This is a genomic window from Xanthobacter sp. 91 (assembly GCF_000702385.1).
Lineage (GTDB): Bacteria > Pseudomonadota > Alphaproteobacteria > Rhizobiales > Xanthobacteraceae > Xanthobacter > Xanthobacter aminoxidans.
Genome location: NZ_JNIB01000001.1, coordinates 2,418,233 through 2,472,122, shown reverse-complemented (window position 1 = coordinate 2,472,122; position 53,890 = coordinate 2,418,233). Strand labels below are relative to the sequence as shown.

60 protein-coding genes (2 of these 60 cut by a window edge) are annotated in these 53,890 nt (G+C 68.4%); 27 read left to right on the top strand and 33 right to left on the bottom strand.

Going from position 1 to position 53,890, the window contains the following annotated elements; translation table 11 throughout:
- On the bottom strand, positions 1-578 hold the 5' portion of the coding sequence (locus A37E_RS0111680; protein ID WP_038192938.1) for a TetR/AcrR family transcriptional regulator. Its footprint begins 31 nt before the window's first position; 578 of the gene's 609 nt are visible here — the first part of the coding sequence; its start codon is at positions 576-578; its stop codon lies beyond the left edge, outside the window.
- Positions 579-698: 120 nt separating this feature from the next.
- On the opposite strand from A37E_RS0111680, the gene A37E_RS0111675 reads away from it, so the two are divergent.
- The gene (locus A37E_RS0111675; protein WP_029556748.1) at positions 699-926 is read left to right on the top strand and encodes a hypothetical protein; all 228 of its coding nucleotides are present in this window, start codon (positions 699-701) and stop codon (positions 924-926) included.
- Between the two features lie 88 nt (positions 927-1,014).
- Here the strand turns inward: A37E_RS0111675 and A37E_RS0111670 are convergent, their stop codons facing one another.
- From A37E_RS0111670 to rph, 6 genes are all read right to left on the bottom strand, one after another.
- Positions 1,015-1,335: a lipopolysaccharide assembly protein LapA domain-containing protein gene (locus A37E_RS0111670; RefSeq protein ID WP_029556747.1), complete on the bottom strand. Its 321-nt coding sequence runs from the start codon at positions 1,333-1,335 to the stop codon at positions 1,015-1,017.
- Positions 1,336-1,340: 5 nt separating this feature from the next.
- The gene (ihfB, locus tag A37E_RS0111665) at positions 1,341-1,625 is read right to left on the bottom strand and encodes an integration host factor subunit beta (protein WP_024277130.1); all 285 of its coding nucleotides are present in this window, start codon (positions 1,623-1,625) and stop codon (positions 1,341-1,343) included.
- Between the two features lie 138 nt (positions 1,626-1,763).
- The gene (gene sppA / locus A37E_RS0111660; RefSeq protein ID WP_029556746.1) at positions 1,764-2,729 is read right to left on the bottom strand and encodes a signal peptide peptidase SppA; all 966 of its coding nucleotides are present in this window, start codon (positions 2,727-2,729) and stop codon (positions 1,764-1,766) included.
- An 87-nt stretch (positions 2,730-2,816) separates the two neighbouring features.
- Positions 2,817-3,989 (bottom strand): radical SAM family heme chaperone HemW, encoded by a 1,173-nt coding sequence (gene hemW / locus A37E_RS0111655; RefSeq protein WP_051678961.1) that lies wholly within the window; start codon positions 3,987-3,989, stop codon positions 2,817-2,819.
- A gap of 53 nt (positions 3,990-4,042) precedes the next feature.
- Positions 4,043-4,675, bottom strand: coding sequence for an RdgB/HAM1 family non-canonical purine NTP pyrophosphatase (rdgB, locus tag A37E_RS0111650; protein WP_029556744.1), 633 nt, complete (start codon positions 4,673-4,675; stop codon positions 4,043-4,045).
- Positions 4,675-5,388 carry a ribonuclease PH gene (rph, locus tag A37E_RS0111645; protein ID WP_024277126.1) on the bottom strand — a complete coding sequence of 238 codons (714 nt, stop codon included), beginning with the start codon at positions 5,386-5,388 and terminating at the stop codon, positions 4,675-4,677. Before rph ends, rdgB begins: the two co-directional genes overlap by 1 nt.
- Before the next feature lie 157 nt (positions 5,389-5,545).
- Here rph and hrcA point away from each other — a divergent pair, with 157 nt between their 5' ends.
- Positions 5,546-6,646: a heat-inducible transcriptional repressor HrcA gene (gene hrcA, locus A37E_RS0111640; protein ID WP_024277125.1), complete on the top strand. Its 1,101-nt coding sequence runs from the start codon at positions 5,546-5,548 to the stop codon at positions 6,644-6,646.
- Between the two features lie 121 nt (positions 6,647-6,767).
- Entirely contained in the window at positions 6,768-7,415 is a 648-nt protein-coding gene (grpE, locus tag A37E_RS0111635; RefSeq protein ID WP_029556742.1) for a nucleotide exchange factor GrpE, read from the top strand.
- Between the two features lie 18 nt (positions 7,416-7,433).
- Here grpE and A37E_RS0111630 read toward each other — a convergent pair whose 3' ends face one another.
- Together A37E_RS0111630 and efp are read right to left on the bottom strand one after the other, a co-directional pair.
- On the bottom strand, positions 7,434-7,835 hold the full coding sequence (locus tag A37E_RS0111630; RefSeq protein WP_197022966.1) for a response regulator: 402 nt from the start codon (positions 7,833-7,835) through the stop codon (positions 7,434-7,436).
- 170 nt (positions 7,836-8,005) lie between these two features.
- Positions 8,006-8,575, bottom strand: coding sequence for an elongation factor P (gene efp / locus A37E_RS0111625; protein WP_024277121.1), 570 nt, complete (start codon positions 8,573-8,575; stop codon positions 8,006-8,008).
- Between the two features lie 190 nt (positions 8,576-8,765).
- Between efp and epmA the strand changes: the two genes are divergently transcribed.
- Positions 8,766-9,839, top strand: coding sequence for an EF-P lysine aminoacylase EpmA (epmA, locus tag A37E_RS0111620; protein ID WP_029556740.1), 1,074 nt, complete (start codon positions 8,766-8,768; stop codon positions 9,837-9,839).
- Positions 9,840-9,879: 40 nt separating this feature from the next.
- Here epmA and A37E_RS0111615 read toward each other — a convergent pair whose 3' ends face one another.
- The 8 genes from A37E_RS0111615 to A37E_RS0111580 all read right to left on the bottom strand — a co-directional run bounded on the left by A37E_RS0111615 (position 9,880) and on the right by A37E_RS0111580 (position 17,255).
- Entirely contained in the window at positions 9,880-10,182 is a 303-nt protein-coding gene (locus A37E_RS0111615) for an STAS domain-containing protein (RefSeq protein ID WP_024277119.1), read from the bottom strand.
- Positions 10,166-11,815 carry a Na/Pi symporter gene (locus A37E_RS0111610; protein WP_029556739.1) on the bottom strand — a complete coding sequence of 550 codons (1,650 nt, stop codon included), beginning with the start codon at positions 11,813-11,815 and terminating at the stop codon, positions 10,166-10,168. Before A37E_RS0111610 ends, A37E_RS0111615 begins: the two co-directional genes overlap by 17 nt.
- A 125-nt stretch (positions 11,816-11,940) precedes the next feature.
- The gene (locus A37E_RS0111605) at positions 11,941-12,384 is read right to left on the bottom strand and encodes an ATP-binding protein (protein WP_051678960.1); all 444 of its coding nucleotides are present in this window, start codon (positions 12,382-12,384) and stop codon (positions 11,941-11,943) included.
- 11 nt (positions 12,385-12,395) lie between these two features.
- Complete coding sequence (locus A37E_RS0111600; protein ID WP_024277116.1) at positions 12,396-12,746, bottom strand: STAS domain-containing protein; 351 nt, start codon at positions 12,744-12,746, stop codon at positions 12,396-12,398.
- Positions 12,747-12,863: 117 nt separating this feature from the next.
- Positions 12,864-13,541, bottom strand: coding sequence for a hypothetical protein (locus A37E_RS0111595; RefSeq protein ID WP_155982199.1), 678 nt, complete (start codon positions 13,539-13,541; stop codon positions 12,864-12,866).
- Positions 13,538-14,605, bottom strand: coding sequence for an ABC transporter substrate-binding protein (locus tag A37E_RS0111590; RefSeq protein ID WP_051678959.1), 1,068 nt, complete (start codon positions 14,603-14,605; stop codon positions 13,538-13,540). Before A37E_RS0111590 ends, A37E_RS0111595 begins: the two co-directional genes overlap by 4 nt.
- Entirely contained in the window at positions 14,605-16,590 is a 1,986-nt protein-coding gene (locus tag A37E_RS0111585; RefSeq protein ID WP_029556736.1) for an MFS transporter, read from the bottom strand. Before A37E_RS0111585 ends, A37E_RS0111590 begins: the two co-directional genes overlap by 1 nt.
- A complete protein-coding gene (locus A37E_RS0111580) occupies positions 16,587-17,255 on the bottom strand; it encodes a hypothetical protein (protein WP_029556735.1) in 669 nt (222 codons plus the stop codon). The genes A37E_RS0111585 and A37E_RS0111580 overlap by 4 nt, the downstream gene beginning before the upstream one ends.
- Before the next feature lie 209 nt (positions 17,256-17,464).
- Here A37E_RS0111580 and A37E_RS0111575 point away from each other — a divergent pair, with 209 nt between their 5' ends.
- From A37E_RS0111575 to A37E_RS0111560, 4 genes are all read left to right on the top strand, one after another.
- Entirely contained in the window at positions 17,465-18,211 is a 747-nt protein-coding gene (locus tag A37E_RS0111575) for a hypothetical protein (protein ID WP_029556734.1), read from the top strand.
- Positions 18,201-19,034 (top strand): hypothetical protein, encoded by an 834-nt coding sequence (locus tag A37E_RS0111570; RefSeq protein ID WP_029556733.1) that lies wholly within the window; start codon positions 18,201-18,203, stop codon positions 19,032-19,034. Before A37E_RS0111575 ends, A37E_RS0111570 begins: the two co-directional genes overlap by 11 nt.
- Positions 19,034-21,085, top strand: a complete 2,052-nt coding sequence (locus A37E_RS25935) for a SpoIIE family protein phosphatase (protein WP_051678958.1) — start codon at positions 19,034-19,036, stop codon at positions 21,083-21,085. Before A37E_RS0111570 ends, A37E_RS25935 begins: the two co-directional genes overlap by 1 nt.
- 279 nt (positions 21,086-21,364) lie before the next feature.
- Positions 21,365-22,573: an MFS transporter gene (locus tag A37E_RS0111560; protein WP_029556731.1), complete on the top strand. Its 1,209-nt coding sequence runs from the start codon at positions 21,365-21,367 to the stop codon at positions 22,571-22,573.
- 79 nt (positions 22,574-22,652) lie between these two features.
- Here the strand turns inward: A37E_RS0111560 and A37E_RS0111555 are convergent, their stop codons facing one another.
- Positions 22,653-24,101, bottom strand: coding sequence for an FAD-binding oxidoreductase (locus tag A37E_RS0111555; protein ID WP_029556730.1), 1,449 nt, complete (start codon positions 24,099-24,101; stop codon positions 22,653-22,655).
- 179 nt (positions 24,102-24,280) lie between these two features.
- On the opposite strand from A37E_RS0111555, the gene rimM reads away from it, so the two are divergent.
- The 3 genes from rimM (at position 24,281) to rplS (ending at position 26,121) form a co-directional block, all read left to right on the top strand.
- Entirely contained in the window at positions 24,281-24,835 is a 555-nt protein-coding gene (gene rimM / locus A37E_RS0111550; protein WP_024277106.1) for a ribosome maturation factor RimM, read from the top strand.
- 45 nt (positions 24,836-24,880) lie between these two features.
- Complete coding sequence (gene trmD, locus A37E_RS0111545) at positions 24,881-25,594, top strand: tRNA (guanosine(37)-N1)-methyltransferase TrmD (RefSeq protein WP_029556729.1); 714 nt, start codon at positions 24,881-24,883, stop codon at positions 25,592-25,594.
- Positions 25,595-25,698: 104 nt separating this feature from the next.
- Positions 25,699-26,121, top strand: a complete 423-nt coding sequence (rplS, locus tag A37E_RS0111540; RefSeq protein ID WP_029556728.1) for a 50S ribosomal protein L19 — start codon at positions 25,699-25,701, stop codon at positions 26,119-26,121.
- 57 nt (positions 26,122-26,178) lie between these two features.
- Here rplS and A37E_RS0111535 read toward each other — a convergent pair whose 3' ends face one another.
- Positions 26,179-27,093 carry a hypothetical protein gene (locus tag A37E_RS0111535; RefSeq protein WP_051678957.1) on the bottom strand — a complete coding sequence of 305 codons (915 nt, stop codon included), beginning with the start codon at positions 27,091-27,093 and terminating at the stop codon, positions 26,179-26,181.
- Positions 27,094-27,348: 255 nt separating this feature from the next.
- Between A37E_RS0111535 and A37E_RS0111530 the strand changes: the two genes are divergently transcribed.
- Both A37E_RS0111530 and A37E_RS0111525 read left to right on the top strand, forming a co-directional pair.
- Entirely contained in the window at positions 27,349-27,939 is a 591-nt protein-coding gene (locus A37E_RS0111530; protein WP_024277102.1) for an ANTAR domain-containing protein, read from the top strand.
- Positions 27,936-29,084 (top strand): CmpA/NrtA family ABC transporter substrate-binding protein, encoded by a 1,149-nt coding sequence (locus tag A37E_RS0111525; RefSeq protein WP_029556726.1) that lies wholly within the window; start codon positions 27,936-27,938, stop codon positions 29,082-29,084. Before A37E_RS0111530 ends, A37E_RS0111525 begins: the two co-directional genes overlap by 4 nt.
- 62 nt (positions 29,085-29,146) lie before the next feature.
- Here the strand turns inward: A37E_RS0111525 and der are convergent, their stop codons facing one another.
- From der to A37E_RS0111510, 3 genes are read right to left on the bottom strand one after another with little or no spacing between them, the layout of a single operon-like run.
- Complete coding sequence (gene der / locus A37E_RS0111520) at positions 29,147-30,535, bottom strand: ribosome biogenesis GTPase Der (RefSeq protein ID WP_029556725.1); 1,389 nt, start codon at positions 30,533-30,535, stop codon at positions 29,147-29,149.
- 42 nt (positions 30,536-30,577) lie between these two features.
- Positions 30,578-30,838, bottom strand: a complete 261-nt coding sequence (locus A37E_RS0111515) for a hypothetical protein (RefSeq protein WP_024277099.1) — start codon at positions 30,836-30,838, stop codon at positions 30,578-30,580.
- A gap of 50 nt (positions 30,839-30,888) precedes the next feature.
- Complete coding sequence (locus A37E_RS0111510) at positions 30,889-31,578, bottom strand: tetratricopeptide repeat protein (RefSeq protein ID WP_029556723.1); 690 nt, start codon at positions 31,576-31,578, stop codon at positions 30,889-30,891.
- Positions 31,579-31,781: 203 nt separating this feature from the next.
- Between A37E_RS0111510 and A37E_RS0111505 the strand changes: the two genes are divergently transcribed.
- Entirely contained in the window at positions 31,782-32,582 is an 801-nt protein-coding gene (locus A37E_RS0111505) for a PAS domain-containing transcriptional regulator (protein WP_029556722.1), read from the top strand.
- Positions 32,583-32,734: 152 nt separating this feature from the next.
- Entirely contained in the window at positions 32,735-33,064 is a 330-nt protein-coding gene (cowN, locus tag A37E_RS0111500; protein ID WP_051678955.1) for a N(2)-fixation sustaining protein CowN, read from the top strand.
- Between the two features lie 3 nt (positions 33,065-33,067).
- On the opposite strand, the gene A37E_RS0111495 is transcribed toward cowN, so the two are convergent.
- From A37E_RS0111495 to A37E_RS25305, 5 genes are all read right to left on the bottom strand, one after another.
- Complete coding sequence (locus tag A37E_RS0111495; RefSeq protein ID WP_029556720.1) at positions 33,068-33,571, bottom strand: YaiI/YqxD family protein; 504 nt, start codon at positions 33,569-33,571, stop codon at positions 33,068-33,070.
- Between the two features lie 51 nt (positions 33,572-33,622).
- A complete protein-coding gene (locus A37E_RS0111490) occupies positions 33,623-34,288 on the bottom strand; it encodes a hypothetical protein (protein WP_029556719.1) in 666 nt (221 codons plus the stop codon).
- Between the two features lie 30 nt (positions 34,289-34,318).
- The gene (gene proC / locus A37E_RS0111485) at positions 34,319-35,155 is read right to left on the bottom strand and encodes a pyrroline-5-carboxylate reductase (RefSeq protein ID WP_029556718.1); all 837 of its coding nucleotides are present in this window, start codon (positions 35,153-35,155) and stop codon (positions 34,319-34,321) included.
- A gap of 165 nt (positions 35,156-35,320) precedes the next feature.
- Positions 35,321-35,821, bottom strand: coding sequence for a YbjN domain-containing protein (locus A37E_RS0111480; protein ID WP_029556717.1), 501 nt, complete (start codon positions 35,819-35,821; stop codon positions 35,321-35,323).
- 342 nt (positions 35,822-36,163) lie between these two features.
- Positions 36,164-36,478 carry an accessory factor UbiK family protein gene (locus A37E_RS25305; RefSeq protein WP_024277091.1) on the bottom strand — a complete coding sequence of 105 codons (315 nt, stop codon included), beginning with the start codon at positions 36,476-36,478 and terminating at the stop codon, positions 36,164-36,166.
- 411 nt (positions 36,479-36,889) lie between these two features.
- Here A37E_RS25305 and lgt point away from each other — a divergent pair, with 411 nt between their 5' ends.
- The 6 genes from lgt (at position 36,890) to A37E_RS0111440 (ending at position 42,121) form a co-directional block, all read left to right on the top strand.
- Positions 36,890-37,708 carry a prolipoprotein diacylglyceryl transferase gene (gene lgt, locus A37E_RS0111465; RefSeq protein ID WP_029556715.1) on the top strand — a complete coding sequence of 273 codons (819 nt, stop codon included), beginning with the start codon at positions 36,890-36,892 and terminating at the stop codon, positions 37,706-37,708.
- On the top strand, positions 37,705-38,823 hold the full coding sequence (locus A37E_RS0111460; protein ID WP_029556714.1) for an SAM-dependent methyltransferase: 1,119 nt from the start codon (positions 37,705-37,707) through the stop codon (positions 38,821-38,823). Before lgt ends, A37E_RS0111460 begins: the two co-directional genes overlap by 4 nt.
- Positions 38,820-39,587, top strand: coding sequence for a peptidoglycan editing factor PgeF (gene pgeF, locus A37E_RS0111455; protein ID WP_029556713.1), 768 nt, complete (start codon positions 38,820-38,822; stop codon positions 39,585-39,587). The genes A37E_RS0111460 and pgeF overlap by 4 nt, the downstream gene beginning before the upstream one ends.
- Before the next feature lie 16 nt (positions 39,588-39,603).
- On the top strand, positions 39,604-40,155 hold the full coding sequence (locus A37E_RS0111450; RefSeq protein WP_029556712.1) for an alpha/beta hydrolase: 552 nt from the start codon (positions 39,604-39,606) through the stop codon (positions 40,153-40,155).
- Between the two features lie 158 nt (positions 40,156-40,313).
- Positions 40,314-41,003, top strand: a complete 690-nt coding sequence (locus A37E_RS0111445) for a hypothetical protein (RefSeq protein ID WP_156026292.1) — start codon at positions 40,314-40,316, stop codon at positions 41,001-41,003.
- 164 nt (positions 41,004-41,167) lie between these two features.
- Complete coding sequence (locus A37E_RS0111440) at positions 41,168-42,121, top strand: ribose-phosphate pyrophosphokinase (protein WP_024277085.1); 954 nt, start codon at positions 41,168-41,170, stop codon at positions 42,119-42,121.
- A gap of 9 nt (positions 42,122-42,130) precedes the next feature.
- Here A37E_RS0111440 and A37E_RS0111435 read toward each other — a convergent pair whose 3' ends face one another.
- Together A37E_RS0111435 and A37E_RS0111430 are read right to left on the bottom strand one after the other, a co-directional pair.
- Positions 42,131-42,913, bottom strand: a complete 783-nt coding sequence (locus tag A37E_RS0111435) for a phosphatase PAP2 family protein (RefSeq protein ID WP_081837555.1) — start codon at positions 42,911-42,913, stop codon at positions 42,131-42,133.
- A 112-nt stretch (positions 42,914-43,025) separates the two neighbouring features.
- A complete protein-coding gene (locus A37E_RS0111430) occupies positions 43,026-43,919 on the bottom strand; it encodes a branched-chain amino acid aminotransferase (RefSeq protein WP_024277083.1) in 894 nt (297 codons plus the stop codon).
- Between the two features lie 208 nt (positions 43,920-44,127).
- On the opposite strand from A37E_RS0111430, the gene A37E_RS0111425 reads away from it, so the two are divergent.
- From A37E_RS0111425 to A37E_RS0111410, 4 genes are all read left to right on the top strand, one after another.
- Positions 44,128-44,688: a MarR family transcriptional regulator gene (locus A37E_RS0111425; RefSeq protein ID WP_029556709.1), complete on the top strand. Its 561-nt coding sequence runs from the start codon at positions 44,128-44,130 to the stop codon at positions 44,686-44,688.
- Positions 44,689-44,778: 90 nt separating this feature from the next.
- Positions 44,779-45,492, top strand: coding sequence for a response regulator (locus A37E_RS0111420; RefSeq protein ID WP_029556708.1), 714 nt, complete (start codon positions 44,779-44,781; stop codon positions 45,490-45,492).
- Between the two features lie 44 nt (positions 45,493-45,536).
- Entirely contained in the window at positions 45,537-46,883 is a 1,347-nt protein-coding gene (locus tag A37E_RS0111415; RefSeq protein ID WP_245279445.1) for an ATP-binding protein, read from the top strand.
- A gap of 67 nt (positions 46,884-46,950) precedes the next feature.
- Positions 46,951-47,817, top strand: coding sequence for a tRNA nucleotidyltransferase (locus tag A37E_RS0111410; protein WP_029556706.1), 867 nt, complete (start codon positions 46,951-46,953; stop codon positions 47,815-47,817).
- Between the two features lie 3 nt (positions 47,818-47,820).
- On the opposite strand, the gene A37E_RS0111405 is transcribed toward A37E_RS0111410, so the two are convergent.
- Entirely contained in the window at positions 47,821-48,180 is a 360-nt protein-coding gene (locus tag A37E_RS0111405) for a tRNA-binding protein (protein ID WP_029556705.1), read from the bottom strand.
- A gap of 142 nt (positions 48,181-48,322) precedes the next feature.
- Here A37E_RS0111405 and A37E_RS0111400 point away from each other — a divergent pair, with 142 nt between their 5' ends.
- The gene (locus A37E_RS0111400; RefSeq protein ID WP_029556704.1) at positions 48,323-49,129 is read left to right on the top strand and encodes a hypothetical protein; all 807 of its coding nucleotides are present in this window, start codon (positions 48,323-48,325) and stop codon (positions 49,127-49,129) included.
- 401 nt (positions 49,130-49,530) lie between these two features.
- Here the strand turns inward: A37E_RS0111400 and A37E_RS26865 are convergent, their stop codons facing one another.
- The 3 genes from A37E_RS26865 to A37E_RS0111390 form a co-directional block, all read right to left on the bottom strand.
- Positions 49,531-50,160 (bottom strand): GIY-YIG nuclease family protein, encoded by a 630-nt coding sequence (locus A37E_RS26865; RefSeq protein ID WP_156026291.1) that lies wholly within the window; start codon positions 50,158-50,160, stop codon positions 49,531-49,533.
- 82 nt (positions 50,161-50,242) lie between these two features.
- Positions 50,243-51,556 carry a DEAD/DEAH box helicase gene (locus A37E_RS0111395; protein WP_081837553.1) on the bottom strand — a complete coding sequence of 438 codons (1,314 nt, stop codon included), beginning with the start codon at positions 51,554-51,556 and terminating at the stop codon, positions 50,243-50,245.
- A 30-nt stretch (positions 51,557-51,586) separates the two neighbouring features.
- On the bottom strand, positions 51,587-52,588 hold the full coding sequence (locus A37E_RS0111390; protein WP_029556702.1) for an adenosine kinase: 1,002 nt from the start codon (positions 52,586-52,588) through the stop codon (positions 51,587-51,589).
- Between the two features lie 336 nt (positions 52,589-52,924).
- Here A37E_RS0111390 and glmM point away from each other — a divergent pair, with 336 nt between their 5' ends.
- On the top strand, positions 52,925-53,890 hold the 5' portion of the coding sequence (glmM, locus tag A37E_RS0111385; RefSeq protein ID WP_029556701.1) for a phosphoglucosamine mutase. Its footprint extends 378 nt past the window's final position; 966 of the gene's 1,344 nt are visible here — the first part of the coding sequence; it begins with the start codon at positions 52,925-52,927; its stop codon lies beyond the right edge, outside the window.

Here is a 53,890-nt window from a genome sequence, read left to right as displayed (position 1 = left end):
AGCCGTGCCGTGCGTTCGATCGCGGGCGCATCGTCGGCGAGGCGATCGGTCAAGAGGTGCAGCCAGTTGAAGCCGATATAGAGGCCGAGGAGGTCGTCGATTTCCGACGCACGGATCTCACCGCGGTCCGCTGCGCGCTCGAACATGTGGCGCAGGTCGCGGAGCCGGTCGGGCAGGAACTTGTCGCGCAGCGCCGAAAGGGCAGCCTCGGTCGTCTGGGCTTCGGCGATGAGTGCCCGGAAGATGCTGCCTGAGGCCGTGTCCCGCCAGAACCCCCACAAGGCGCGGGTATAGGCGAGAAGATCGCTCCAGAGAGCGCCGGTATCGGGCAAGGCCATGTGGCTCGCCTTCTCCGCCGCGTAGACGTCGATCAGCAGGTCTGCCTTAGTCGCCCACCAGCGATAGATGGTCGGTTTGCCGGCCCCGGCGCGCCGCGCCACCTCCTCGATTGAAAAGCCGGCATAGCCGCGTTCCGCGAGCAGCGCGCGCGCCGCCGTCAGAATGGCCGCCTCCGCATCCGGATTGCGCCGTGCGCCGATAGATGAGCGCCGACGATCGGCATGGCTGGTTTCGGGCATCTGAAGGCCTTCCGCAACTTTCCTCTTGCATAACGAAACGGGGCGTATATATCAAACCATATCGGAACGGATCGTTCCGTTTATATCAATCCACGCCACGCTGCTTCGGGAGATGATGCCATGAGCAGTCTCGCCATTCTCGCCCACCTGCGCTTTCTGGGACTGATGATGATCGGCGCCTATGCCCTCATCAACGCCATCCTGGCGCTCCTGTCGCCCCTCACCGCGGGATGGCCCATCTGGGCCTCCACGCTTCTCGCGGTTCCGCCCATGGTGATGGGCATGGTGCACCTCGTGCTCCCCCTCGCACGGCGGCACCTCTCTCGTCCCGACGGCACGCGGGCGTGAGCCGAAACGAAAGAGCCGCCCCGTTCGCACGGGACGGCTCCTGCAGATCGACGCAGAGCGGGAGACAAGGCTTCGCGGAAGGGAAGGCTCAGTGCCGCGGTGCCGGCAGACCGAGCTGCGAGGACGGAGCCGGGCGAGCCGCCTCGGTCCGCTTGTGCTCGCGGCGGGCGGCGCGGGCCTCCCGACGATAACGGCCCTGCCGCGCCCAGGTGACAACCCCGCCGGCGATGACCCCGACGATCACCGCAGCGAAGATGATGGCGAACAGCGGCAGCGTCACCGACAAAGCGGGATGGTCCGGCGCGAACGGATCGAGGGAGAGGACGACCGGCTTGCGATTCGCAACTGCGAGCGCAATCGCAAGGATCGCCAGGGGCAGGCCGATGAGAATGGAGAGGAAGCGGCTCACGGGGCCTACTTTCCAGTGTTGAGACGCTCGCGCATCTCCTTGCCGGTCTTGAAGTAGGGAACGGTCTTCTCGCTCACGTCCACCTGCTTGCCGGTGCGCGGGTTGCGGCCGACACGGGCGTCGCGCTTCTTCACCGAGAAGGCTCCGAAGCCGCGCAGTTCGACACGATCACCGCGCTCCAGCGCGGATGCGATCTGCTCCAGGATGGCGTTGACGATGTTCTCCACATCCCTCTGGTAGAGATGCGGATTGGCCTCGGCGATCTTCTGGACGAGCTCGGACTTGATCATGTTGGCCCCAGTTCCCTCGAAATCATCCGCCGAAAGCAAGCCAAAGCCCTGCATCCCTGACGGTGGGCGGCCGGACGTCCGGCGTTGTTATCGGTTTTGTCGGATGGCCGCCAAGCGCTTGTGAACGCAATCTTAACCCTAGCTCCGAGGGTGCCAGAGGGCCAACAGACCGTCAAGCTGACTGCGCTCCAGCGCGCCTTTCGCCGCATCCGTCAGGAGCGCCGCTGCCTGCGGGAAGCCGAGAGCGCTCACAACGCCGCGCGCAGCGCCCAGAAGCCAGCCGAACTCGTCCCCGACCTCCTTGGTGCGCCAGGTGCGGACCTTGAGGGTCTCGCTCACGCCCTTCTCGCGGGCGAGCCAAGCACGGGCGGTACGCTCGTCGCCGAGTTCATCCACCAGTTGGAGTTCGAGGCCCTGGTGACCGGTGAAAACGCGTCCGTCAGAGACGTTCGCGAGCTTGGCGTCGGAGAGCTTGCGACGGTCGCCCACGAGATCCTTGAACCAGGCGTAGCTGTCCTTCACCAGCGAATCCACGGCGGCGCGCGCCTCCGGTGTCACCGGCGTGTAGGGGTTGGGCGAGGCCTTGAGCGGAGAGGACTTGATGTCCTCCATGGTCACGCCCACGGTCTTCAGAAGCTCGGTGAAGTTGGGAAACTGGTAGATCACGCCCACCGAGCCGACGAGCGCATTGCGACGGGCCACGATGTGGTCGGCGCCCAGCGCCGCGATATAGGCGCCGGAGGCGGCGACGCCTTCCACGACGGCCACCACCGGCTTCTTGGCAGCGAGGCGGCGCAGCGCGTCGTACAATTGCTCGGAGCCCGTAACGGTGCCGCCAGGGCTGTCGATGGAGAGGATCACGGCGCTGGCGCGGGAGCGTCCAATCTCCTCCAGAAGCTCCACCCGCTCGCGATCGTTGCGGATGATGCCGCCGATCATGATCCGCGCCACATGGGGCGAGGAGGCGGGAATATCACGGCCAAGCAGGGCCGACACGCCTACCGCCACGGCGGCGACGACGCCGAGCACCCCGAGCACGCGCCAGAATGTGACCTTCCGCCGGAGGCGGCGGCGTTCGACGATCTGGTCGGCATCCAGCGACATGGTGCGCGTTCCTCGGCAGGCAGTCCCAAGCCCCACGCGGACTTAAGCAGGCGGCACGGCGTTGGCAAGCGTTCCCGCGTGGCGAACCTAACCCGCCAGCGCGGCGATCACGGCATTGAGGACCGGAAATCCAGCGGCGGTCACGCACAGCCGTCCGGCATTGAGCGCCACCAGCCCTTCCGCCTCCAGCGTGGCGAGGCGTTCCGGATCCACGCGGCCGCCGAGGCGGGCATGGCGGGCGAGGTCCAAGCCTTCCTTCAGGCGCAGGCCCATGAGCAGCATTTCGTCAGCCTGCTCGGCTGCCGACAGCGTCTCGTCGGAAATAATGCCGTGCCCGTCCGCCTCCACCCGCTTCAGCCACGCTTCCGGCGACCGCTCGGTGAATGTGGCATGGCGGATGTTGCCCGACACCAGCCGTCCATGGGCTCCGGCGCCAATGCCGGCGTAAGTGCCATAGCGCCAGTAGACAAGATTGTGCCGCGCCTCGGCACCCGGCCGGGCATGGTTGGAAACCTCGTAGGCGGGAAGGCCGGCCTGCGCCGTCACCTCCTGCGTCACGTCCCACAGGGCGCGAGACAGGTCGTCGTCGGGCAGGATGAGTTTGCCGGCGCCGTACAGCCGCTCGAACGGCGTGCCCGGCTCGATGGTGAGCTGGTAGAGGGACAGGTGCTCGCAGCCTTCAGCGAGCGCGCGCCGCAGCTCAGCCGCCCAGGCTTCGGGCGTCTGGCGCGGACGGGCATAGATGAGATCGAAGGACACACGATCGAATGCACGGCGCGCGATGCCCACGGCAGCCAGCGCCTCGGCGACCGAGTGCATCCGCCCGAGCCCTTGGAGGTCCGCATCGTCCAGGGCCTGCACCCCGAGGGAGACGCGGTTGACGCCCGCAGCCCGATAGCCGTGGAACCGCTCCGCCTCCACGGAGGTCGGATTCGCCTCCAGCGTCACCTCGGCATCGGCAGTGAGCGGCCAGGCCTCGTTGATGGCCTCCAGGATCGCGCCGACGGTGGTGGGGGCCATGAGGGAAGGCGTGCCACCGCCGAAGAAGACCGTCTCCGCGTTTCGCGGTCCCGACAGGGCCCGCATGTGGGCGATCTCGCGCCGGAAGGCCGCGATGTAGCGCGCCTCGTCCGGCGGCACGAGCCGGACGTGGCTGTTGAAGTCGCAATAGGGGCATTTGGCCTTGCAGAACGGCCAATGCACATAGACACCGAAGCCGCCCTGCGTGTCCTCGATGCCGTCAACACCCTCGCCCCCCATCGGGAGAGGGCGTGCCGGAGGGTTCGCGGACGGAGCCTGATCCAAGATTGCGCTCACCCCTTCAGGCAAGCCTGCGAGAGCTTCAGGAAGGCGCGGGCACGGTGGGAAAGGCCGAAGCCCTTGGGCGGCATACCGTGCTTCTCGTCGGCCGTCATCTCGGCGAAGGTCTTCACATGGCCCTCGGGGAGGAACATGGGATCGTAGCCGAACCCCTTGGCGCCACGGGGCGGCCAAACGAGGGTGCCGTCCACGGTGCCCTCGAACTCCTCCAGATGCCCATCCGGCCAGGCGATGCAGAGCGCCGAGACGAAGCGGGCATGGCGCTGGCCGGGCTCGGTGGCGCCGACCTTCCGAAGTTCGGCCTCCACCTTCTCCATGGCCATCTCGAAATCGCGGTCGGGTCCCGCCCAACGGGCTGTGTGGATGCCTGGCGCACCGCCGAGGGCGTCAATGACGAGGCCGCTGTCGTCGGCAAACGCCGGAAGCTGGGCGGCGTTGGCCGCCGCCACAGCTTTCAGGCGGGCGTTTCCCTCGAAGGTGGTCTCGGTTTCCTCCGGCTCGGGCAGACCGAGCTCGCCAGCGGAGACGGCCTCCACCCCGTGAGGCTCCAGCAGCATCTTCATTTCGATGAGCTTGCCGGGATTGTGGGTGGCCACCACCAGCCGGCCGGTGAGCTGGCGCGCCATCAGCCGATCGCCAGCTTCTGGAGGGAGACGAGCTGATCCACACCCGAGCGGGCCAGCGACAGCAGCGAGAGCAGTTCGTCCTGGGTGAAGGGCGTCTTTTCCGCCGTACCCTGGATTTCCACGATGCCGCCAGTTCCGGTCATGACGAAATTGGCATCGGTCTCGGCCACCGAATCCTCGGCATAATCGAGGTCGAGCACCGGCGTCCCCTCGTAGATGCCGCAGGAGACCGCCGCCACGTGCTGCTTGAGCGGCATCTCCTTGATCATGGAGCGGGACTTCATCCAGCTCAGGCAATCATGAAGCGCGATCCAGGCGCCGGTGATGGAGGCGGTGCGGGTGCCGCCGTCGGCCTGGAGCACGTCGCAGTCGATGGTGATCTGCTTCTCGCCCATCGCCACGAGATCCGTGACCGAGCGGAGCGAACGCCCGATCAGCCGCTGGATCTCCTGGGTGCGGCCGGACTGCTTGCCGGTGGTGGATTCGCGTCGGGTGCGGTCGTGGGTGGCGCGGGGCAGCATGGAATATTCCGCCGTCACCCAGCCGCGTCCCTGGCCCTTCAGCCACGGCGGCAGGCGCTCCTCCAGCGTCGCGGAGACGAGAACGTGGGTGTCGCCGAACTTCACGAGGCAGGAGCCTTCCGCGTGGCGCATCACGCCCCGTTCAAAGGACACCGCGCGCATCTCGTCGGGGGCGCGCTTGCTGGGCCGCATAATGGATACCTCTTTGTGCGTCATGGGCGCTCCTTTTAGAGCGCCGCGCGCCGGGAGGAAAGCAAGGGCGGTAGGAGCCCCCGCGTGGCGCTTGAACCCAGCCCCGGCGAGGGACACATTAGAGCCAGCGAAATCCTTGGCTCCGAAGGCTGAACCCGTGGCGCTCGATCCGTTCCTGCCCCTCTCGACCGGCGGCCTCGCGCAGATCGACCAGCGTTCGCGCGAGATTTTCCGCCAGATCGTGGAGAGTTACCTCGCCACCGGTGAGCCGGTGGGCTCGCGCAACATTGCCCGCCTGATCCCCATGACCCTCTCTCCCGCCTCGGTCCGCAACGTGATGGCGGACCTGGAGGCGGCCGGGCTGATCTATGCCCCCCATACCAGCGCCGGGCGCCTGCCCACCGAGCGCGGCCTGCGCTTCTTCGTCGATGCGCTCATGGAGGTGGGCGACGTCAACGAGCGTGACCGGGCCAATATCGAAACGCAGGTGCTCGCCGCCGCACGCACCACCACGGTGGAAGGCGTTCTGCAGGAAGCCTCCGCTTTGCTCTCGGGCCTCGCCCGCGGTGCCGGGGTCGTCACGGCCACCAAGACCGACCCCCGCCTGAAGCATGTGGAATTCGTGCCGCTGGAGCCGGGCCGCGCTCTCGTCATCCTCGTATCGGAGGACGGGCAGGTGGAAAACCGCGCGCTCGCCCTTCCGCCCGGCTTGCCGACCTCCGCCCTCACCGAGGCCACCAATTTCCTCAATGCCCACATCCGCGGCCGCACCCTCTCCGACGCCCGGCAGGAGATGGAGAGCCTGCTCGCCGAGATCAACCGCGACCTCGACACCCTGACCGCCCGCGTGGTGGAGGCGGGGCTCGCCTCCTGGTCCGGCGACGGGCCGGGCGAGCGGACCCTCATTGTGCGCGGTCAGGCGAAGCTGCTGGAGGATCTCAGGGCGCTGGAGGATCTGGAGCGCATCCGCCTGCTGTTCGACGATCTCGAGACCAAGCGCGAGGTCTCCGAACTGCTCGGCCGGGCGGAGGAGGCGCAGGCGCTGCGCATCTTCATCGGCTCGGAGAACCGGCTGTTCTCCCTTTCCGGCTCCTCCACCATCGTCGCGCCCTACCGCGATGGGCAGGGACGCGTCTTGGGCGTGCTGGGTGTCATCGGCCCGACGCGGCTCAATTACGGCCGCATCGTCCCCATGGTGGACTTCACCGCCCGCCTCGTGAGCCGGGTACTGGGCGCACCGGGTGCGGACGCTGCGTGAGGGATAAGGATCACCACGACTTGATTTTTCCCCCCATCGCCCCGATATGCGCCGGGACGATTGGCCTTTGCCCGGTGGCGTAGTGACCTCGGGCGAATCTCAAGGCAGGGGAAGTAACCGGATGAGCGAGCAGAAGCGCGCGCCCGAGACCGGCGGCGACGCAAGCGAAAACGGTGCCGCGCAGGGCAATGCGCAGGTGAACGAGGCGACCGCCGAGGCGGAAGCCACCGCTATGGCGGACGCCGCCATCGGCGACCCGGCGGGCGACAAGGCGCGCCTGGAAGGCGAGATCGCGAGCCTCAAGGACAAGTTCCTGCGCGCCTTCGCGGAGGCGGAGAATGTGCGCCGCCGCGCCGAGAAGGAAATCCAGGACGCCAAGACCTACGGCATTGCCTCCTTCGCCCGCGACGTGCTGAACGTGGCGGACGATCTCGCCCGGGCCCTCGGCTCGGTAGAGGCGGACGCAAAGGCGACCGCAGAAGGCAGTTTCAAGGCGCTGCTGGACGGACTGGAGCTGACCGAGCGCGGCCTCGTGAAGGCGCTGGAGAAGCACGGCATCCGCAAGATCGAGCCGAAGGGGGAGAAGTTCGATCCCAACCTTCATCAGGCCATGTTCGAGGTGCCGGACCCGAGCGTGCCGACCGGTACCGTGGTGCAGGTGGTGCAGGCCGGCTACGTCATCGGCGAGCGCGTTCTGCGGCCCGCCATGGTCGGTGTCGCCCGCGGTGGCCCGAAGGCTGAGACGAACAAGGCCGCCGGCGCGGCCTGAATCAGGCTCTCTGGAAGATCACATATCGTTGGAGGCGGCGACATCCCGCCTCCCGCGGTCGCTGCCGCCTGGGCCGCGACCCGATCCGATGAGGTCGGCAAGCGCATCGGCGATGACACGGCTGGTGTACGGCTTGGCCACCCGCGGCGCGTCGACGAATTCCGCCGGCATGCGCACGCTGCCAGTATAGCCCGAGCAGAAGATGAAGGGGATGCCGCGCTCGGCCAGGATCGCCGCGGCCGGATAGACCGGCTCGCCCGCAAGGTTCACGTCGAGGATCGCGGCGTCGATGCGCTCGGACGACGCGGCCGAGACCGCGGCGGCGAGGCTCGCGATCGGCCCGACCACGGTGTAGCCCAGCGACCTCAGATTGTCTTCGAGCCCCAGTGCCACGAGAAACTCGTCCTCAACGACGAGCACCCGCCTTCCCGACAAGATCATTCTTCAACGCCTTGGCTGACTGCATGTCCCCTCAGGGCCATGTCGGGGGTCAACCAGCGGCCGGGGGAAAAGTTCCACGCCCCGCAGCAAGGTATTGAAAGAAAACCGGAAGGGCCGGAAACCGCCCTTCCGGGATCACAAGCGGAAGGTCAGTCCTTCGCGCGCTCCACGTAGGAAGCGTCGGCGGTCATGACGACAACACGCGTACCGGACGCGATGTGCGGCGGCACCATGGTGCGGACGCCGTTGGAGAGCATGGCGGGCTTGTAGGAGGAAGAGGCCGTCTGGCCCTTCACGGTCGGCTCGGTGTCCACGATCTCCAGCACCACGCGGGCCGGCAGCTCGATCGCGATCGGCACGCCATTGTGGGTGGAGAGCATGCATTCCATGCCTTCCTGGAGATAGACGGACTGGTCGCCCATGACATCCTTCGGCACGGTCACCTGATCATAGGTTTCCGGGTTCATGAAGGTGTAGCCGTCGGAATCCTCGTAGAGGAAGGTATGCGGGCGATCTTCCACGAAGGCGCGCTCCACCTGCTCGGTGGTGCGGTAGCGCTCGGAGATCTTCACGCCGTCGGAGATGCGGCGCATGTCGAGCTGCGTCACCGGCGTGCCCTTGCCGGGATGGATATTCTCGGCAGTGAGAACAACGTACAGCTTGTCGTCGATGTCGACCACGTTGCCCTTGCGCAGGGTGCTGGCGATAACCTTGACCACGTCGGCTCTTCCTTGACCTGATGCGCGGCGCCCGCGCCGATTGGAAAACGGTTGACGGCGGCGCCGTCTGGCTGGTTCGGCGCGCACCATAGCGATAATGGCGCGCAACGCCAGTCTTGCACTCGTCTTTCCGGCCCCGAGGCCAAGTGGCGGCGGGCAGCCCAGGTGGCCGCAACGAGGAACCTACGTCATGGCGGTATCGAACTCTTCGCTGGCGCCTCCCTCCCCGCCGTGGTGGCGACCCGACGTTCACGCGGACCGCCGCCCCTTCCTGCTCGCGCGCGGGCGCATCGCCGCCGCCGTGCGCGCAGGCTTCGCGCAGGACGGTTTCATCGAGGTCGAGACGTCGGCGCTGCAGGTCTCGCCGGGCAACGAGACCCACCTCCACGCCTTCGGGACTGAGCTGATCGGCCCGGACGGGACAACTCACCGACTTTACCTGCGCACCTCACCCGAGTTCGCGGCCAAGAAGCTGCTCGCGGCCGGGGAGCCGAAGATCTTCGAGTTCGCCCGCGTGTTCCGCAATCGGGAGCGTGGCATGGCACACCATCCCGAGTTCACCATGCTGGAATGGTATCGCGCCGGTGCGCCCTACACGGCGATGATGGAGGATTGCGCCGCCCTCCTCGCCCGCGCCGCCGAGGCCGGCGGAGCCTCGGCCTTCCACTATCGCGGCAAGACCTGCGATCCCTTCGCCGCCCCGGAGCGCCTGACGCTCGTCGCGGCCTTCGCCCGCCATGCGGGGATGGACCTTGAGGCCCTTCTGCCGGCCGCGGGGGAAGCACCGGATGCCGCCGCCTTCGCCCGCGCCGCGACCGAGGCCGGCATCCGCACTGCGCCTGACGACACCTGGGGCGACGTGTTCTCGCGCGTGCTGGTGGAGAAGATCGAGCCTCATCTCGGCGTCGGCCGCCCCACCATCCTGACAGACTATCCCGTGAGCGAGGCGGCTCTCGCCCGGCCGAAGCCGGAGGATCCGCGCTTCGCCGAGCGGTTCGAGCTCTATTGCTGCGGGCTGGAACTCGCAAACGCCTTCGGCGAGCTGACGGACGCGGACGAGCAGCGCCGGCGCTTCGAAAAGGACATGGACGAGAAGGAACGGCTCTATGGGGAGCGCTATCCGCTCGACGAGGACTTCCTCGCGGCGCTGACGCTCATACCTCCGGCCAGCGGCTGTGCCCTCGGCTTCGACCGGCTCGCTTTGCTGGCAAGCGGAGCGAGGCGGATCGAGGACGTGCTCTGGGCGCCGGTCGCTGGACTTTAGATCAGCCTTGCGACCGCTCCGGCCCCAAGTCTCAGCAGAATCAGTTGATCTCGAACAGGGTCGAGAAGCCGGAGATGTCGAACACCTCACGGATCTGCGGCTGGAGCGAAGAGAGCGCGAGCTTGCGCTTCGCCCCGCGCATGGCCTTGCCGGCCACCAGCAGCGCCCGCAGACCGGAGGAGGACACATAGTCCACTCCGGCGAGGTTCACCACGATCCCCCCGTCGGTCATGGAGACGACCTCCATGAGGCTCGCCTCGAACGGCTTGGCGTTGGGCGTGTCGAGACGCCCCGCCACCTTCAGCACCACGTCGCTTCCGACCTGCTCACGTTCGATGTGCATCGGCCCCTACTCGCTTGATGTCCGCCTCCGCGGCGGCCGGACGCTCCGGATTATCCTCATTCTCCGGCGTGCGCAACGCAATCGCGCTGCGGCGCACCAGCCAGATCGCCCGCTCGAACAGGCTGGTCGCCAGCAGCAGCTGCCGCGCGTCCGCCCCCGCGTCGAGTGCCGTAGCGGCAAGCTGGCGGCGGATGCGGTTCAACATCTCCGACCGATCGCCGGAGAGCGCGATGATGAGGTCGAGATCATCGGCCGGCCCATCGGTGGCGTCGGCGAGGGACAAAGTGATCGCCCGTAACGATTCCGACAGGGCAAAGGCGAGCGGCGGCACCTCGTCGAAGCCCTCCACCACCTCGGTGAAGTCGTGCAGCGTGTCCTGGAGCGTGCGCACGTTTTCCACAAGCGCCTGGTGATGCAGGGCGATTTCCAGACTGTCGCGGGCGAGGCCGACAGCGATGAGCTCCGAAATGAACTGGTCCACAGCAAGGCCCACCGAGGCAGCGCCACGCCACAGGGCCAGCCGTTCGCCGGCGTCGCCGTTGTCCGTCTGGTCGAGGTCCGGCAGCAGGGTCGGCAAGAGCTTGATGAGCCGCAGGGTCTCGCTAACGGCGAGGTCGAGTGCCGTCGAGGGGTCCGCCAGCGCTTCGTCATGGATGAAGCGCGGGCGAGAGGCGCCATCCTCCAGCGTGGGCGGGCTCATGGCGGCGGCGAACCTCTCGGAAAGCCCTCGCGCGAAAGCCACCGGGATCGCGCCCGCCACCTGAAGGGCGAGGAACAGAACCGACAGGGACATGGACGCCTTGTCGTTGCCCACGGCAGAGAGGGTCGAGAAGCCGTCGAAGCCGACCACCCCGCCAAGGCCGAAGAAGGCTCCGACGATGAGGCAGCCCACGGCCTTCACCAGAACATGGACATAACAGAGTTGGCGGCCGGTCCCCTCCAGCCCGCCGGCCGAGAGAATGGCCGCAAACCCGGAACCAAGATTCGCGCCGAGCACGATGAAGACCGCATCGTGGAGGCCGAGGAGGCCGGCCTGCATCAGGGCCAGGACCAGAATCGTTGGGGTCGAGGACGACTGGCTGACGGCGGAAACCGCAAACCCGAGAAAGAAGCCGAGGAGCGGAGTCAGATGGTCGGCGAGACTGCCCGCGACCGACGCAATGTCCAGCGCCCGCGGCGCCTGCTTGATGAAATCGAGGCCAAGCAGGGCCAGCGCGAGGCCGAAGGCGACGCCCATCCATTGCGCCATGCCGCGACGGCGGTCCAGCTTGAAATGGAAGGCGAGCCCGACGGTGCCGACGATGTAAAGCACGAGCAGGCGGAAATCGATTGCCGCCACGAACACCAGCGCAGACGTCCCCACATTGCCGCCGGCGACGACCGGAATGGCATCGCGCGTAGTGAAGGCACCGCCGCGCACGAGATTGCCGCTGATGACCGCGACGGCATTGGAGGATTGCGTGGCCGCTCCCGCCAGCGTCCCGCACAGCAGCCCCATCACCGGGGAGCGCGTCGCCCGGCGCAGCAGTGCGCGCACCTTGCGGCCCGTGGCCTGCTGCAGGTGTGTGGCCATGGCCTTGAGGCCAACGAACAGAAGGCCGAGGCCGGCCAGGAGCTCGGCAATGACAAGCATCGATAAGAAAGACCCGACGGCACGAGAGGCAAGCCGCAGACGCGCTCAATGTTTCGCGGATGCTGCGGCACGGCTCCCCGAGCGGACATCATAGACCGCGGAGTGCGACACTCTTGTGAGCAACCTCACCCGGCCGCGTTGGCCACCAGCGTCAGCTGGTTTTCCTCACCTTCCCGGCTGTAGTCGAGCGTCTCGAGGAAATGCCGCATCAGTTGCACGCCGTGACCGCCGATCCGGGCGTCCTCGATGCTGTCGGGGACCACCGGCTCGGCGATGCTGGTGGGATCGAAGGGCACGCCGTTGTCGATCAGGCGCACCGCCACCCGCCCCTCTGGCAGGCGCCAGCATTCGATTCGGATGTGCGGTTGTCGGTCGGTGCCCGCAAAGCCGTAGGAGACGACGTTGGTCAGCGCCTCCTCGAGGCTCAGCTCCAGCGCGAAGCGGGTGGCATCCGGCCAGCCCTGTTCGTCAGCCAGCGTGCCGAGCCAGCCCGTGGCGTCGGTGATGTCGTCGATGCGCGCGCCCACATCGATGGTCGAGACAAGGGTTCCGGCCGCGGGCGTCGCCATGGGATCCGCCGTCAGGTTGCCGGGGAGATGCCCGCCGCCGCGAGCGCCTCGTCCCGCGTGGCGTGGATGCCGACGAGCTGATCGACCCCGGTGGAGCGCAGCACCTTCTCCACCTGAGGGTCACACGCGAAAAGCCCCATGATGCCCCCCTTGCGATGCAGCCCCTTGGCACCCGCAAGCAGCAGGCGGATGCCGATGGAGGCCATGAACGGCGTGCCGGACAGGTCCACCACGAGCACGCGCGCGGCCTCGCAGGACGACTTGAACTCCGGCTCCACCGCCGCCGCGCCGGCGATGTCGAGCCGGCCTTCCAGGCGCACGAGGATGATGTCGGGGCCGAGGGGGGTCCTCTCGATCTTCATGGGGCCAGTATCTCTCTGGATCGGGATGCCCGCACCGCGTGGGCACAGATTCAGCAAACCATACGACAGTTTCGTGACGCGGAGCAGGGGCCCCGGAAGGGCCTGCCCGCTCGTGTGTCAGGCTTTTCGGGGGCGGGCGTACAGCACGCCGGCAGCGCCGGAATCGGTGCGGCAGCGGGCGTAGCCGTGCCAGCCCTCGGCGAAGAGCTCCTTCTGCCGCGCTGTATCCAGCGGATCGACCAGAAGGGTCTCCTGCGGATCGAAGGTGGTGAAGTCGCGCACCATCACGTAGCGCGCATAGCCGCCGAAGAAGAGCTGGATGTCGTAGATGGGAAAGCCCTCGACGAGCAGGCTCGCCCAGCTCGGCGTGTTGACCGGCGCCGCTGTGGAAAACAGCACCATGTCCGCGGGCGCCGCATCGACCCGGGCAGCGATCAGCACCCGCTGCAGCCCACGGCCGCGATAGGCCGGATGCACCGAGGCCCCGGCCAGCCGTCCCACCGACAAGGCGGGATCGAGCCCGAGCAGGCGGTGCGGGCCGTCCTTGGGCGAATGGTCATGTTGGAGAATGCCGTAGGCGGCAAGCAGCGGGCCGTCATAAAGCCCGATCACCAGGCCTCGGCCGCTGAGGATGCTTTCAAAATACGAACGGTTCTCCGGCTTCACCACTTCCGGGCGAACCAGCGGCCCGATGGCCAGATGATGAAGGGTGTCGATCGCGTCGAGATCGCCCGGCCCGAGCATGCGCTGCGTCAGCGTAGAGGTCGGCGCGGCCTCGCGCAGGGCGTTCATCACGTGATTACTTCCGCATAATTGAGCATGGCGATGGGCGGGTAGACGCCGAGCTGCTTGGCCACGTTCATGTTGATGATGAGGGCGAAGCGCTTCAGCGTCTCGATCGGGATGTCCTGGGGCGGCACGTGCTGGACCAGGATCTCGGCCGCCTTGGAGGCGGCGAGCTGGCCCACCGAATAATAGCGGCTGACCAGCCCGACAAGCCCCAGCCCCTCGCGCAGGAAGAATTCCGTCGCGCCGAAGGTGGGAAGCCCCGCCGCCAGTGCCGCCGGGCCGACCCGGTCGAAGATGGTGGCAAGGAAGGTGTCGGCCGGCAGATAGAGCCATTCGGCGCCCTGCGCCTTCAGGTTCCTCACGAAATCCTCGACCCCGTCGCCGGTCGGCTTGCTGCCCACCATGGTCAGGGGCTGGGCCAGAACCTCGGCACCGATGGTGGCGGAGAAGGCCTTCATCTCGTCGATGATGGCGACCGAGTTGCTCTCGTTCGGCGAATAGATCACGCCGACCTTCTTGAACGCCTTGTAGCTCTGCATGGCGCGCATCTGCACGTCGGTGGGCACCACGTGCACCGCGCCCGTCACGTTGCGCCCCGAAGAGGCGAGCGAAGGCGCGATCTTCACCTGTACCGGCGCCGCCACCAGGGCGAAGACCACCGGGATATCGCGCACGAAACCGGCGGTGGGCGGCGCGTCATAGGGACCGGCGACGCCGAGCGTCAACGGCGTGCCATAGGTGTAGATGAGGTTGGGCCGGAAGGTCGGCAGCACTTCCGCGAGGATCGGCTTCACCTTGCTCGCGTCCCGCTCCACGTCGCGGGTCATGAACTCGACCTTGATGTCGTTGGCCGCGAAGTAGTCGCGGAAGCCGCGCTCCACATCGGTATCACCGCGGAAGGTGAGCATCAGGACACGGAACGCCTCGCCACGGGCGGCAGGCGCAGGCGCGCCTACCGGACGCGGCTGGCCATTGCCGCCATTGGTCTGGGCGAAGGCGCCGGGGACAGTGCCCACCAGCCCCGCAGCACCCGCGCCGAGGCCGAGTGCGAGGAGGGAACGGCGATCCATCAGGCGGAACTCCCTTCCGAGGCGGCCGCAGAGGATGGGCGGCGCGAATGATGGACGAAGACTCTGCGTCCAGATAGCGCAAATAGCATGGCTCCGGCTACCGCTACAGCGCCGAGGAAACCGGTCGCCGCCGCGAAGCCGAGCGTCGAAAGCAGGAAGCCGGCACTGGCGGGACCGGCGGCGTTGCCGGACCGCTCCACCAGCCGGAACAGGCCGAGAACTCCGGCCGCCCGGCCCGCCCCCATACTGGTGGCGGTATCCGCGACCAGCGCCGACTGGGACGCGATGGACATGGCCTGTCCCCAGCCCAGCGCCACCAGCGCAACGACGATCAGCGCCACCGAGGGATGGAGCAGCACGGCCAGGGCGCCGATGCCCGAAACCAGCCCACCCGCCACCACGAATCCGGCGCGGGCGCTGAAGCGATCAGCCAGGGCGGCGAAGAAGGGCACGCCGATCACCATGAGGACCGGATAGATCATCTGGAAGCGGCCAATGGCCGCGGAGGAGAAGCCCTCGCGCTGCAGTTCCAGCGGCACCAGCAGGAAGCACAAGGCGGCAAACAGGAATTTGGCGGGGAAGGCGCAGCCCAGGAGCAGGGACATCAGACCGGGTGCGCGGGCCGCGGCCTTGAGGTCGGCGAGCCCCACATTGGCCACGCTGCGATGCCGCTCCGCCGCTGGCAGCGTCAGCCGCGCCACCAGAAGCGCGACGAGGGCGAGACCGGCCGAGGTCGCGAAGGCGACGCCCGGTCCCAGCCTGTCGGCGATGACGCCGCCAATGGGCGGCCCGCACAGGCTCGCCACCATGATGGCCCGCACGAACACGGCCAGAGCCGCGCTGCGGGCCGCGCCCGAGGACAGATCCACCACGTGGCCCTGGGCGGAGACGAACACCAGCGCATAGCCCACCGCCGTGGCGACGCGGGCAGCGAGGAAGACATCGTAATGCGGGCTGATCGCCGAGACCACGTAACCCGCCGCCGCCAGTGCCGCGCCGGCGAGGAAGCCCGGACGCCGGCCGAGCCGCTCGGACAGGGAGGCGAACGGTACCTGGCACAGAGCCACCACCGCCATGAAGGCGACGATGGGCAGGCTCGCCGCCACATCCGGCCCGAATCCGGCCGGCACGCCGAGGGCCTGTGCGGCGCGCGGCAGGAAGGGGCGGGTGAGTTCTTCGGCCAGCATGAACAGGAACAGGGCCGGGCGCACCGCGATTGCGGCCTCGCTCTCGGCGGCCTGGACCCGGCCGAGGCCGGTGCGGACCTCTATCTCGTCGAGCCGGGCGAGGGCCTCGGCATCCCCCCTGCGCTCCGCCTCGGCGCGCAGGGAGAGATGGCGACCGGCGAGCGTCTCCACATGCCGGTCGATGGGAAGGATAAGGTCGCCGGCAGCCCCCGCACCGCCCTCCTGGCGGGAGAGCACGCCGCGCTTCAGCGCCTTGAGCCGCCGCTCCACCGCCACCAGCGATTCGAGGCCGCGGGTGCCAACGACGAGAGCCACCAGTTCCAGCGCCACCAGCAGCGCGACGATGCCGATGAAGGCGACATCGACGAGGACCGCGCCCACCTGCTGGGACACGAAGCTGGGATCGACCACGATCATGACGTCGCCCAGGCGGTGCCCGTCGGCATCCTCCACCGGCACAAAGACCCGTGGCGCGTCGCCGCCGGAAGAGACCGCGCCCGACCGCGCCAGTTCCTTGCCGCCCGCAGCGTTCAGGCTGATCTGGGTGAACTCGACGTTGGCCGCCCGCAGGTCATCGAAATAACGGTTCACCCCGACCAGCCGGTCGAACGGAACGCCGACCGCCGCGGCGCGCTGGACGAGGTCGGCGGCGGCCCGGCCGACCGAATTCGCCTTGGCGACGATCTCCGGTGCGATGGTGCGCTGGGCCGCCTGTTCCGCCCCCCAGCCGATCACGGCCAGCGCCGAACAGAGGATGATGACGATGGCGATGGAGATGCCGCCGCGAAGACCGATCATGCGGCGCCCCCACGGGTGACGCCGGTGGCCGACGGCCCGGCCGTGCGGTGCGCCTCTTCGACCGAGGCGAGCGCGGCGCGGGCAGCCGGCGGCCACAGATGCGGCTCCGCGGCGCGCCGGACCGCCCGCTGCAGCAGCGCGGCGAGAAGCAGGCCGATGACCAGAGTCGCCGCGCCGGCCCACAGGAGCGTGGGAAGGGCGATCCGCCTGAGGTCGGAGGCGAGCGTCGCTGCGCCATCGGTCAGGATCTTGGAATCATAGCGAACCACGACGCGGCCGAGACTCTGGCCGATGTCGTTGCGCACCGGACGGGTCAGGCCGCGCTCGGTGTCCCGAGTCGTGTCGAGGCCGACGCGCCCGGGCTCGCTGGAGAACAGGACGATGCCATGCTCGTCTGTGAGGTCCATGGAGCGAATCGCGTCCTCCACGCGGGCCTCCCGCTCCAGCACCGCGGTCAGCGTCTGCTGCGCGGGAAGGGCGATGCCGAGGGAAGCGGCCTTTTCAGCCACGTCCACCACACGCTGGGCAGCGATACCACAGCGGGCCTCGATGACCCCGCGATGGGCATTGATGAGCGTCACGTAGGAGAAATAGGCGCCGAAGGCGACGCACGCGGCCGCGATCAACGCGAACACGATGATGAGCCCCAGTGTGGTCCGCCTCATGACCCTTCGCGCTCGACCCTTGGCGTCTCGACTTTCGCGCCGAACCCTTCGCGCCCTGCCCTATGGTCCGGCCCCGACCGCCCGACCTTCATGCCACGAAAAGCAAGCTGACAATGCAGGTTTTTTTGGTCGCAGGGGAGTTTTTTGTCTGGTTTGGCCGCGAGTGCGCGGTTAACGTCCGGGCCGTCCACCCCACCGAAGTTCCCCGCATGACTTTCGTAAGCCGGCTCATCCTGGTCGCCGTCGTATCCGTGACCGCTGCGGTGGTGGCGGTCGCGGTGATCGCGTTCTCGGCCAGCGATCGGGTGGGCGAGGAGATCGAGCGTGCCCGCGTCGCCAACCTGCTCGGCACGCTGCGCGCCTCCACCGAGGCGAACCTCTCCATCGGCCTGCTTCTGGACCAGATTTCCCTGCTGCAGCCGCGCATCGAGCGCGAGAAGGCGGGCGACCCCTCCATCCTCGCCATCGACATCTTCAATTCCGCGGGCCGAGCCATCTATTCCACCGACCGCAGCGTGATCGGCGAAGAGGTGAGCCCGGACTGGGTGAAGCGGCTGGGCGACGATAACCAATGGGCTGCGGCCGAGCGTGGCGACACGGTGTTCGGTACCCGCTTCGAGAACGACCTCGGTGTCGCCGGCGGCATCTCGGTCACGGTGTCGGACGAGGCGCGCAGTGCCCGCGCAGACCGGCTCGGCCTCGACCTTCTGATCCGCACGGGGGTGCTTTCGCTCGCCGCGTCCATCGCCGCCATCATTGCCGCCGTGGCGTTCGTCCACGTGCTGACGCGCCCGTTCGACCGGGTGGGAAAGGTGCTGCGGGGGGAAGGCGGGTCCACCGGCGACGATGGCGGCCTTGCGCCCCTTGCCGAGGCCACCGTGAAGAGCTGGCGCGATGCCGAGGCGCGGGTCGACCGGGGCCTCGGCCAGCTTGGAGCACTCGACGATGCGGCCTGAGATCGCCGAAAGCGGCCGCGCGCGCCTCGTCACCGGGCTGTTCGCCCTTATCCTCACCCTCGTTCTCGGCGGCATTGCTGCGGCGGTACTCGTCAACGGATATCGCGCCCGGGTCGAGGAGAGCGCGCGGCGCGACGCGCTGGTGATCGGCACGTCGGTCGCCCGCACCCTCGCCCAGCAGTTCGAGAAGGCGGCGCGCTTCGGCATTCCCCTGAAGCTGCTTCCCGGCGTGGAACAGCACCTCTCCGAGACATTGACCCGCACACCCGGCCTGACCCAGATCGTGCTGCGCGGATCGGACGGTCGTGAGATCCGCAGCGCCATCGGTGAGCATTCCGGCACCGATTCGGTGAGCGCTCCCGTGGTGGTGGACGGAAATACGGTGGCGGCGGTGGAAGTCACCACAAATCCCGCCGCCCTCGCCACCTCCTTCGCCGACATCGGCCTGAAGGCGGCGATGGTGGTGACGGTCTGTGCGGCGCTGGCGGCGCTGGCCGCCGGCTTGCTGGTGGGCAATGCGCTCGAGCGTGCCCGCACCCGCCTCGCCAACGGCCTGGCCGAGGCGGTGAACGGCCAGTACGGCGAGCGCGACGTGATGATTCAGCACCGCCGCCGCCAAGGTGCGCGGGGGGCGGTGGGCCGGGCCTTCCGGGAACTTGAACACGGCAACCGGAGGGTGGCCGAACGCCGATCGGTATTCGAGGCCTATGCGGAGGAGCTTCTGGCGGTGGATTTTGACGGCGGGCTCAGGCCGGACGTGGAACGGGTCCGGCGCGAGGTGATGGCGCCGCCCGGCCGCGCCGACAAGGTGCGGGGGTCGTGATGCTGCTGCGGACCCGCATCACCCTCATCGTCGCCACCGGCTTCACCGTGCTCATGCTGGGCATCTGGGGTGCCACGGTGCTGCGCGACCGCGTCGCCCAGGCCCGCGAGGGCGAGCTGGCCATCGAGGGTCAGACCGTGCTCTGGCGCGAGATCGTCGCCTTCCAGACCGCCAATCTCGCCCGCATCCTCGAGCGCATCGACACCTCCTCGCCCTTCCGCATCGCGCTGAGCTTCTCGGACCGCCCGGGCATCGCCGCGGCGATCCGAGAGGTCGGCATCGATATCGACGACCCGGCCACCTATTTCGAGGTTGTGGCGGCCGACCGCGAGGTGGTGTTCAGCGACGGCACCACCAATGCCCGCTACATCCTCGACGCCGGCAGCCTCGACCGGGCGCTCAAGGGCGAGGTGCTCTCCGGGCTGCGGCAGATCAGCGGCTCGCAGGTGATCGTCATCACCACCCGCACGGTGGAACTGCCCGGCCGCGGCCGGGCCGTGCTGGTGCTCGGACGCGACGCCGCGCTCGGCATGGAGCGCTTCGCCCGCGGCATCAGCGCCGCCACCACCCTCATCACCCTGCGCGGGCGGGTGGTCGCCAGCACCGATTTCCGCCTGTGGGAACGGGCCAAGGTCTCCATCACGCCACGCCGCCCCACCGCCGAGCAATTATTGCTGGACGGGCGCAACTACAACGTCACTTCCATTCCGATCGCGGACGTGAGCGGCAGCGCCGTGGGCGCGCTTGTGAGCCTGGAAGATACCACCCAGACGGTGCAGGCGACCGCCTTCATCCGCCAGTCGGCCGTGGCCGGCGCCATCGGCCTCGTGCTGCTCGGCGTCATCGGTCTCAATGTCTTCCTCTGGTACAGTTTCCGGCCTCTGGAATCGGCCATCGACGTGCTGCAGGCCCTGTCGCGCGGCGACACCTCGGTCACGGTGGGTCATGCCGGCAATGACGAGATCGGCCGCATCGCCGAGGCGGTGGTGGCACTGCGCGGCAACGTGCAGGCTCTCGCCGAGAGCCGGCGCCAGCGCGAGCGCGTGCGGCGGCGGCAGGAGGTGGTGATCTCCGGCGAGTTGCAGGCGCTTGCCGACGCCATCGACCCGACCGACCGGGAGGAGGTTCTGGCTCTCCTCGCCAAGGGCGAGGAGAACGAGAATGACGACGAGCTGAAGCGCGTCGCCCGCGTGCTTCACGATCTGTCACGGCGCATCGTCGAGCAACACACCCGCCTCTCGTCCATGGTGGTGGAGCTGCGCGAGGCCCTCATCACCAAGACCAAGCTCGCCGGCCTCCAGCAGGAGCTGGAGATTGCCCGTCAGGTGCAGCTCGCCATCCTGCCCAAGGAATTCCCGCCGGATGCCCGTGTCGCCGTGCATGGCCAGATGACGCCCGCGCGCGAGGTGGGCGGCGACTTCTACGACTACTTCATGGTCGACGACACCACGCTCGGCTTCGTGGTAGCGGACGTCTCCGGCAAGGGTGTGCCAGCCGCCCTGTTCATGGCCATCTCCCGCACCCTGCTGCGCTCGACCGCGCTGTTCGAGCGCTCTCCGGCGGGCTGTATCCGCCGCCTGAATGACCTGCTCGCGGTGGAAAACGAGCAGATGCTGTTCGTGACCGTGCTCTATGGCGTGGTGGACCTCTCCTCGGGGAAGGTCACTTATGTGAATGCCGGCCACAACCTGCCCTACCGCATCGCCCGTTCCGGCGAGGTCACCACCGTGCCCTCCACGGGCGGCATGGCGGTGGCGGTGCTGGAAGGCTTCGTCTACCAGCAGCACGAGTTGCACCTCGCCCCCGGCGACACGCTCTTCCTCTATACGGACGGCGTGACCGAGGCCTTCGACATCGACGAGCAGCCCTACGGCGAGGAACGTGTCGAGGAACTGCTGCGCGGCGGCGCCGCCGACTGGTCGGTGGCCGAGCTGAACGAACGGGTGCTGGCGGCGGTTCATGTGTTTGAGCGCGGCGCGCCTCAGGCAGACGACATCACCTGCCTGACCCTGCGTTACTTCGGCGGCCACGGCCCGCGCCGCACACGCTGATCGTGCCCCTGTGTGACGCCTGATGCTTCGCCAGTGCGGGCGCACGGCAGAATATGCGTGCGTGCCGGGCGCCGAGGCGGTAAGCGTGCCCGGCAGGGTCTTGGAAACACGTACCTGAAGCATCGAGGGAGCCAACCCTCACCGGAGGTCGACAGCTGACGCCTGAAAGCGCCGGCGCAACGGCCTCCCGCCGACCAGAGAGGGGGAAACGCAGCATCCGGGGCGGCGCAGCCGTGCCGGTCTGATCCCGGTGCCCCGCCGGGGACGGAGAGGATTGTCATGTCCATCGAAGCGCGCGCGGCCCGCTGGCCCGCGGCCGAGGTTTCCTCCATCGGCGCCGTCTGCAGCGCTCATTTCTGCAGCCATTTCCTCCAGCTCGCGCTCGCTCCGCTCTTCATCATGATGCGGGCCGACCTCCAGGTCTCCTTCATCGAGCTGGGACTCGTGCTGTCCGTCTTCTACCTGTTCTCAGGCGCCGGACAGGTGGCGGCCGGGGTGCTGGTGGACCGCTTCGGCGCCGATCGGCTGCTTCTGGCCGGCATTCTCACCCAAGGCGCCGCGACGGCCGCCATGGGATTTGCCCCCACCTATCTTCTGCTGCTGCCGCTGGCCGCGCTCGCCGGCCTGGGCAATTCCGTCTATCACCCGGCCGACCTCTCCATCCTCAGCCACAAGGTTGCGGCGCCCCGGCTCGGGCGCGCCTTCGCCGCCCATGTGATCGCGGGGAGCATCGGCTTCGGCCTGTCACCCATCGTGTCCGGCGCGATCGGCGCGCATTTCGGCTGGCGCACGGCGCTCATCGCCATGGGGCTGCTGGTGCTGCTGGTGGGGCTCCTGCTCGCCGTCTTCCGCGGGCCGCTGCGCGCGCCGGCGGGACGCACCGCCCACGCGGCAGCGGGGGGCGCGCCGATCTCTTTCCTGCAGGTGCTGGCCATGCCCGTGGTGCTGATGGCCTTTCTCTATTTCACCCTCACCTCGGTGGCCCTTTCCGGCCTGCAGAGCTTCTCCATCGTCGCGCTGCAGGAGGGCTTCGGCGCGGCGGTGGCGCTGGCGACGCTGGCCGTGGCGCTGTTCCAGGTGGGCAACACCGCGGGCGTCGCCATCGGCGGGCATGTGGCGGACCGCTCCGCCCAGCACCACCAGATCGCCATGGGCGGCCTCGCCGCTGCTGCGCTGTTCGGTTTCCTCGCCGCCTGGCTTCAGACAGCGCCGGAGGTGACGGTGGGGCTGATCGCGCTGGTGGGCTTCTTCATGGGGCTCACCACCCCCTCGCGCGACGTGCTCGTGCGTACGGCGGCGCCGGCCGGGGCGACGGGCAAGGTGTTCGGCATCGTCTATTCGGGCTTCGACATCGGCTCACTGGTGGGGCCGCTGCTGTTCGGCCTGATGCTCGACCACCATCATCCGCGCATGGTGATTGCCGGCGCGGCTGCCGCCCTCGCCCTCGCGGTCGGCACCGCCTTCGCTGTACGCCGCCGGCCCGGCTAGGACCCAAGTCTCACAAGCCCGAGCTGGGACAAACAAGAAAACGGCGCGGCTCCTGAAGGGGCCGCGCCTTATGCGTCCCTCAATCCAGCAGCACCTTGCCGGGATTGGAGAGGCCGCGCGGGTCCACGGCGCGCTTGATGGCGGCCATCAGTTCCAGCGCCACCTTGTCCTTGTACATGGGCAGTTCCTCGCGCTTGAGGATGCCGATGCCATGCTCCGCCGAGATGGAGCCGCCGAGCGAGGCCACGAGATCGTGGACGATGCGGTTGAACTCCTCCCAGGTGGCGAGGTAGGCCGCCTTGTCCATGCCCTCGGGCTGGCTGAGGTTGTAGTGGATGTTGCCATCGCCCATGTGGCCGAAGGCGCAGATCCGGATGCCCGGCATGTGCGCCTCGCACAGCCGGTTCGCCTCGGCGATGAAATACGGCACCTTGGACACCGGCACGGACACATCGTGCTTGATGGAGCCGCCCTCGAACTTTTGCGCGTCGGACATGTCCTCGCGCAGCTTCCACAAGGCGTCGCACTGGGCTTCCGAGGAGCCCACCACCGCGTCCTCAATCTCACCCGCCTCGAACGCCGCCTCGAACGTGTCGAGGGCAAGCTGGGACAGGTCGTCGTTGGGACGGGTGGATGTGAGTTCCGCGAGCACGTACCAGGGATGCCGCTCCGCCAGCGCACGCACCGAGCCGGGCATGTGCTTGAGCACGATCTCCATGCCGAAGTCCGGCATGATCTCGAAGCCGGTGAGGCTGTCGCCGGCGGCATTGCGCAGGCGGCGGAATAGGGAAAGCGCGGTCTCGGGATCGGCAATGCCGAGCAACGCCGTCGCCCGGGCGCGCGGCGCGGGGAAAAGGCGCAGCACGGCGGCGGTGATGATGCCGAGCGTGCCTTCCGCGCCGATGAAGAGATCCTTCAGCGCGTAGCCGGTGTTGTCTTTGCGCAGGCGCGACAGGCCGTTCCAGATGCGCCCGTCCGGCAGCACCACTTCAAGGCCGAAGGTGAGTTCGCGCATATTGCCATAGCGCAGCACAGCCGTGCCGCCGGCATTGGTGGAGAGGTTGCCGCCGATCTGGCAGGAGCCTTCCGAGCCGATGGAGAGCGGGAACAGGCAGCCCGCCCCCTCCGCCGCCTGCTGCACCTGGTACAGCGTGCAGCCGGCCTCGGCGACGACGGTGAGGTCCACCGGATCGAGGTCGCGGACGCGGTTCAGCCGGCGCAGCGAGAGCAGCAGCGCGCCGAACGGCACCTGCCCGCCGACGAGGCCCGTATTGCCGCCCTGCGGCACCACCGGCACGCCGGCCTCGGCGCAGGCGGCGACCACGAAGGCGACTTCCTCGGTGTTGGCGGGCTCGACCAGCGCAGGGGTCGTTCCCTGGTAGAGGCCCCGCCCCTCCACCAGATGGGGGGCGAGGTCGTGGGCGTCGGTGCGCACATGGGCTGCGCCGATACGGGCGGCGATGCGGTCCAGAAGGCCGGAGAGGCGGACGGCATCGAGAAGGATGGGTTGGGGGGCATGGCTCGACATGGGGGCGCAAGGTGCATCAGCCGCCGCCGCCGGGCAAGCATCCGATGGGCCTCGGGGGAGCGCGAAAGCGCCGCGCGGCGCATGGGGCGCGGGCCTTCCGCTTGGCAAAGCCGGACATAAGAGCTAGAGCCGCTGCCGCCGCCACCAACCCGTTGAAGGCGCACTGCACCGGAGATCAGATGACCGACCGCGTCCTCGTCGCCCGCATCGGCGCCCCCCATGGCGTGAGGGGCGAGGTGCGGCTGTTCGTCTTCACCGAGGATCCGGCCGCGATCCTCGATTACGATCCGCTCACCGACGCCACCGGCCGCACCCGCTATCGCATCACGGCGTTGCGCGCGGCCAAGGACCATTTCGTCGCCCGCCTCGCCAACGTCGCCGACCGCACCGCGGCCGAGGCGCTGACCAATGTGGACCTGTATGTCCCGCGCGAGGCATTGCCCCCGCCGGAGGACGAGGACACCTTCTATCATGCGGACCTGATCGGCCTCGCGGTGGAGGACGAGACCGGCGCGCGCATCGGCACCGTTGTCGCGCTGCACGATTTCGGCGCCGGCGACATCCTCGAATATGCCCCTGCCCTCCCCGGCATCCGGGCGAAGACGCTCATGGTGCCCTTCTCCCGCGACGCCGTGCCGGTGGTGGACGTGAAGGCGGGCCGGGTGGTCATCGCCGAAGCCTTCGTCGAGCGCCGCGACCCCGAGCCCGAGGCGGGCGAGGACAAGGAGGGCTGAGGCAGGCGGATTTGACTCCCGCCCCGCCCAGCGCCATCTCACCCCATGACCTTCCGCGCCAGCGTCCTCACCCTTTATCCCGAGATGTTCCCCGGCCCGCTCGGCCATGCGCTCGCCGGCCGCGCGCTGGCGAATGGTCTGTGGGGCCTGAAGGCGGTGCAGATTCGCGACCACGCCCTCGACCGTCACCGCTCGGTGGACGACACCCCGGCGGGCGGCGGGCCCGGCATGGTGATGCGGGCCGATGTGCTCGCCCGCGCTATCGACGCCGTCTCCCCGCCCGACGATCCCCGCCCCCGCCTGCTGATGACCCCGCGCGGCCGGCCGCTGACGCAGGCCCGCGTGCGGGAGCTGGCGGCGGGGCCGGGCGCGGTCATCCTATGTGGGCGGTTCGAGGGGGTGGACGAGCGCATCGTCGCGGCGCGCGGCCTCGAGGAGGTCTGCGTGGGCGATGTGGTGCTCTCAGGCGGCGAGGCGGCGGCGCTCTTGCTGCTCGATGCCTGCGTGCGGCTCATTCCCGGCGTCATGGGCAAGGCGGAGAGCGGCACGGACGAGAGCTTCTCCCACGGCCTGCTGGAATATCCCCAATACACGCGGCCGCAACTGTTCGAGGGGGAAGGCATCCCCGAGGTGCTGACCTCCGGAGATCATGCCCGCATCGCCCGTTGGCGGCAGGCCGAAGCGGAAGCCGTCACGCGCGCGCGGCGACCCGACCTTCTTGCCCCGGCGCGTGACGGATCCACGACGGAAAGGGAATGACAGCGCCCCTTTTCTCCTGTATGGAGCCGCGTCCCTTAACTTAAAACGACACGACGTGGCGCCGGGGCGACATGCTCCGAAGCGGCACCAAGAGGTTGGCGACAATGAACATTATCCAGACGCTCGAAGCCGAGCAGGCGACCAAGCTCGCCGAGAAGCGGGCCATTCCCGAGTTCCAGCCCGGTGATACCGTGATTGTGAACGTGAAGGTGGTCGAAGGCGAGCGCACCCGCGTGCAGGCCTACGAGGGCGTGGTGATCGCCCGTTCCGGCGGTGGCCTGAACGAGAGCTTCACCGTCCGCAAGATTTCCTACGGCGAAGGCGTGGAGCGCGTGTTCCCGGTCTATTCGCCGCTGATCGATTCCATCAAGGTGGTCCGTCGCGGCAAGGTGCGTCGCGCCAAGCTCTATTACCTGCGCGACCGTCGCGGCAAGTCTGCCCGTATCGCCGAGCGTCAGGACCGCACGACCGACGCCAAGGGTGGCAAGAAGGCCAAGGGCGCCAAGGCTCCCGCCGCCGCCGAGTGAGGCGCGGACCCTTCTTCTGAGTGAAACGCGCCGTCGGCCCAGCCGGCGGCGCCTTTTTTATGGGCTGAGCCGCTCCGGACTTGCCCTGAGGCGCGCGATCAGCCCCTCGGGATCGGCCTCATAGGCCTGCCGCACCCGCTCAAGCGCCCCCGCTCCACCGCCACGATGGCCGGCGCCGCCCACATGCAGCCAGCCATCCGCTAGCAGGAACGGCTCAATATCGCCTGTTTCGGGATCCGTGAGATGCACCCGCCGACGGGTCGACATCCGAAGCCCGGCGAGGTCCAGGTGGCGGTAGAGCACGCCCCAGTTCTGCCCGCCGGTGTCGAGGGTGAGCGGCGTGTCGGTGCCGAAATCGAGCGGCAGGGCCTTCACCGCCGCGGAATCGAAGACGCAATAGCCCGGCCACAGGTACCAAGCGTCATTGCCCTCCCCCTCCCGCACCATGCCATAGCAGGGCTGGCCCGCGAGCCGAGCCGCAAGGTCGGTCGGCTCCAGCGGGATCAGATCGTGGTCGAGCAAGGCGAAGGCGCGCGGGGCGGCGGGCCGGATGAGGTTCGCATAGATCCAGTTCAGCGCCACGCCGTGGGAGCGGGAGCCGTTGCGCGCGCCGCGATAGGGCGTCGGCGGCAGGGGGCAGTAGATGAGCCCGCGCCGCGCGCACAGCGCCGCGATGGCGGTGCGGGCGGCAGGGTCGGTGGAATTGTCGCACACCACCAGCGGCGTCCCCGGCAGGAACCGCGCCATGGCCTGGCCAAGGAAATCCACCGCGTCGGGCAGGTTGAAAGCGACCGTGAAGGCGACCACCGGCGCCTGCTCGGCGGCGATGCGCGCCACCACCTCCGCCTGCCCCTGCGCCTGCCGGCGAGCGTAGATGCGATCCACCAGCACATTGCGGGCGCGCCGCAGCCTTTGGGCGAGCGGGGTCAGCGCGAGCCATTCGGCGGGCGTGTAGTCGGCAAGGTCGCGCATGGACGCCTTCAAGGTGCCCGGCTGGGCGTCGGGACGGCGGCCGGGACGGGAACGAACTGGAGCGGATCGCCGCAGGCCGGCCTGCCGCCGCGCTCCACCGCGCGCGTTCTAGAAGGACTTGGGGGCGAGGTCCATGGCACCGGGCGCGAGGTGCCCTCGGCGTGACACACGGGAAGGCTTGACCGCACCGGCTCCGGAAGGTGAGGTATCATACGAGTCCGCCAGCCCCAGCGGACAGCCCCAGCCCGGACCCCCATGGCGAACGACCTCACCCTCAGGATCGTGATCGTCGACGAGAGCGACGTGCGCGCCGCCATCCTGGAGGAGGGCCTCAAGGAGGCGGGCTTCGAGACGGTGCTGCGCATCACCGGCCGCAACAACCTGCTGGAGCGCATCTACGCCATCGATCCGGACGTGATCCTAATCGACCTCGAAGATCCGTCCCGCGACACCATCGAGCAGATGTTCCAGGTGAGCCGCGAGGTGAAGCGACCGGTCGCCATGTTCGTGGACCAGACCGACTCGAAGACCATCGAAGACGCCATCGAGGCGGGCGTCGCCTCCTATGTGGTGGACGGGCTGAGGAAGGAGCGGGTGAAGCCGATCCTTGAGACCACCATCTCCCGCTTCCGCGCCTTCGCCCGCCTCAAGGCGGAGCTGGAGGAGGCGAAGACGCAATTGGAAGAGCGCAAGGCCATCGACCGGGCCAAGATGCTGCTCATGAAGATGAAGGGCATCGACGAGGAGGCCGCCTACCACCTCCTGCGCCGCACCGCCATGAACGAGAAGAAGCGCATCGTCGACATCGCCCAATCCATCATCACCGCCGCGGAGCTTCTGCGATGAGACGCCTCGCCATCGGCTTCATCCCCCTGACCGACGCCGCCGTGCTGATCGCCGCAGCGGAGCGCGGCTTCGCCATGGCCGAGGGCATCGAGATCGACCTGCACAAGGAGGTCTCCTGGGCCAACATCCGCGACAAGGTGAACATCGGCCTCCTGGACGGCGCCCACATGCTGGGGCCGCTCGCCATCGCCTCGTCGCTCGGCCTCGGCCATGTGCGGGTGCCGCTGGTGGTGCCGTTCGCGCTCAACCTGAATGGCAGCGCCATCACCATCGACAAGCACGTCTACGCGGCCATGGGCGAGGTGGGCGAAGACCTTTCAACGGCCCCCGGCGCAGCGCTGGCGCTGGGCAAGGTGGTGCGGCAGAGGAAGGCGGAGGGGCGTGACCCGCTGGTGTTCGCCGCGGTCTATTCCTTCTCCACCCACACCTATCTGATCCGCCATTTCCTCAAGGCCGGCGGGGTGGACCCGGACCGCGACGTGCGCCTCGTGGTGGTGCCGCCGCCCTTCATGGCGGAAAGCCTGCGGGGCGGGCTCATCCACGGCTTCTCGGTGGGCTCGCCGTGGAATTCGGTGGCGGTCGATTCGGACGTGGGCCGCATCGCGGTGCTGGGCGCCGAGCTGTTCGGCTGGGTGCCGGAGAAGGTGCTGGGCGTCCACGCCCGCTTCGCCAATGCGGAGCCGGAGGTGCTGCACCGCCTCGTGCGTGCGCTCTACGCCGCGGCCCGCTGGTGCGAGGACCCGGCCAACCATGAGGACCTCGCCAAGCTGCTGGGGGAGCCGCGCCACCTCAACCTGCCAGCCGACATCCTCCGCCGCACGCTGGACGGCCGGCTCCACACCGCGCCGGGCGGGGTGCTCAGGTCACATCCGGACTATCTGGTGCTCAACCGCGATGGCGCCAACCGGCCGGCGCCGGACCATGCGCTGTGGATGTATGCCCAGATCGTCGCTGCCGGCCAGGGCGAGTTCGCCGCCGACGCCGCGCGCGAGGCCATGGGCGTCTACCGGCCAGACATCTTCGATGCGGCCGTGGGACCGGTTCCGGTGATGCATCCCGAGCCGGATTGCGTGGGCACCCAGTTCGGAGAGATCTTCGATCAGGCGGCTTTTCTGAGGGACCGATGGCAAAGCGCTGGTGCCTAGCCGGCTCAACGTTATCCCACCCAGAATTTAGCCGGCTTCGACTCCCGTGGACGCGAGGCAATTTACTCTGCGTAAGGGTTGTCCTTCTCGCGCAGCGTCAGCCGGATCGGCACGCCGGGCAGATCGAAGGTCTCGCGGATGCCGTTCACCAGATAGCGGATATAGCTCTCCGGCACCGCATCGGTACGCGAGCAGAACAGCACGAAGGACGGCGGGCGCGCCTTGGGCTGGGTCATGTAACGCAGCTTGATCCGCCGGCCGGATACCGCCGGCGGCGGATGATTTTCCGTCACCTGCTGGAGGAAGCGGTTGAGCGGATTGGTGGCGACACGCTTGTTCCACACCTTGTGGGCGCTCGCGATGGCCGCCACCAGCTTGTCGAGACCATGACCCATGAGACCGGAGAGGGGGACGATGGGTACGCCCTTCACCTGCGGTAGCAGATGGTCGATCTCCTCGCGCAACCGGGTGGCGAGGCCGCCGCGGGGCACGAGGTCCGCCTTGTTGTAACCGATGACGAGGGCCCGGCCCTCGCGCGCCACCAGATCGGCGATGCGCAGATCCTGCTCCTCGAACGGGCGGGTGGCGTCGATGAGGATCACCACCACCTCGGCGAACTTCATGGCGCGCAGCGCGTCGGCGGCGGAGAGCTTCTCCAGCTTGTCGTCGATGCGCGAGCGCTTCCTGAGACCCGCGGTGTCGAACAATTCCAGCGGAATGCCGGCATAGGTGACGTTCACTGAGATGGAATCGCGGGTGATGCCGGCTTCGGGGCCGGTCAAAAGGCGATCCTCGCCGAGCAGCTTGTTGATGAGGGTGGACTTGCCGGCATTGGGCCGGCCGAGCACCGCCACCTTGATGGGCCGGCGCGGCTTCTCGGGCTCGACCTCTCCCTCGGCGGGGATCTCGTCCGCCTCGTCCTCTTCCTCTTCGTCCTCCTCCTCCAGCCGCGTCTGCTCGGGCAGGGCGTCGCAGATGGCGTCGTAGAGGTCGGAGAGGCCCTCGCCGTGCTCGGCGGAGAGCGGGATGGGATCGCCGAGGCCGAGGCCGAAGGCTTCCAGTGTCCCGGCCTCGCCGCCACGCCCCTCGCTCTTGTTGGCGACGAGGATGACCGGCTTGCCGGCCTTGCGCACGAGATCGGCAAAAGCGCGGTCGGTCGGGGTCAGCCCGATGCGGGCGTCGATCATGAAGAGGATGGCGTCGCAATCGCCGATGGCCGCCTCGGTCTGGGCGCGCATGCGCCCTTCCAAGCTCGCCGGGGTCGCCTCCTCGAGGCCAGCGGTGTCGACGATGCGGAAGGTGAGGTCGCCGAGCCGCCCTTCGCCCTCGCGGCGGTCGCGGGTGACGCCGGGGCGATCATCCACCAGCGCGAGCTTCTTGCCCACCAGGCGGTTGAAAAGGGTGGACTTGCCGACGTTGGGACGCCCGACGATGGCCAGGGAAAAGGTCATGAAATGGGCTCGCGGCCGGCGGTCGGCTTCAGGTCTGAGGGATCATTGCTGCGGCTGGCCCTTCGGAGGGGTGGCCGGCAGATTGTCGATGGGGGCGTTGGCGTTGCTCGGCTGGCCGAGGCCGGTCGAATAGTCGACGCCGGGCACCCCGTTGGGGAACACGGGCGTGCGTGCGCCCGGCACCGGCGGCTTCTTCTGGTCGAACGGGTTGAGGTTCTCCAGCGTCTCGCAGCCGGCGGCCGTCAAGGCGAGGCCGAGCGCGAGCGCGAGGCGCAGGCTGCGGGTGACAGGGCGTGCCATCATCAAGCTTGTCCTCCTCATGCGCGTCGCGGTCATGCGGCTCCTCACGGGGTTCACTGGGTCGGCGCGCTGCCGGCGGCCGCTTCACCCGCGGGGGCGGTGGCCGAGGCGGTGAGCCGCCGGATGAGCTCGGCCCGAGAGCGAACACCGGGCGGGGTCTCGCTGTCGGTGGTGATGTCGGTGGCGGTCTTGTTGGCGGCGGCCAGGTCACCGGCCTTCAGCTCGGCCAGCGCCAGCGTCTCGCGCGCCGAATGGCGCAGCGGGCCGGTGCCGTTGGCGATGCCGCCGATGCGCTGCTTCACTTCCGGCAGGCCGGCCGTATCGACCACCAGCAGGGCGGCGCGCACCAAAGCGAGGTCACGGGCGAGCGGCGGCACGGAATTGTCGGCGGCAATGGCATCGAAGGCGGCGATGCCGGCCGCCTTGTCGCGGGCGGTGGCGGCGGCAGCGGCGCGGAACAGAGCAAGGGTGCGATAGCCGGCCGGCCCGCTCTTGGCGATGGCGGCGAAGGCGGCCTCAGCCTCCTGCATCTTTCCGGCATCGAACAGGGCGACGGCGCTCTCATACGCCTCGCTGGCCTTCACCGCCTGCTCATGGCGCCAGTACTGGTAGCCGCTCCAGCCCGCAGCGGCGAGAATCACCAGCACGCACGCGGCGATGATGACGCCGCCGAAACGGTCCCAGAGCTTGCGCAGGCGATCGCGCCGGAGGTCTTCCTCGATCTCGTGAAAAATGTCGGTCATGAGCTGAGAGCTTCGGAATCCAGGACTTGGGGGTGGCCTGCCGAAGCAGGACCTTGCCGGCGACGCCGCACCGGGACGAGGGCGCGTAAAGTATCCATGCGGCCTCATCGTGGCAAACGGGCGTTTTTGAGGCGGCTCGGCCTTGGCATGAGGGGCGCCCGGCGTAGGATACTCCCGCCCGATGGGGCACCGGATCGGGAGTTATGGCCGTCACATCCCGCGCGAACCCGTCTCTCGCCGCCTCACAGTCATTTGAATACCGCCTCCAGCGCACGCCGGTGGGGGTGGTGTTGCTCGACACGGATCTGCGCATCCGCTCGGTCAATCCGGTGGCGCTGCGGCTGCTCGCGCCGGCGGGGCAGCGGCTCGCGGGTGTGGATATCCTCTCGCTCCATCCCGGCGAGGCGCGGGACAAGGTGGCCTTTCTCATCGAGCGCGCCCGCGCCTCGCAGGACGGCACCTCCTCCCTGGTGGTGACCACCGCCATGGGCACGCTGGTCGCCAAGGTCAGCCGGCTCGAGGCCGCACCGGACGCCCCGCCCGACGGTTTCCTGATGATGATCCACGCCTTCGTCGAGGCGCCCATGATGGGCCGCACCGCCGGGGCCGATCTGGAGGTGGAGGGGCTGGCGGTGGCGGGCGCGGAGGCCATGGCAGCCCTGTGCCCCCTCATGAAACTCCCGCTGGTGCGCGGCAAGGGCGATGTCATCAGCCTCATCGACGTGACCGAAGTCGCCTTCCTGGTCGCCCAGGGCCACTATGCGGAGGCGCGCACCGCGACCTTCTCCGCCTTCTGCCCGCGGCCGCTCGCCGATCTGGAGCGCCGGCTTGATCCGGGCCAGTTCGTGCGCGTGCATCGGCGCTATCTCGTCAACATGCGCCACGTTCGCGCCGCCGCGCGTGAGGACGGCGGCTGGCATCTCGTCATGGCGGATGCCGGCGAGACACGGGTCCCGGTCAGCCGGGGCAAGGTGGAGGATATCCGGCGGCGGCTGGGGGTCTGAGGCGCGGCGCCGACAGGGACCGGCTGCCATTCGTGCAGCCCTGATGCCGTTGGTGCAGGACGCTTGTGGGCCGCGCCTTCGGCTTTGAAGCCGGCTCCCTTCGCTGCCCATGGTCTCCTCGACGCGCTTCGGCGCCCGATGGAGGAAGATGCATGACCGAAGCTGCCGCCGGCTTTCCCGCTTTGCCCTTCGCGCTGGAAGCACCGGACCGCTACCTGACGTTCCAGGGGATCGATTTCGAAGGGAACATGAAGGTGGTGCTCACGCACCTGCTCCGCTACATCGACGACCCGGCCCACGGCAACGCCTTCTGGGACCGCTTCAAGGCCCGTCTGGCAGCCGCGGAGGCCGGCGGCGCCACCATCTGCGACAAGCTGCTGCTGCTCCATTCCCACGTCTATTACATGGTCGAGCTGTTCGAGGAGCACGAGGACGAAGTCGCGCTGATCGACCTGAAACGGCTGGAGGAAGAGTGCTTCTGATCGTCACCCGGCCTCGGGTGGCGGCGCGGGACGGAAGCCGGCCCGCTTCAGCCGCACGATGGCGAGATCCAGGGCGGAGAGGAATTCGGACCGGGCGCGCGGCGAGAACGGTTTCGGACCTCCTGTGACGGCGCCGGCCGAACGCAGCTCTTCCATCAGATTCCGGGTGGCGAGTTGCATGCCGATGGAATTGGCGGTGAAGGGCCGTCCGTCCGGTGCGATCACCGACGCCCCATTGGCGACGCAGCGGGAGGCGAGCGGCACGTCGGCGGTCACCACCACGTCTCCGCGCGAGACGCGGGCGGCGATGAAGTCATCCGCCACATCGGGGCCGGAGGGCACGATGACCCGCTCCACCAAAGGATGGCGCGGCACCATGAGCGGCGCATTGGCCACCACCAGCACGCGGATGTGGTGGCGGAAGGCGACCTTGTACGCCTCCTCCTTCACCGGGCAGGCGTCGGCGTCGATATAAAGGGCAATGGGCTCGTCGCGGGGGGCGCTCATGCCTGACCCATGGCAGGCCGGCGACGCGGGAGCAAGGTGGGGCGGCCTGCCTCAGGCGGCGGACGCGGGCTCCTCCGCCGGAGCATCGGCGGGCTGGGACGAGGCACGGCGCTTGCGCCAGGGGATGGCGATGGTGGCGAGATCGTCCAGCATCCCGAGCAGCTTGCCGCCCTGCTCCAGCTCGCGGTCCAGCGCCGCCATGGTGGGCGCCAGGCCCGGATCCTCGTCCTTCAGCCAGGTATCGAGCACGCGGGCGAACAGAACAGCCAGCCCCTTGGCCCTGACGCTGCCGGACAGGCCCGCGCAATCGATGCCCGCCGCCGCCAGCATCCAGCGCTGCGACGCTTCGGAAAGCCGCAACAGAGTGAGTGCGAGGATCGGATCGCGGCGGGCGGAGCGGGTGAGGCCGCGCACGGCCTCCCTGTGGGGCTCCAGCGCATCAAGGCGGCGCATGAGCACTTCGAACAGCCGCTCGCGCGGCCCCTCCCCCGCCAGATCGTCGCTGTCCGGACCGCCCTCGGCGAGCACCTGCCGATCGGTGGTTCGGAAGAAGGCGGCGAGGAGATCGTCGGTCGATGCGTACGAAGCGCGCATCTGCGCCAGCGGCACGCCGCAATGCGCGGCCACCTCGGACAGCGAGATGGCGCGAAACGGCTTCTCGGCCAAAAGATCGAGAAAGCTGCGCAGGCAGGCCTCGCGCGCGGTCTCCGCAGTCATGGCCCTACTCCTCGATAAGAGACGATGCCCTCAGCCAGCGAGTTCCTTGCCGCGCCGGGTGGCTGCGGCGACGGCTTCCACCATCAGGGGCGGAAAGCCGCGGCCTTCATCCATGAGAACGGCCAGAGCCGCCGCGGTCGTGCCGCCCGGCGAGGTCACGTTCTGGCGAAGTGTCGCGGCAGAAAGATCGGACTGGTCCATCAATGCACCCGCGCCGGCCACAGTCGCCCGGGCGATGCGGGCCGAGAGGTCCGCCGGCAGACCGGCGGCCGCGCCCGCCTGCGCCATCACCTCGGCGAGAAGGAAAGCATAAGCGGGACCGGAGCCGGAGACTGCCGTCGCCGCGTCCATCAGCGCCTCGTCATCGATCCATTCGACGATACCGATGGCGCCGAGCAGCGCGGCGGTAAGATTCTTCTGCGCCTGTGTCACGCCCGGCGAGGGCACCGCGACGCTCACCCCGCGACCGATGGCGGCGGGGGTGTTGGGAATGGAGCGGACGATCGCGGCATTCGCGCCGAAGATGTCGCCCATGAATGCCATGGTACGCCCGGCCATCACCGAGACGACAAGGGTGCCCGGCTTCACCAGCGAAGCGACCGCCGGCAGCGCCTGGGGGGCGACCTGCGGCTTCACCGCGAGGAGCAGGACCGACGGCGCCGCAATAGTGTCTAGCGCGGGATTGACCGAGACACCTTTGGCCGCGAGCGCCGACGCCGTTTCGGCCGTCAGGTTGGGATCAAGCACCACAGCCATGTCCGCCGGGAGGCCCAGCTTGAGCCAGCCTTCCAGCATGGCCGAGCCCATCTTGCCGCAGCCAAGCAGCACCACCGGACCAGACAGGGATTTCAGCACGCTCTCGCTCATGACCGCCTCTTGAACCGGACCGCTCTGCAGGCACGTCCGCGCCCGCGGGCCCCGCAGAGGACATCACATAGAGGAGGCTCACGCCCCGCGCCACATCGGCAGCGGGGATCGCACCCACAGCATGGACGCCAGAGGGCCGGCTGCCACCGGCCCCGGTGGCACGGCTCAGGCCTCGCCGACAGTCTCGAACATGGCCGTGTCCATGGCCTCGCGGGCGGTCTTGCCGGCCCAGACCACGAACTGGAAGGCGGGATAGTAGCGCTCGACCGCATCGAGGGCGGCATCGAGGATGGCCTCGCACTGCCGGTCGGAGGCGGTGGCGCCGCCCGCCAGCACCAGCGCATGGCGGAACATGATGACGCCTTCCTGGGACCACATGTCGAAATGGCCCAGCCACATCTGCTCGTTGACGAGGGCGAGGAGCTTCAGCACCTCGGGGCGGCGCCCCTCCGGCACCTTGAAGTCGAAGGCGCAGGCCACGTGGAGCGCCTCAAGCTCGTCCATCCACTGGAACGAGACATGGCAGTCCGTCCAGCGGCTGGCGAGCGAGAGGGTGATCTCGTCCTCGTCGGAGCGCTCGAACGACCAGTCGCGCAGAGCAGCGAGCTGCTCCACGAGATCAACGGGGTTCGCCGGCGCATCAGCTTCGATGTCGATGAGAGACATGGCCTCGACCTCGCGGTTTGAGGAACGCGGAGAGGGTCGAAAGCGGCACTCCGTGTGACAGGCCACGGGCAGACAGTAGCCAGGGCATGCGCAGGCGGCGTGCCGTTCGGAGGCTCGCCGTCAGGACATGTCCCGAAAGAGCGTGTCCTTCAAGAGAGCATCCTGGCGAGGCTGCGCCCCGTCGTATTCGAGCGCTACGACGAACCGGCTCCGAATCGCCACGAAAATCAGTATATCGCGGGTAAAGTTTTCCCCGCTACGACAGATTGTGTGTGCGCCACCCGTTCAGTGCCCTTTTGTCGCAGGGGCGGGATGTCGCCAAATATTCCGCTGCGGAAGGTGTCAGGCAGCTCCGCCGGGCACTTCGGTCTCCGGGCCGGTGGGGCCGGAAGCGGTGGGATGGGTGTGGATGCGCAGGTTCGCCTCCAGCACGGCGATGCGGGCGGAGAGGCGCTCATTCTCCATGCGGGCCTCGGCGACCATGTCCTTCACAGCCTCGAATTCCTCGCGCTTCACAAGGTCCATGTCGCGCAGGAAGCGCTCCATCTGCGACCGCATGACCGTCTCGGCCTCGCGGCGGACCCCCTGGGCCACGCCCGCGGCGTCGTTCACAAGACGCGCCATCTCGTCGAAAAGGCGGCCGGTGGTCTGGGTCATGGAAGCCTCCTGAGGCCAAGCAGCTGCGTGCCGTCACGGCGAAATCGATCCGGCAAGACCGGTGGGCCGAACATGGCGGCAGGGAGCGCAGGACGCAAGGGTGCAGCGCAACATTGCACGATTACCTCCCACGGTCGCTGCCGCCAGCCCTTCCCGACTTTAGCCGATCCAGAATGGCTCACCCCACGCGCCGTGCGGCTGGCGCTGGCGCGAAATGAGGAGCGCAGTCCTCGCCGTCGTGACGGCGCTTGAGAGTCCGCGCTTCCGCGACTTGCTCCTCAGGTTTCGTCCCGAGCCGTCACCTGACCCAAGGGAAAACATGACGCGGCCGTAGGCGCCCGCGCCGGCGGCTTGACGCGCTCCGGCCGGTCGCGGCACATGACGGCGCCGGTGCCGCCATACGGGGAAACGATGCCCACCCTCGCTTTGCCCTTCCCCGCCATCGATCCCGTGCTGATCCAGGTCGGCCCACTGGCCATCCGCTGGTATGCGCTCGCTTATATCGCCGGCCTCGTCATCGGCTGGCTGCTGGCGCGGCGGCTGGTCTCCCGCCCGGCTCTGTGGGGCGGCACCTCCCCGATGACCCCGCAGGATCTCGACGATGCCCTGTTCTGGGCGACGCTGGGTGTGATCCTCGGCGGCCGGCTGGGCTATGTGCTGTTCTACAATCCGGCCTTCTTCGCCCAGAACCCGGCGGACATCTTCGCAGTGTGGAAAGGAGGGATGTCGTTCCACGGCGGGCTGGCGGGCACGCTCCTCGCCCTCGTGCTGTTCGCCCGCTCCCGCGGCATCCCGGTCTTCTCGATGCTGGACGTTGCTGCCGTCGTGGCGCCCATCGGGTTGTTCTTCGGCCGCCTCGCCAATTTCATCAATGGAGAGCTGTGGGGCCGGCCGGCGGACGTGCCGTGGGCCATCGTCTTCCCCCACGGCGGGCCGCTGCCGCGCCATCCGAGCCAGCTCTACGAGGCGGGGCTCGAGGGCATCGTGCTCTTTCTCATCATGTTGCTGGTGGTGCGCAGCGGTGAGCTGAAGCGCCCCGGCGTCGCCGCTGGCATCTTCGGCATGGGCTACGGCATCGGCCGCATCATCGGCGAGTTCTTCCGCGAGCCGGACGTGCAGCTCGGCTATCTCGCCTTCGGCACCACCATGGGCATGTGGCTATCGGTGCCGCTGGTGCTGGCCGGGCTCGGGCTTCTCCTTTACGCGCTGAAGCGCAAGCCAGCGCCGTGACCACGCCGCTCGAAGAGGAAATCCGGCTGCTGATCGCCGCCGAGGGCCCCATGCCCGTCAGCCGCTACATGGCTCTCTGCCTCGGGCATCCCCGGCACGGCTATTACGTGACACGTGATCCCCTCGGCGCGCGGGGCGACTTCACCACCGCCCCCGAGATCAGCCAGATGTTCGGCGAGCTGATTGGCCTGTGGGCGGTGGCCGCCTGGCAGCAGATGGGCATGCCCGACCCGTTCCGGCTGGTGGAGCTCGGCCCCGGCCGCGGTACCCTCATGGCCGATGCCCTGCGCGCGGCGCGCCTCGTTCCGGCGTTCGGCGCAGCGGCGCGCATCCATCTGGTGGAGACGAGCCCGGTGCTGCGCAAGGCGCAGGCGCGTGCGCTCGCGGCGCATGAGGAGCGGACGGGCGAGCGGGTCTCATGGCACGCCAGGATCGAGGACGTGCCCGCCGGGCCGGCCATCGTGCTTGCCAACGAGTTCTTGGATGCCCTGCCGGTAGATCAGTATGTATGGACCGGCGCCGGCTGGCATGAGCGCAAGGTCGGCATCGGTGCCCAGGGACAACTCACCTTCGGCCTCGACACCGCCCCCTCCCGCATGGCGCCGGCCCTCGCCGCCCACCTGCCGCCGCCCGCGCCGGGCGCCGTGCTGGAAGTGATGGAGAGCGGCCCCGCGCGTGCGCTTGCCGGGCGCATCGCGGCCGAGGGGGGGATCGCCCTCGCCATCGATTACGGCCATGCCGGCGGCCATGGTGACACGTTGCAGGCGCTCAAGGCCCACCGCTTCGCCGATCCCCTTGCCGATCCCGGCGAGGCCGATCTCACCGCCCATGTGGATTTCGCCCGCCTGGCCCTGTTGGGGCGGGAGGCCGGCCTGAAGGCGTTCGGGCCGCTGGAGCAGGGCGATTTCCTTGCCCGCCTCGGCCTTGCCGCGCGTGCCGACCGGCTGATGCGCGATGCGGCTCCCAATGCAGCGGCCGCCGTCGCCGCCGCAGTGCGCCGCCTCGCCGGAACGGGGGATGGCGAGATGGGGCGGCTGTTCAAGGTGCTCGCGCTCGCCCATCCTCACCTTGGCACGCCGCCCGCGTTCGACCCGTCCGAGGAGTTCACGAGATGAAGATCGAGGCGCCCCTGCTCAGCGCCCTGCCCGGCATCCGCCATGCCTTCTTCACCCGGCGGGGCGGCGTCTCGCAGGGCATCTATCACAGCCTCAACGGCGGCACCGGTTCCAATGACGATCCCACTGCCGTGGCGGAGAACCGTTCCCGCATGGCCAAGGCACTGGGCGTTGCGCCCACGCATCTCCTCGCCTGCTGGCAGGTCCATTCCGCCGACGCGGTCGTGGCCACCGAGCCGTGGACCCGCGAGACCGCGCCCAAGGCCGATGCGGTCGTCACCGCAACGCCGGGCATCGCCGCCGCCATATCCATCGCCGACTGCGGGCCGATCCTGTTCGCCGATCCCGGCGCGCGGGTGGTGGCCGCCGCCCATTCCGGGTGGAAGGGGGCGGTGGGGGGCATCGTCGCCGAGACCATCGCTCGCATGGAAGAGCTGGGCGCGCGGCGGGCCGACATCCGCGCCGTCATCGGGCCGCTGATCCGCCAGCCGAGCTACGAGGTGGGCGAGGAGTTCGTCGGGCGTTTCCTCGCCGAGGACAAAGGCTTCGCCCGCTTCTTCGCCCCCGCCGACCGGGCGCATCATTCCCTGTTCGACCTGCCCGGCTTCATCCGTCTCAGGCTGGAGCAGGCGGGCGTGGGGCAGGTGGAGGACCTCGGCCTCGACACCTATACGGACGAAGAGCGTTTCTTCTCCTATCGCCGGACCACCCACCGCAAGGAGCCGGACTACGGCCGGCTGATGGCCGCCATCACCCTCGCATGACGTTGCGGAAATGCCGATGAAATCCTCCGATGCCGTCCTGCTCATCGTCCCCGGCTGGCAGGGCTCCGGCCCCGACCACTGGCAGAGCAGATGGGAGCGCAGCCTCTCCGCCGCCCGGCGGGTGATGCAGCCCGACTGGGACCGGCCTGACCCGAACGAATGGCCGCGCCGCCTCGCCGAGGCGGTAACGGCGGCGGACAAGCCGGTGGTGGTGATCGCTCATTCCCTCGGGGTGCCCACCCTCATCCATGCCGTGCCGCTGCTGCCGGCGGGCAAGGTGAGGGCGGCCTTCCTTGTTGCCCCGCCTGACCTCGATCGGGCGGACATCGACCCCGCCATCGCCGGCTTTGCCCCGGTGCCCACGGCGCCCCTGCCCTTCCCCTCCGTTCTGGTTGCGAGCCGGACTGATCCCTATTGCGACTACCGCCGCGCCGAAGGCTTCGCGCTCGACTGGGGCGCGGCCGTCGTCGATGCGGGCGACGCGGGGCATATCAATGCCGAGGCAGGCTATGGACCGTGGCCGGAGGGTTCGGTGCGCCTGCTCGGTCTCCTCCAGTCGCTGGGCTGAGACAGGACAAGGCTTAAGGAGCCATCAACCACATCACGCGGCCGGCGTTCCCCTAACGGGATTTCCTGCAGCCGTTAACCGCACCTTAACCGTTTTTCTGGACCCGCCCGCCATTTCCCGCTACCCCTTCGGCGACAAGCTCAACGCCGGGAACCGTCATGCGGGTATCAGAGGCAGTGGTTCAGGACGCAGCAGCCGAACACGTGGGCTTTTCCCGCGCCGCGCGCCGCGTCATCTCCCCACTTCGCCTTGCCGGGCTGGCCCTGTGCCTCGCCCTCGGCGCCTGCCAGACCGACGGCTCCGGCATGGCGAGTTCCGGCGGTGGCGGCGCGGTCGCCTTCGACAGCATCGACGGGCCGCCCCAGGCCACCTTCGAGAAGCTTGTGGGCCAGCTCAATTCCGAGGCGGAGACTCGGCGCGTGGCGGTTGCCTCCCGCTCCAGCGGTGCCGCCTACCGGGTCAAGGGCTACCTCGCCATGCACGTCCAGAAGGGCAGCGCCACGGTGGCCTATGCCTGGGACGTCTACGACCGTAACCAGAACCGCGTCGCCCGGCTCTCCGGCGAAGAGCCGGCCGGACGGGTGAAGGGCAAGGTTTCGGACGGCTGGGCCGCCTGCGACGACAAGGTGCTCGCCCGCATCGCCGACAAGTCCATGGCGAGCCTCGCCGAAACGCTCGGCGTCGGCGGCACGGCGCCCGCACCGGTTGCCACGGCCACCGCCGCCGCACCCGCGGCGCAGGACGAGAAGCCCGCGGCGGCCGAGCCCACGATCCGGCCCGACCCCGCCGGAGTGCCCGTGGCGGCCCTCGAAACGCCAGGCACAGCCCTCGGCTACGCCGCGAACTGACCGGACGACACGACATTCCGGCAACAGCCGCGACGGACGATGACGTGGTCCTGTCTTCTGCCGTGCCGTGGCTCTTTACAACATTGTGACGGGCCGCCTATCAGAGCCGGACAAGTCTCGTTTCCGACCCTTCGATCAGGCCCGGTGCCGGGCGGAGCGTCCCAATGTCAGCGGAGAACGGTCCCATGAAGCTCGTCGCGGGCAATTCCAACCGCGCGCTCGCTGAAGCCATTGCCGCTTATCTGGCGACGCCGCTCACCAAGGCGGTGGTGCGCCGCTTCGCCGACATGGAGATCTTCGTCGAGATCCAGGAGAACGTGCGCGGACAGGACGTGTTCGTGGTGCAATCCACCTCGTTCCCGACCAACGACCACCTGATGGAGCTGCTCATCATCATTGATGCGCTGCGCCGCGCCTCCGCCAAGCGCATTACGGCGGTGCTGCCCTATTTCGGCTACGCCCGCCAGGACCGCAAACCCGGCCCGCGCACGCCCATCTCCGCCAAGCTGGTCGCCAACCTCATCACCCACGCCGGTGCCGACCGCGTGATGACGTTGGACCTGCACGCTGGGCAGATCCAGGGCTTCTTCGATATCCCCACCGACAACCTTTATTCCGCGCCGGTGATGGTGCGGGACATCAAGGAGCGGTTCGACACCTCCAACGTCATGGTGGTGTCGCCGGACGTGGGCGGCGTGGTCCGCGCCCGCGCGCTCGCCAAGCGCATCGACGCCCAGCTCGCCATCGTCGACAAGCGCCGCGAGCGGCCGGGCGAGAGCGAGGTGATGAACGTCATCGGCAATGTGGAAGGCCGATCCTGCATCCTGGTCGACGACATCGTCGATTCGGGTGGAACGCTGGTGAATGCGGCGGATGCGCTGCTCGCCCGCGGCGCCAAGGAAGTCACCGCCTACATCACCCACGGCGTGCTTTCGGGCGGCGCGGTGGCGCGCGTCACCGCGTCCAAGCTCAAGGAACTGGTGATCACCGATTCCATCCTGCCCACCGAGGCCGTGCGGGTGGCGCGGAACATCCGCGTCGTCTCCATCGCCACCCTCATCGGCGAGGCCATCGCCCGCACCGCGCATGAGGAATCGGTCTCCAGCCTGTTCGACTGAGGCTTCGATTCAGTCCCGAGGAGAGGCGCCCGACCCGTTCGCCTCTCCCTCCACCTCGCCCTTGCGCTGCAGCCACAGCATGACGAGCCAGCAGGTGGAAGCCCAGGCGGCGCCGAGCGCCCAGCCGCCGACCACGTCGGTGGGCCAGTGTACGCCGAGATAGATGCGGCTGATCCCGACGATGACGGTGATGACCACCGCCCCGCCCAGAAGGAACAGCTTCACCCGCGTGCGCTTCTGCGTGCGGGCGAGCAGGGCCGCGAGGGTCAGGTAGACCACCGCCGCGAGCATGGCATGTCCCGACGGGAAGCTCTGGGAATAGACCGACATGCCATGGGGCACGAGGTCCGGCCGGGGCCGGTCGAAGCCCCACTTCAGGCCTTGCGACAGGATCGTGCCGCCTGCCACCGACACCGCCACGAGCAGTGCCGCATGGCGCTTGCGGGTGAGGATGAGGAAGAAGATGACCGCCAGCGTCAGCAGGGTGAGCACGCTGGTGCCGCCCAATGCGGTCAGGTCGCGCATCATCTCCTCCACCCAGGGCGGACCGAGGGGGTCGGACGGATCGGCGGGATTGCGCAGCGCGAGGAGAATGCCGCGGTCGAGGCTGCCGGGCGCGCCTTCCGTCACCTCGTCGGCCACGACGAGGAAGAGATAGAAAGCGAAGGCAATGAAGCCGACCACGGCCAGAGTCGCCCGCTCCATGGTGCTCACCGAGGCGAGCAGCGGGCCAATGACGGGCAGGGCTTCAAGACGCCGAAGGCCACGCTTCAGCAGGGAGGGAGAGGGCATATCGCTCACCCGGCAAGGTTTGGCCGGAGCCGGGGCGGGCGTCAACTCCCCCAAAGGAAAGGGCGACGCCGTTGCCAGCGCCGCCCCTTCCGCATGAAGAATGCGAGGTCGCTCAGGCGGCCTGCTGCTTCGGGCGCACCTCTGCGGAATAAGAATCCATCAGCTGATGCGTGATTCCCGAGGGGGTGAAGGTCCAATCCGCGATCGAACCAACCGGGGTCACCTCCGCCGCCGTGCCGGTGATGAAGCATTCCGAGAAATCGGCCAGCTCCTCCGGCTTGATGTGACGCTCGACCACCTCAATGCCGTGGCGGCGGGCGATATCGATCACGGTGCGGCGGGTAAGACCGTCCAGGAAGCAGTCCGGGGTGGGGGTGTGGATCACCCCGTCCTTGACGAAGAACACGTTGGCGCCAGTGCACTCGGCCACGTAGCCACGATAGTCCAGCATCAGCGCATCGGCGAAGCCCCGGCGCTCGGCCCGGTGCTTGGAGATGGTGCAGATCATGTAGAGGCCGGCGGCCTTGGCCCGGCAGGGGATGGTCGCCGGATCGGGACGGCGCCACTCGGACAGATCGAGGCGCAGGCCCTTGAGGCGCTGCTCGGGATCGAAATAGCTCGGCCACTCCCACACGCCGATGGCGAGGTGGATGGTGTTCTTCTGGGCGGCGACACCCATCATCTCGCTGCCGCGCCAAGCCACCGGGCGGATATAGGCGTCGACGAGGCCGTTCTTCTCGAGCGTCGCCTTCTTGGCGGCGTCGATCTCGCCAATGGTGTAGGGGATGGTAAAGTCGAGCATCTCGGCCGACAGGCGCAGCCGCTCGGAATGCTCGGCGCTCTTGAAGATCTCGCCGCCATAGGCGCGCTCACCCTCGAACACCGTGCTGCCGTAGTGCAGGCCATGCGAGAGCACGTGCAGCTTGGCATCGGCCCACGGCACGAAGACGCCGTCGTACCAGATCCAGCCGTCGCGTTGGTCGAAGGGGACACCCTGAGCGCTCATCTTCTCAACTCCTGTTCAGACCGCGTCGTGCGCGCGGCTTCCCCCCTGCGTCACCGCAGCTTTCCAGCGGTCCCGCATGGGGATATCTTTACGCCTGCTTGGAAAGCCGGCAAAGCCGCGAAACGATCGAACCGGCCGGGCGATGCCCGCGACCGATCATTTCGTGGAACACGCTCTTTGGGTAACGATCAAAACGAAAAAAGTCAACATGGCTGACATAAATTCCGCGCTCGCTTTGACGGACGCCCCCAAGACCGCCGCTGATGCCCCCCCTCCTGCTGCGGTTGAGGCCGCGCCGCTGGTGGATTTCGTCGAGCTGCTGTTCTTCGCCTATCGCGATTTCGTGGCCGATCCGGATGAGATCCTGGCGCCCATCGGCTTCGGGCGCGCGCACCATCGCGTGGTCCATTTCGTCAACCGGCATCCGGGGATGCGCGTCACCGACCTGCTCGACATCCTGCGCATCACCAAGCAGAGCCTCGGCCGGGTACTGCGGGAACTGGTGGATGAGGGCTTCGTCGAGAGCCGGGCCGGCGCCTCGGACCGGCGCCAGCGCCTGCTGTTTCCGACCGCGAAGGGCGAGACTCTCGCGCGCCAGTTCGTGGCGCTGCAGAGCCGGCGCATCGAGACCGCGCTGGAGGCCAGCGGACCGGAGAGCCGGGACACGGTGCGGCGCTTTCTTCTCGCCATGATCGACCCGGAGGATCGCGTGCCCGTGGAGCGACTGATCGAGCGGGCAGACCGCGCGGCCCGGGCGCGGCGCGGGTGAGCGCACCCCGCACCGATCCAGCCACTGCCGCGCGTCCACCAGAAAACGAGACCCAGATGACCCTTCGCGCTTTCCGGGAGGCCCCGCGCCATGGCTGAGGCCGCGCCCGCATCCGTCGCCCTCGCCGACGACGCCCCCCATCTGCTCGTGGTGGATGACGACAACCGCATCCGCACGCTCTTGTCGCGCTTCCTCACCGAAAACGGCTATCGCGTCAGCACTGCGGCCTCCGCCGCCGAGGCGCGGGCGCGGCTGGAGGGACTGGCCTTCGACCTTCTGGTCCTCGACGTGATGATGCCCGGCGAGAGCGGGCTCGACCTCGCCCGCGACATCAGGCGCGGCTCGGCCGTTCCCATCCTCATGCTCACTGCCCGTTCGGAAACTGCCGATCGCATCACCGGCCTTGAGGCCGGCGTGGACGACTATCTCGCCAAGCCATTCGAGCCCCGCGAACTGCTGCTGCGCATCGGCTCCATCCTCAAGCGCGCGCTTCCGCCGCCGCAGAAGGCCATCGAGAGTGTGCGCTTCGGCGAGTTCGCCTTCCATCTGGAGCGCGGCGAACTGACCCGCAACGGCGAGATCGTGCGCATCACCGAGCGCGAGCGCGACATGCTGCGGGCGCTGGCCGAGGCACCCGGCGATACCGTGCAGCGCCTCGCCCTGGCGGGCGGCGGGGCGGCGAGCGAGCGTGCCGTGGACGTGCAGGTGAACCGCCTGCGCCGGAAGCTCGAGCGTGATCCCGCCAATCCCGTCTATCTCCAGACCGTGCGCGGCATCGGCTATCGGCTGGTGGTGACGCCTTGAGCGTGGCGGAAAGCCCTTCGGGTGTCCGGCACTGGGCGAGGCTGGTGCTCGTCTGGCTGAGAGACACCACCAACGGCTTCGCCGCCTGGTTCAACCGGGTGACGCCGAAGGGGCTCTATCCGCGCTCTCTGCTCATCATCGTCACGCCGATGGTGATCCTGCAATCGGTACTGGCCTTCGTCTTCATGGAGCGCCACTACAATGTGGTGACGCGCCGCCTCTCCGCCGCCGTCAGCCAGGACATCTCCGCCGTCGTCTCGCTCTACGATCTCCTGCCGAAGACCAACGACCACATCGCCCTGCGCACCTTCGCCTCGCGCAATCTCTCGCTCAACGTGGCGGTGCTGCCGCCCACCGATTTGCCGCCGCCAGGGCCGAAGCCCTTCTTTTCGGTGCTGGACGCCGCGCTCTCCCGCGAGATCGGCCTCAGGCTGAAGCAGCCCTTCTGGCTCGACACCGTGGGCCGCTCTATGCTTATCGAAGTGCGGGTGAAGATGGATGACGCGGTGCTGCGCATCTTCGCCCCGCGCAACGCCGCCTATGCCTCCAACTCGCACATCTTCCTCTTGTGGATGGTGGGCACCTCGCTGGTGCTGCTGGCCGTCGCCATCCTGTTCCTGCGCAACCAGATCCGCCCCATCGAGAACCTCGCCGATGCTGCCGAGGCCTTCGGCAAGGGCCGCGACGTGGAGAATTTCCGTCCCCGCGGCGCCCGCGAGGTGCGGCGGGCCGCCATCGCGTTCCTGGAGATGAAGCGGCGCATCGAACGGCAGATCGAGCAGCGCACCACCATGCTCGCGGGCGTCTCCCACGACATGCGCACCATCCTCACCCGCTTCAAGCTGGAGCTCGCCTTCCTGCCGGAGGGCGAAAGCGAGGCGCTGAAGAAGGACGTGGACGAGCTTCAGGGCATGCTGGAAGCCTACCTCGCCTTCGCCCGCGGCGACCCAGGCGAGCAGGCGGCCCTTACCGACATGGGCGAGCTGATCGAGGACCTGCGGCTCAATGCCGAGCGCGACGGCGCCGCCGCCACGGCGAGCTTCATGGGCCCGCCGCTGGTGGAGGTGAAGGCCGACCAGCTCAAGCGCTGCATCGGCAACCTCGTGAACAATGCGGTGCGCCACGCCCGCCGCATCGCCATCTCCGGGACGCGGGATGCGCGCTACCTGATCGTGACCGTGGATGACGACGGCCCCGGCATTCCCGAGGAGAAGCGCGAGGAGGTGTTCCGCCCCTTCCTGCGCCTCGATGATGCGCGCAACCAGGATGCCGGCGGCTCCGGCCTCGGCCTCTCCATCGCCCGTGACATTGCCCGCGCCCACGGCGGCGACATCCAGCTCTCCGACAGCCCCATGGGCGGCCTCAGGGCCACGGTCCGCATCCCGGTCTAGCTCATTCTTTATGCATGCCCGAAGCTTGGGCTTGCCCCTCTTCGGCGGCTGATGGTCCACTGGAGGGATGGACCAGCTGCCCCCGCCCCCTCCCTTCCAGCCCTCGGATTTCGCCCAGACCCATCCGGGCCTCGCCCTGCTGCGCCTCGCCGCGCTGCTGGCCGAGGGGAGCGAAGCGGACGAGGAGACGCTCGACATGATGTTCGAGCAGATGGAGGTCGGAGCGCTCGACGGTCTCGCTCCCGGCGACATCTGGGCGGAATTTTCCCGAGGGCTGATGGGCGCGCGGCCGGGGGCCATGGTGAAGGCGCTGCGCGAATGCGGGGTGCTGGAACAGCTCTTCCCCGAAATCTCCGCGGTCTTCGGCATCCCGCAGATCACCGACACCGCGGACGAGATCGACCTCGGGGAACTCCTCGTCGCCGCGCTCGACGAGGCGGGGCGAAGAGCGGCGCCTCTGGAGGTGCGGGTCGCGCTGTTGCTCATGCACGCCGGGAAATCGGATTCCCCGCGCGAGCATCTGCCCGTCCACTATCGCCACATCGAGCGCGCCATCCCGCGCATCGCGGCCGCGTGCGACCGCTATGACGTGCCCGAGCGCTGCCGCGACCTCGCACTCCTGTCCCTCCACGAATGCGAGCGGGTGCAACGCGCCTCGCCGGTGCGCGCCGGGCCGCTGGCCGCCATGCTGGAGCGCACCGGCGCCTTTCGCGATCCCGAGCTGTTCGAGGCGCTGCTGCTGGTCGCCACCTGCGATTATTTCGGCCATGGCGACCGCATGGGCGAGACCCACCCCAAGGTGGAGCTGCTGCGGGCCGCCCGCGACGCCTGCACCGGCCTGGACGAAAGCGGGCGCGACGCCGACGACATCGCGCTCGCCCGCGCGCAAGCCATTGCCACGGCGTTCAAATCCGAGCGGTGGGAAGAGGCGTGAGGCTCAGAACAGGCGGCCGCCGTCCGGCACCTTGAGGCTCGGCGAGATCAGCACCACCGCGCCGTTCTCGTCGGGAAAGCCGAGGGTCAGCACTTGGGACATGAAGGGGCCGATCTGGCGGGGCGGGAAATTCACCACCGCCGCCACCTGCCGGCCCACCAGCTCCTCCGGAGTGTAATGCACTGTAATCTGGGCGGAAGACCGCTTCACACCGATCTCCGGACCGAAATCGATGGTCAGCTTGAAGGCGGGTTTCCGTGCCTGGGGGAAGGGTTCGGCGGCCACGATGGTGCCGACGCGGATATCCACCTTCAGGAAGTCGTCGAAGGTGATGAGGGGGGCGGAAGGGCTTTCGTCGGACATGGCGGCCTGCTGCTGCGATACCTCCTTATAGGCCATGGGCGACGGCCTCCGCGAGCCCCGAAAACGCGGCATCAGCTTGACAGTAGAGGGGGCGCAAAATAGGAACCAAATGTTAACCATACCCGGGCGGGGGATCGGACAAGTGACTTTCAGGACACGCCTTTTTGCCGGCTTCATCGCACTCGCGACCCTCGGCCCCGCCCTGCCTGCGACGGCGCAGGAGCAGGCCTATGACCGGGTTGGCCGCTGGTCCATCTCCGTCGTCTACGACGGTAACCGGTTCGGCTATTGTGCCGCCGACGTGGATAACGGCAAGGTCCAGTTCCGCATCGGGACGGACGGAAAGTCTTGGCAGATCGGCGTGCCTTACTATGGCAACGTCTCCGGACCGATGGATGTCTATTACGGCTTCGGCGGCGCGGCCGAGATGGGCACCTTCCATGCGGAGGGGGACGGCTGGGCCTCCATGATGATCAACGACGATCAGCTCAACGCTTTCAGAACATTGCCGGAATTCTCGGTGAACCTGGACCGGGGCGAGCAGACCTTCAAGCTCGCCGGGGCCGCGCAGGCCATCGACAAGGCCCGTGAGTGCGCGCGCAACAAGGGTCAGAAGGCCGCCCCGCCCCCGCCAGCTCCGCAGCAGAACGTGACCAACGGCAAGAATTGCCCGCCCTTCGGCACCGTCCGTTCGCAGAACAGCAACGCGCCGGTCAAGGTGATGTTCGTGAATCTCTCGAAGGTTCCGCTGAACATCATGTGGATCGACTTCAACGGCGAGTGGAAGAAATACCACACGCTGGCGCCCAATTCCAACGTCACCCAGCCCACCTACGGCACCCACCCCTGGATCGCCGTGGACTCCCGCGGCACCTGCCACGGCGGCGTCATGTACGGCAACCCCGCCTCCCGCACGGAGGGGGATAACATGTTCCAGATCTGGGACTGAGGGGAGGCCGACGCGACGGACCCGGCATGGCCTGACAGGCCCGTGCCGGGGGTGTTTCGCCGGGTTGCCGGTGGGGGTATCGGTGGGGTTCGGGTGGCGGTTCGGCTGGGAGTCAGCGGAATCGACGCCGGAACCTCTCATTGAGTGCAATAGTACCTCTTGATTTTTGGACCTCCCCCTTAAGGGGCCGGGACACGACAGAGCGCAGTTTGACGCCTTTCCGGCGGACCTCCGCCCTTCCCTCCGCCGTCATGCCCGGCCTCGTGCCGGGCATCCACGTCGGGCCGACCGCGCACCCTTGCGAGCATCGTCCCCAGCCCAACCACGTGGATGGCCGGGACAAGCCCGGCCATGACGGTGGGAAGAGCAGCGCACTCAGCCAACGATGACCGCTGCCCGATTTAAATCGATGATTCAACGCCCATCTTGTTCCAAGGAGGCTGGATAAGCTCGATAAGCCCCGCCTCGAGGCCAGCGGCAGCGTTTACAGGCAACCCGTTCCACTCGAGTGCAGGAGGTGTAGCGCCATAAATTTCGACAACAATACCGGCCCGGACCTGCTCAGCAATTATCAAATTGATCCGATGGCTGGTTCGTTGCCGATGATAGCCACGTTGATAATTATACATTCTCTGACGAAAACCCCGCCTACTAACGCCAACATACATAATTCTATCTTCGATAACGAACGCATATACACCTGGATGCTTTGAAACCGGCTCAGATAAACCAATTCCATCTTCTCTTGCGATCCACTTCCCCAAGCGAACGAAACCAGCATCGACAAGAAAATCGATGGCAACGCTTTCTCTTATGGCTGGCGTAGCCTCCTCCGGGGGAAGCACGACAATTCCGCGCTTTCGACCATCCTCTATGCCCGCATCGACAGCGACCTTGCGAACATGTTGGTACCGAATATCGAGAAACTTAGCGATATCAGTACGAAGGTAGCCTTCTCGCAGAAGGGACCTTATCTTGTCACTGATCGTCGATAGTCCAGCGACGACATCTTGCATAGGACGCTTGGCCAACACACCTCTCCAAGTCGCTTTTGCAACAACGGTGCGCAGATCGTCCTTTTAAGATCAATAGATGTGACTTGCGCGCTCACCCTCACCCCTCAAACCGCTCCACAAACTCCGCCACCCGCCGGTCCACCCGCACATCCCGCCCGGTGATGGCCCGCACCAGCGAGAGCCCCTCCAGCGTCCGCGCGCGGGAGAGCGCCACGTAGGCCTGTCCGGGCGCGAAGGCGCCGTCGGCGAAGTCGATGCGGACGTCGGTGAGGGTGAGGCCCTGCGCTTTGTGCATGGTGAGGGCCCAGGCGGGGGCGAGGGGGAGCTGGGTGTAGGTGCCCACCACCTGCGCTTCCAGCCGGCCGCCGGGCTCGTCCCAGCCGTAGCGGATGCGTTCCCAGGTGAAGGCCTCGATCTCCACGCTGGGGCCGGCATCGAGCTTCACCAGCGCCGAATGGGGGCCCAGGCCCGTCACCGTGCCCACCGAGCCGTTGACCCAGCGCCGGGCGGGATCGTTGCGCAGGGCCATGACGCGGGCGCCGCGCTTCAGCACCAGCTTTTCCGCCACCGGCAGGCGGTCGCCCTCCAGCCCGAACTCGCCCTTGAGCAGCCCGCCGAATTCGCGCCCCTCGTCCGGCAAGGCGGCGAGGCCGCGGGCGTTGTAGGCGTCGGCGCGGGCGTTGGTGGGGGTGAGGAGAACGGGCTGCGCGCCGTCGCGGTGGGGGCGCACGCAGGCTTCGTTCAGCGCCTCCGCCGCCTCGCGGGCGCCACGGCCCCGGCGCAAGGCGTCGAGCATGGCGATGAAGGCGCGGTCGGTCTGGCGGTGGACGAAGGTGAAGGGCACGCCCGTCACCTCCCGCCCGTCCAGCGCCTTGGCATGGAAGGCGAACGGCCCCTCGTAGCCCATGCGGCCGAGCATCTCCTGCTCGGCATAGGGCACCACGGGGGGAAGCTGGAGGAAATCGCCCACCAGCACCATCTGCACGCCGCCGAAAGGCTCGGAATTGTCACGGGCGATGCGCAGCGAGATGTCCACCGCGTCGAGCAGGTCCGCCCGCACCATGGAGATCTCGTCGATCACCACCCGGTCGAGCTTCTTCAAGAGGCGCCGCACCTGCGCGCGGGGCTTCACCTCGTCCGGGTTCTGGAGGCGGGGCGGAATGCCGAAGAAGGAATGGATGGTCTGCCCGCCCGCCTGCAGCGCCGCGACGCCGGTGGGCGCGAGCACCACCTGCCGGCCCCTCGGGGCCTTGCGCAACTCGTGCAGGAAGGTGGTCTTGCCCGTGCCCGCCCCGCCCAGCACCATGATGAGCGGGGCCTTCGCCTCGATGGCGGCGAGCGCCCGCCCGGCGGCATCCGCGCCGGGGGCGGAAAGGCCGGCGTCCGCCTGGGGGACGGGCAGATCGCTCACGGGGTGGGGTCGCTCACGAGATGAGGCCGTTCAAGAGATGAGGCCTGCCTCGCGGGCGAGGTCGATGAGGGGGCGCTGGGGCCGGGCGCCCATCTGGCCGATGATCTCCCCCGCCGCCAGCGCGCCAAGGCGCAGGCTGGTGGCCGGGTCGAGGCCGCTCGTATAGCCGGTGAGGAAGCCGGCGGCGAAGAGGTCGCCCGCGCCGGTCGTGTCCAGCACGCGCTCCACCGGATGGGCCGGCACGCTCACCACCGCCGCGCGGGTGACGAAGGAGGCGCCCTTCTCCGAGCGCGTCACCACGGCTTCCTTCGCATCCTTGCGCAGGGCCACCACGGCGGCGTCGAAATCGGAGGTCTCGTAGAGCGACTTCAGCTCGCCCTCGTTGCAGAACACGAGGTCCACCGTGCCGGAGACGATGAGGTTCTTGAACTCGGCGCGGTAGCGGTCCACGCAGAAGGTGTCGGAGAGGGAGAGCGCCACCTTGCGGCCGGCGCCATGGGCGATCTTCGCGGCGGCGAGGAAGGCCTCCTTCGCGGCCGGCGGGTCCCACAGATAGCCTTCGAGATAGGTGACGGCCGCGCTTTCCACCATGGCGGCGTCGATGTCGGCGACCACGAGGTTCTGCGCGGCGCCGAGATAGGTGTTCATGGTGCGCTCGCCGTCCGGCGTCACCAGGATGAGGCAGCGCGCGGTGGCCGGGCCGTCGGCAGCCGCGGGGGTGCCAAAGGCGACGCCGGCGGCGCGGATGTCGTGGCCGAACACGGTGCCGAGCCCGTCCGCCTTCACCTTGCCGATAAAGCCGGCCTTGCCGCCCAGCGAGGCGACGCCCGCGGCGGTGTTGGCGGCCGAACCGCCGGAGGCCTCGGTGCCCGGCCCCATGGCGGCGTAGACGGCTTCCGCCCGCGCCTCGTCGATGAGGGCCATGCCGCCCTTGGCCATGCCGTTCTGCGCGAGGAAGTCCTCCTCGGCGCGGGAGAGGACATCGACGATGGCGTTGCCGATGGCGAGGACGTCGAGGGCAGAGGCGGTCACGGGAAGGTCTCCGGAAGATTCGGCGAGGGGTAGCATCCGCCCTGATGCGGTGCAATCGCCGGGCCAGCAGCCGTCGCCTACCCCTTAACCTTTTCGCAAGGAATGCCGCCCGCCCCGCCCGGGCCCGTGCCTTCGCACTTGCAACCGGGGCGGCGTTCTGAACAATTCCATCCGTCTGCTTACAAACGGGGCCTGCCCGAAGCATAGGCGGGAGCGCACGTTGCGGAGCGTCACGAGACGTGATGCCGCGCGGGACCTTCCGGGTGCTAAAGGCAGGTTCGGCGGCGCACCAGCGGGGGCACGGTGCGTCGGGATTCTACGGCGACGAGAGGGACCATGTCGCGCAGGTATTTCGGAACGGACGGCGTGCGCGGGCGCGCCAATGCCTCGCTCACGGCGGATCTGGCGCTGAGGGTCGGCATGGCGGCGGGCCTGGTGTTCCAGCGCGGCGAATATCGCCACCGGGTGGTCATCGGCAAGGACACGCGGCTGTCCGGCTACATGATCGAGAACGCGCTGGTGGCCGGCTTCACCTCGGTGGGCATGGACGTGCTGCTGCTCGGTCCCATGCCGACGCCGGCGGTGGGCATGCTCACCCGCTCCATGCGCGCCGACCTCGGGGTGATGATCTCCGCCTCGCACAATCCGTTCGACGACAACGGCATCAAACTGTTCGGCCCGGACGGCTTCAAGCTCTCCGACGAGGTGGAGCGCGAGATCGAGGAACTGATCGACGAGGACCTCGCCAAGCGCCTCGCCAAGCCCGCCGAGATCGGCCGCGCCCGGCGGCTGGAGGGCGTGCACGCCCGCTATATCGAATATGCCAAGCGCACCCTGCCGCGGAACCAGTCGTTCGAGGGCATCCGCGTGGTGGTGGACTGCGCCCACGGCGCCGGCTACCGCGTGGCGCCGGAGGCCCTGTGGGAGCTGGGCGCCGAGGTGATCGCCATCGGCGTCGAGCCGGACGGCATGAACATCAACCGGGACGTGGGCTCCACCTCCCCGGCCGCGCTCTCCGCCAAGGTGCGGGAAGTGCGCGCGGACATCGGCATCGCCCTCGACGGCGACGCCGACCGGGTGATGATCGTGGACGAGAAGGGCCACACGGTGGACGGCGACCAGCTCATGGCCGTCATCGCCGAGAGCTTCAAGGAAGACGGCCGCCTCGCCCGCGACGGGCTGGTGGCCACCATCATGTCCAACCTCGGTCTGGAGCGGCACCTCGCCGGCGAGGGCATCGCGCTGGCCCGCACCGGGGTGGGCGACCGCTACGTGCTCGAGCGCATGCGCGCCGACGGCTAC

What these genes read in the sequence shown, in the direction of transcription:
- A37E_RS0111515 (WP_024277099.1), bottom strand. Translation starts at nt 30,838, where the DNA reads ATGATGGCACGCCCTGTCACCCGCAGCCTGCGCCTCGCGCTCGCGCTC.
- rimM (WP_024277106.1), top strand. Translation starts at nt 24,281, where the DNA reads ATGACCGACCGCGTCCTCGTCGCCCGCATCGGCGCCCCCCATGGCGTG.
- epmA (WP_029556740.1), top strand. Translation starts at nt 8,766, where the DNA reads ATGGCGGTATCGAACTCTTCGCTGGCGCCTCCCTCCCCGCCGTGGTGG.
- A37E_RS0111580 (WP_029556735.1), bottom strand. Translation starts at nt 17,255, where the DNA reads ATGAGGCGGACCACACTGGGGCTCATCATCGTGTTCGCGTTGATCGCG.
- A37E_RS0111590 (WP_051678959.1), bottom strand. Translation starts at nt 14,605, where the DNA reads ATGGATCGCCGTTCCCTCCTCGCACTCGGCCTCGGCGCGGGTGCTGCG.
- A37E_RS0111530 (WP_024277102.1), top strand. Translation starts at nt 27,349, where the DNA reads ATGGCGAACGACCTCACCCTCAGGATCGTGATCGTCGACGAGAGCGAC.
- A37E_RS25935 (WP_051678958.1), top strand. Translation starts at nt 19,034, where the DNA reads ATGCTGCTGCGGACCCGCATCACCCTCATCGTCGCCACCGGCTTCACC.
- A37E_RS0111675 (WP_029556748.1), top strand. Translation starts at nt 699, where the DNA reads ATGAGCAGTCTCGCCATTCTCGCCCACCTGCGCTTTCTGGGACTGATG.
- A37E_RS0111610 (WP_029556739.1), bottom strand. Translation starts at nt 11,815, where the DNA reads ATGCTTGTCATTGCCGAGCTCCTGGCCGGCCTCGGCCTTCTGTTCGTT.
- A37E_RS0111490 (WP_029556719.1), bottom strand. Translation starts at nt 34,288, where the DNA reads ATGACTGCGGAGACCGCGCGCGAGGCCTGCCTGCGCAGCTTTCTCGAT.
- A37E_RS0111450 (WP_029556712.1), top strand. Translation starts at nt 39,604, where the DNA reads ATGAAATCCTCCGATGCCGTCCTGCTCATCGTCCCCGGCTGGCAGGGC.
- A37E_RS0111600 (WP_024277116.1), bottom strand. Translation starts at nt 12,746, where the DNA reads ATGAAGATCGAGAGGACCCCCCTCGGCCCCGACATCATCCTCGTGCGC.
- A37E_RS0111605 (WP_051678960.1), bottom strand. Translation starts at nt 12,384, where the DNA reads ATGGCGACGCCCGCGGCCGGAACCCTTGTCTCGACCATCGATGTGGGC.
- A37E_RS0111535 (WP_051678957.1), bottom strand. Translation starts at nt 27,093, where the DNA reads ATGCGCGACCTTGCCGACTACACGCCCGCCGAATGGCTCGCGCTGACC.
- A37E_RS0111505 (WP_029556722.1), top strand. Translation starts at nt 31,782, where the DNA reads ATGGCCGTCACATCCCGCGCGAACCCGTCTCTCGCCGCCTCACAGTCA.
- A37E_RS0111425 (WP_029556709.1), top strand. Translation starts at nt 44,128, where the DNA reads ATGGCTGACATAAATTCCGCGCTCGCTTTGACGGACGCCCCCAAGACC.
- A37E_RS0111495 (WP_029556720.1), bottom strand. Translation starts at nt 33,571, where the DNA reads ATGAGCGCCCCCCGCGACGAGCCCATTGCCCTTTATATCGACGCCGAC.
- hemW (WP_051678961.1), bottom strand. Translation starts at nt 3,989, where the DNA reads ATGGGGGGCGAGGGTGTTGACGGCATCGAGGACACGCAGGGCGGCTTC.
- ihfB (WP_024277130.1), bottom strand. Translation starts at nt 1,625, where the DNA reads ATGATCAAGTCCGAGCTCGTCCAGAAGATCGCCGAGGCCAATCCGCAT.
- A37E_RS0111420 (WP_029556708.1), top strand. Translation starts at nt 44,779, where the DNA reads ATGGCTGAGGCCGCGCCCGCATCCGTCGCCCTCGCCGACGACGCCCCC.
- A37E_RS25305 (WP_024277091.1), bottom strand. Translation starts at nt 36,478, where the DNA reads ATGACCCAGACCACCGGCCGCCTTTTCGACGAGATGGCGCGTCTTGTG.
- pgeF (WP_029556713.1), top strand. Translation starts at nt 38,820, where the DNA reads ATGAAGATCGAGGCGCCCCTGCTCAGCGCCCTGCCCGGCATCCGCCAT.
- A37E_RS0111585 (WP_029556736.1), bottom strand. Translation starts at nt 16,590, where the DNA reads ATGATCGGTCTTCGCGGCGGCATCTCCATCGCCATCGTCATCATCCTC.
- proC (WP_029556718.1), bottom strand. Translation starts at nt 35,155, where the DNA reads ATGAGCGAGAGCGTGCTGAAATCCCTGTCTGGTCCGGTGGTGCTGCTT.
- A37E_RS0111510 (WP_029556723.1), bottom strand. Translation starts at nt 31,578, where the DNA reads ATGACCGACATTTTTCACGAGATCGAGGAAGACCTCCGGCGCGATCGC.
- A37E_RS0111405 (WP_029556705.1), bottom strand. Translation starts at nt 48,180, where the DNA reads ATGTCCGACGAAAGCCCTTCCGCCCCCCTCATCACCTTCGACGACTTC.
- cowN (WP_051678955.1), top strand. Translation starts at nt 32,735, where the DNA reads ATGACCGAAGCTGCCGCCGGCTTTCCCGCTTTGCCCTTCGCGCTGGAA.
- A37E_RS0111480 (WP_029556717.1), bottom strand. Translation starts at nt 35,821, where the DNA reads ATGTCTCTCATCGACATCGAAGCTGATGCGCCGGCGAACCCCGTTGAT.
- A37E_RS0111445 (WP_156026292.1), top strand. Translation starts at nt 40,314, where the DNA reads ATGCGGGTATCAGAGGCAGTGGTTCAGGACGCAGCAGCCGAACACGTG.
- A37E_RS0111555 (WP_029556730.1), bottom strand. Translation starts at nt 24,101, where the DNA reads ATGTCGAGCCATGCCCCCCAACCCATCCTTCTCGATGCCGTCCGCCTC.
- A37E_RS0111560 (WP_029556731.1), top strand. Translation starts at nt 21,365, where the DNA reads ATGTCCATCGAAGCGCGCGCGGCCCGCTGGCCCGCGGCCGAGGTTTCC.
- A37E_RS0111525 (WP_029556726.1), top strand. Translation starts at nt 27,936, where the DNA reads ATGAGACGCCTCGCCATCGGCTTCATCCCCCTGACCGACGCCGCCGTG.
- grpE (WP_029556742.1), top strand. Translation starts at nt 6,768, where the DNA reads ATGAGCGAGCAGAAGCGCGCGCCCGAGACCGGCGGCGACGCAAGCGAA.
- A37E_RS0111575 (WP_029556734.1), top strand. Translation starts at nt 17,465, where the DNA reads ATGACTTTCGTAAGCCGGCTCATCCTGGTCGCCGTCGTATCCGTGACC.
- A37E_RS0111435 (WP_081837555.1), bottom strand. Translation starts at nt 42,913, where the DNA reads ATGCCCTCTCCCTCCCTGCTGAAGCGTGGCCTTCGGCGTCTTGAAGCC.
- trmD (WP_029556729.1), top strand. Translation starts at nt 24,881, where the DNA reads ATGACCTTCCGCGCCAGCGTCCTCACCCTTTATCCCGAGATGTTCCCC.
- A37E_RS0111615 (WP_024277119.1), bottom strand. Translation starts at nt 10,182, where the DNA reads ATGCACATCGAACGTGAGCAGGTCGGAAGCGACGTGGTGCTGAAGGTG.
- lgt (WP_029556715.1), top strand. Translation starts at nt 36,890, where the DNA reads ATGCCCACCCTCGCTTTGCCCTTCCCCGCCATCGATCCCGTGCTGATC.
- sppA (WP_029556746.1), bottom strand. Translation starts at nt 2,729, where the DNA reads ATGTCGCTGGATGCCGACCAGATCGTCGAACGCCGCCGCCTCCGGCGG.
- A37E_RS0111440 (WP_024277085.1), top strand. Translation starts at nt 41,168, where the DNA reads ATGTCAGCGGAGAACGGTCCCATGAAGCTCGTCGCGGGCAATTCCAAC.
- A37E_RS0111570 (WP_029556733.1), top strand. Translation starts at nt 18,201, where the DNA reads ATGCGGCCTGAGATCGCCGAAAGCGGCCGCGCGCGCCTCGTCACCGGG.
- rph (WP_024277126.1), bottom strand. Translation starts at nt 5,388, where the DNA reads ATGCGGCCCAGCAAGCGCGCCCCCGACGAGATGCGCGCGGTGTCCTTT.
- A37E_RS0111430 (WP_024277083.1), bottom strand. Translation starts at nt 43,919, where the DNA reads ATGAGCGCTCAGGGTGTCCCCTTCGACCAACGCGACGGCTGGATCTGG.
- rdgB (WP_029556744.1), bottom strand. Translation starts at nt 4,675, where the DNA reads ATGGCGCGCCAGCTCACCGGCCGGCTGGTGGTGGCCACCCACAATCCC.
- A37E_RS0111410 (WP_029556706.1), top strand. Translation starts at nt 46,951, where the DNA reads ATGGACCAGCTGCCCCCGCCCCCTCCCTTCCAGCCCTCGGATTTCGCC.
- der (WP_029556725.1), bottom strand. Translation starts at nt 30,535, where the DNA reads ATGACCTTTTCCCTGGCCATCGTCGGGCGTCCCAACGTCGGCAAGTCC.
- rplS (WP_029556728.1), top strand. Translation starts at nt 25,699, where the DNA reads ATGAACATTATCCAGACGCTCGAAGCCGAGCAGGCGACCAAGCTCGCC.